Consider the following 55,649-nt stretch of genomic DNA (forward strand, 5'->3'; position numbering starts at 1 on the left):
ACGCGCTGGCGGCTGCGGTTTAGTCCCGCTGCGACGATCCTCTCACCGACGGCTACCGGCGGCTCGTCACCGGGACCCGGCCGGGTCCGCACCGCCCGGGACACCGCCCAGGAACGCGGCCGTGGCCGGGTCCGCGGGGAAGAACGACTCGATGGACAGCTCGGCGAGCGTGACGTCGAGTGGTGTGCCGAAGGTGGCCACCGTGCTGAGGAACGCGAGTTCACCGGTGGCGTGCCGGAGCCGCAGGGGCACCAGGATGTCACCCGGCGCGGGCACTTCGACCTCCGGCACCGGCTGCTCGCACGGGTAGCCACGGAGTTCGGCCAGCAGGTCGCCGAGCCACGGATCCGCGGTGGCGGCGACCTCCCGGCGCAGGCGCCCCAGCAGGTGTGCGCGCCACTCCCCCAGGTTGACGATCCGCGGCGCCATTCCCCGCGGATGCAGGGTCAGCCGCAGCACGTTCACCGGTGCGAGGGCGAGGTCCGCGTGGACGCCCTCGGTGAGCAGGCCCGCACCGGCGTTGGCCTCGACGAGGTTCCACCGCCGATCGACCACCACCGCCGGGTACGGATCGTGTCCGGCGAGCAGCCTGCGCACGGCGTGCATGGCCGGGGCGAAGTCCGGGGCGGTGAGGGACGTCTCGCCGTAGACCGGGGCGTATCCGGCGGCGAGCAGAAGCTGGTTGCGCTCCCGCAGTGGCACGTCGAGGTGCTCGCCGAGGCGCAGCACCATGTCCCGGCTGGGTGCGGACCGACCGGTTTCGACGAAACTCAGGTGCCGGGCGGAGATCTCGGCGGAGATGGACAGGTCGAGCTGGCTGATCCGGCGCCGGTCGCGCCATTCGCGCAGGAGCTCGCCCACGGGGCGGTGGGCGGCGGCTGCGGTGGTCACCCCGCAACGCTAGCGAGACACCGTCTGCCCGGCCATTACCCGCGGGGTAACGCAGTGCGTTCCCGCGTCCATCGCGAGGCGGTCCTGCGTCCCGTACACCACCGGCACGCAGGACCGCGGGCCGCGCTTCGACTCGGGGCACCGGCGCCGCTTCGGACGGCAGCGTCGGGACAGAGCGAGGAGAGGTAGCCGGTCAGCCGGTCCGGCGCGCGTTGCGCCGCTGGGTGAGTTCGTCCGAGTGCACGGGTTCCTCAATCTCGCCACCATCGGCCCGCTCGGCGGGGAACTCGTGAATCGTGCCGCTGATCTCCTGCATCGCGCCGCTGACGGCGATCCCGAACACGCCCTGCCCGCCCTGGAGCAGATCGACGATCTCCTCCGGGGAGGTGCACTCGTAGACCGTGGTCCCGTCGGAGAAGAGGGTGACCCTGGCGAGGTCGCGCACTCCGCGAACCCGCAGATGCTCGACGGCCACCCGGATGTTCTGCAGTGAGACCCCGGTGTCGAGCAGCCGCTTGACCACCTTCAGGACAAGGATGTCCTTGAACGAGTAGAGGCGCTGCGAACCGGAGCCGTGCGCGGTGCGGATGCTCGGCGCGATCAGCTTGGTACGGGCCCAGTAGTCGAGCTGCCGGTAGGTGATGCCCGCGATCTGGCATGCGGCCGGTCCCCGATAGCCCACGAGCTCATCGGGCAGACGGTCGTCAGGGAACAGCTCGCCCTGCTCGCCGCTGGCGACCTGGACCGGCTTCTCCTCGACCACGCATGCCTCCTCTCGCCCGGCACGACTGCCGGCGAACAAGACCGCGGCGGATGCCCCAGCTGAACGAATCACACCGCCGCAATTTACGTCTGTTGACGGTAAGCCTGCCGGACCGGCCGGTCAACGCGACTCGCGGCGGGCGGGTCGCGAGCTGTGGACAGTTTTCAGGTTTGACGGATTTTACTTGGCCATGTAATTATTTACTCATGCAGGTAAACGAGACATGGGGCGCCGAGATCGGTCACACCCCCACCGAGGCCACCCGCCGGGCCCAGATCGTCACGGCGGCCATCGAGGTCATCGACGAGCACGGCTACGCCAAGGCGTCGTTCGCCAGGATCGTGGAGCGGGCGGGGCTCAGCAGCACCCGGATGATCTCCTACCACTTCGCCAACCGGAACGACCTGATGTGGGCGACCGCGCTCACCGTCATGGAGAGCATGGACAGCTACCTCGGAGAGCGGCTGGACACCACCGGCGGCCGGGCCTCGATGCTCGGTGACTACATTCGGGCCGAGGTCGGCTTTCTCGGCGCACAGCCGAAACAGGTCCGCGCGCTCGTCGAGATCAGCGCACAGGCGCGGGAGCGACCCGACTCGCCGATCATCGAGGCGGTCTGGCGGGACCTGCGGACCGGCAGGCTGGAGCGGCAGCTCACCCAGGGGCAGCGCGAGGGTGCGTTCGGCGAGTTCGACATCAGGGTGATGGCCATGGCCATCCGCCAGTCGATCGACGGCGTGGCACTGCGACTGGCCGGGGAACCGGATCTGGACGTCGACGACTACGGCGCTCAGATCGCGGACCTGTTTCTCCGCGCTACCGCGGCCTGAGGCCCCGTACGGCTCAGGTGTCGGCGCCGCGGAAGTCCTCCGGGGAGACGGAGTCGAGGAACTCGCGGAACTTCTCGACTTCGTCCTCCTGCTCGTCCGGGATGATCAACCCGGCCTCCTCGAGCACGGAAGCCTCGGCGTGGATCGGCACGCCCACCCGCAGGGCCAGCGCGACGGAGTCGCTGGGCCGGGCGGAGACGCGCACGTCGCCGTCGAAGACGAGTTCGGCGAAGAAGGTGCCTTCGCGGAGATCAGTGATGACGACCTGCTCGAGTTCCCGGCCCAGCGAGCCGATGACCTCCTTGAGCAGGTCGTGGGTCAGCGGCCGGGCCGGACGGACGCCCTGCTGTTCCAGGGCGATGGCCGTCGCCTCGACGGAGCCGATCCAGATCGGGAGGTACCGCTCGCCTTCCGTCTCCCGCAGCAACAAGATCGGCTGGTTCGCGGGCAGCTCCACCCGCACGCCCACGACGCGCATCTCGCTCATCGGGCTTCGCCTCCCTCTCCTGCGCGCGGGCAGCGGCGCTGTCCCGGGGATCCCGCATCGACAGGGCCGACGCTACCCGCGTTCCAGACGCCGTGCTCGCCGTGCGAACTCGTCGTCGACCCACACTGTCGTGGGGCCACGGACAACCGTACGGCATCACGGTCACGGAGTGATCCCATACGAACTGCGCAACCTGACTGAGATTTACCCGAAACGTGGCGCATCGCCGTGGCCAGGACCGGGTCCACCGGACGGCCACCAGGACGTGTCCGGCGACCGGCGTGGTCACGGTGTTCGCGCCGAGGCAGCTCATGGCGAAGGCCTCGCGTCGCCGTGCCGGGAACCGCTCGGTCACGAATCCCACCGGCCGGGAATCAGCCGGGCATGCGCTAACCGCCCGTGACGCCCCGGATTCCTGCCTTGACGAGCAGCGTGTGCAAGGCGACGGACAGTGCCGCGAGTTCACGCACCATCTCGTCGGCGCGTTCCTTGGCGTCCTCGTCCCGGTGCCGGTACACCGGCGCGACGATCTGCTCGAGCAGGCCGACCTCTCGGTCCGCCGAGGCGCGGAAGGCCCGCAGGTGCCTCGGCTCGATGCCGAACGCGGTCATCGCCTTGACCGTCCGCGCGATGTGCACCGAGTCGGCGTCGTAGAAACCCGCCGCCCCCGGACGGATCAGGCCGTACTGCTCGAGCTCACCGAGCATCACGAGGTCCACGCCCGCGTCGGCGAGCAGTTCCTCCTGGGTGAGCCGGATGTCCCGTTCCGGCGCGAAGTCCGCGGGGGCCGGCATACCGCCGTGGTCCCCAGGAAACGCGGGCCCGGACAGGGAGACGAGCTTGCGCGGCAGGCGCGGGGCCGATGCCGCAGGTTCCACCCCGCGGTCGGCGGCGTCGAGCTGTTCCTTGATGACCTTCAGCGGAAGGTAGTGGTCGCGCTGTGCCGAGAGCACGAAGCGCAGGCGCTCCACGTCCGCCGGGGTGAACTGCCGGTAACCGGACGGCGTTCGGCTGGGCCGGACCAGGCCCTCCGACTCGAGGAACCTGATCTTCGAGATGGTGACATCGGGGAAGTCGCCGCGCAGTTGCGCGAGGACGGCCCCGATGCTCAACCCGTCACGTTGTGGCCGTCCGGCCGCCGTCACTGCGCCCCCTGGCCCCCGTGTCCCGGGCCGGTCAGGAAGACGAGTCGGAACTTGCCGATCTGGACCTCGTCGCCACCGGCGAGTACGGCCTGGTCGACCGGCTCACGGTTGACGTAGGTGCCGTTCAGGCTGCCGACGTCGATGACGACGAACTCGCCACCCTCACGGCGGAACTCGGCGTGCCGGCGGGAGACTGTCACGTCGTCGAGGAAGATGTCGCTGTCCGGGTGGCGGCCGGCGCTGGTGGTGTCGCGGTCGAGCAGGAAGCGGGAACCCGCGTTGGGGCCGCGCTTGACCACGAGCAGGGCCGAACCGGCCGGGAGCGCGTCCACGCCGGCCACGGGCGGCTCAGGGGCCTGCGGCTCCTGCTGTCCTTCGACCTCGGCCAGGAAGTCGGCCCGGAAAACGGAAGTCCGCTCCGGAGACCGCTCCGGGGGAACGCCGGGCCCGTCGTTCGTGCTCACCTGAGCTCTCCTTACGCGCTGATAGTGCATTACTCAACCATGTGGGCTCGAGTTCGTGGAGCTCGAGATCGTGCAGTTGCCAACGTACCGTGCCTGATCGGTCAGGGACGCCGGGGTTCCCCCAAGCGGCCGCCGCTACCGCCGGGTGAGCGGCGGTTCAGGCACCGATGACGCGCCGGTACCCCCGCGCGCCGAGCAGGTCGTCGACGCCGGTGCGGTAGCCGGGCGCGAGCTCGATCGGCCGGATCCCGGCGTGCGGATCGCCGCCGGTCACCTCGGGGCACCGGCGGCGGACGACGGGGATGCCCGGAGGGCGCTCACGCGGGGACGGCGTTGCGATGGCCGCCGGAGACGGCCCGCACTGTCTGCAGCACGTAGAGCATGCCGGACCACAGGTACAGCGCGCCGCCCCAGACCATGAAGGCGTAGGCGAACGGGCGGGCGGCCTGCGCGAACCCGGAGTCGCCCTGCATGAGCAGCAGTAGCGGGAAGGCGTACATGAGCAGGAACGTCGCGGCCTTGCCGATGTAGGCGACCTCGGGCGGGGCGAAACCGTTGCGGCGCAGGACGAGGATGCACACCGCGCAGACGATCTCGCGGCCGATCAGTACGGCCACCACCCACCACGGCACGATCTCGCGGACCAGGAACGCGAAGAGGGTGGCGATGATGTACAGCCGGTCGGCGGCCGGGTCGAGGAGCTGACCGAGCCTGCTCATCTGGTCCAGCCAGCGGGCCAGCTTGCCGTCGAGCCAGTCGGTGAACCCGCCGAACATGAGGATGGCGACCGCCCAGCCGTCCTCTTCGGGACCCAGCAGCAACCAGAGGAACACCGGCACGAGTGCCAGCCGAAGGATGGACAGCAGGTTGGGCACGGTCAGGGCCTGCCGTGCCAGCGACGGTTCCGCCCGTTCGGTGGCCTGCTCGGGCTGCTCGCTCACGTGCACACCGTAGCCGCCATCGGAGGGGCCGACACGGGGTGGTCGGCGCCGTTGCCCGGCGCCGCGGGCGGACCTGCCACGGCCGGTTGCCGTGCGGGCCGGGGCAAGCGCCGTACCCGCTCACCGGTCATTCGGCGCGGCGCAGGCTCCAGCCGCGACGCTGCAGGTCCGCCCGGGTCAGCGCGAGGGGGCGGCCACGCGCGTCGCGGCCCATCCAGCGCGGCCTGCCCGCGACGCCCTCCAGCACGTACGGGCGTCCCTGGCTCCATACGACGCTGCACGGGGTGGTCGGCGGGAGGGCCGGGGTGGACCCGGCTGCGGACGGGGCGGCGGTACCGGTGTCGGTCTGGGTGGTCATCACTCTCTGCCGTCTCGGGGATCGGGGGTGGGGTGGGCGGGGAACGCGGATGGTGATGCCGGGAGGCCCCGGCCACGGTGTTTCGGGGGTGACGTCGTGGCCGGGACTGCGCCTGCCGGGTTTCCTGCTCGGGGTTCGGTGTTCGGGGCTTCTCGTCGTGCGGTTGGAACGTTCGGCCGGTCGGGTCCGGCTCCGCCTCGGGGCGGCGGAGGAATCCGCGGCGGGGACCGCGCATCCACACCATGAACGTCGAACATCGGCGCCGAAGTGTTAACCCCTCACGGGAATTCCTTCGCCCGGCGGCGTGTCGGCGTCGCCGGGCGGCGTGTCGGCGTTACGCCGCACCGGTCACCCGGATACCACACGACGTCACGACGACGACCCGACCGTCCACAGTGGACTGAACGACCCGGCGGGCACGGGGACGGCGTCAATCCCACGACCGGAGCAATCGTTGCGGGACAATCGCGAACGCCACACCCATCCGGCGAAGGGAACAGCGTGTCCGAGACGGGACCCATCACCGGACGTACCGCGCTGCTGGTCTCCGCCTGCGCCGCCGGGCTGCTGCTGGCCGGATGCGCCGGGGAGCCCGCCGCCGCACCCGCCACTCCCCCGGCACCGGCCACGACCTCCGCGGCACCGGCCGGGGCGAGCTCGCCGGCCACGCTGCCACCCGTCCCGGGCGCGGCGGGCGACACGCCGGAACCCGGCCCGCCGCCCGCCGGTGAGCAGGCACCGCCACCGGCCGGAGACGGCCCCGCGCCCTCGGCGGACTGCGGCACGGTGACGGCGGCGAGCGGACTGACGTTGCAGGTGCTGGGCGGTGACACGGGCTCGGCACCGTGCGAGGAGGCGACCCGCGTGGTGCGGCAGTTCCACGAGCGCATCGCGGGCCGGCAGGCCGCGGGCTCGGACGAGCCGGCGACCGGCAGCGTGGAGGGCTGGGACTGCGTGTCCGGCCCGCCGTCCGCGCAGGGTGGCACCTCCTGCGGCAAGGGCACCCTGACCGTCCTCGCCGCGGTCGTCCCGGCCGAATGAAACGCGCGAGGCGGCCTGGTGCTCAGCCCTTGAGCCGCGGGAAGTCCTCCTCGCGGAACTCTCCCTCGGTGCGCTCGCCCTTCGCGTTCTCCCGTCCGCGCAGCTCCACCCGGCGGATCTTGCCGGAGATCGTCTTGGGCAGTTCGGCGAACTCGAGCCTGCGGACGCGCTTGTAGGCCGCCAGGTTCTCGCGGCAGAAGGTGAGGATGCTCAGTGCGGTGTCGGCGTCCGGCCGGTGACCGCTCGCCAGCACCACGTAGGCCTTCGGCACCGACAGCCGGATCGGATCCGGACCGGGCACCACCGCGGCCTCGGCGACGGCCTCGTGTTCGAGCAGCACGCTCTCCAGCTCGAACGGTGAGATCCGGTAGTCGGACGCCTTGAAGACGTCGTCGGTCCGGCCGACGTAGGTGATGTACCCGCGCTCGTCCACGGAACCGACGTCGCCGGTGTGGTAGTAGCCGCCCTCGAAGGCGGCGGCGGTGCGCTCCTCGTCGTCGGCGTAGTCGACCATCAGCCCGACCGGCCGGCGGGTCAGGTCCAGGCAGATCTCGCCCTCCTGCCCCGGCTCACCGGTGGCGGGATCGAGCAGCGCGACGGTGAAGCCCGGCAGCGCACGGCCCATCGATCCCGGGACGACGTCCTGCCCGGGCGTGTTGGCGATCTGCACGCTGGTCTCGGTCTGGCCGAAGCCGTCCCGGATGGTGACTCCCCAGGACTTGCGGACCTGCTCGATCACCTCGGGGTTCAACGGCTCCCCCGCCCCGACCACCTTCTGCGGCGGCGTGCGCAGAGCGCTCAGGTCGGCCTGGATGAGCATGCGCCACACCGTCGGCGGCGCACAGAAACTGGTCACCCCGCAACGGTCCATCTGACCCATCAGCGCGATCGGGTCGAATCGGCCGTAGTTGTACAGGAACACCGTCGCCTCGGCGTTCCACGGAGCGAACACGTTGCTCCAGGCGTGTTTCGCCCAGCCCGGCGACGAGATGTTCAGGTGCACGTCGCCCGGTTCGAGGCCAATCCAGTACATTGTGGACAGATGGCCGACGGGGTACGAGACCTGCGTGTGCCGGACGAGTTTCGGTTGCGCCGTCGTACCCGAGGTGAAGTACAGCAGCAACGGGTCGGTGGCCGCGCTCGGGCCATCCGCGGTGAACCCGGCCTCCGCCTGGTAGGAGTCGGAGTAGGAGAGCCAGCCGTCGACGGCCTCGCCGACCACGATCCTTGTGTAGTCACCCTCGACCTCGGCGAACTTCTCCGCGTCGGCCGAGCCGACCACCACGTGCGCGGCGGCACCGCGCTCGACACGGTCACGCAGATCGACGGGACCGAGCAGGGTGGACGCGGGGATGATCACAGCGCCGAGTTTGATCGCCGCCAGGATCGTCTCCCAGAGTTCACCCTGGTTGCCCAGCATCAGGATGAGCCGGTCGCCGCGGGTGACACCGTTGCGCCGCAGCCAGTTCGCCACCTGGTCCGACCGGCGCGACATCTCGGGGAACGTCCACCGGTTCTCGGTGCCGTCCTCCTCGACGATCCACAGCGCGTACCGCTCGGCGTTGGCCGGGTCGCGGGCGATCTCGTCGAACCAGTCGATGGCCCAGTTGAACTCCTCGAACCGCGGCCAGTCGAACTCGCGCACAGCGGTGTCATAGTCCATCCGGTGGGCCAGCAGATGGTCCCGCGCTTCCCGGAACCGCTGGTGCGCTCCTGCCGACGTCGCAGCGTCATTGCTCACGATGGCCTCCTCGTCCGCTCGCCTGCCGGTGTCCGGACCGGCCGCTCACTCGCCCTTGTACTCGGGTGCGCGCCGTTCCATGAATGCTTGTACCGCCTCGGCGAGGTCCTTGCTCGGCATGAACGCGGAGTTCCACGCCGCGACGTACCGCAGACCGGCCGCGACCTGCTGCTCGGTGTTGACCGACAGCACGTCCTTGACGCCGCGCACGACCAGCGGCGGATTGGCGGCGATCTCGGCCGCCATCTCGCGGGCGGCGGCCAGCACGGACTCCTGGTCGTCGTAGACGTGGTTGACCAGGCCGATCCGCTCGGCACGCGCGGCGTCGATGTCCTTGCCGGTCAGGGCGAGCTCGCGCAGGTTGCCCTCACCGATGATGCCGCCGAGGCGTTGCAGGCTGCCCAGGTCGGCGACGATGGCGACCTTGACCTCACGGACACTGAACTTGGCCTCGGCGCTGGCGAGCCGGATGTCCGCGGCACTGATCACGTCCACGCCGCCACCGATGCACCAGCCGGAGACCGCCGCGATGACGGGCGTGCGGATGGCGGCGATGGAGGACACCGCGTCCTGCAGCGACCGGATCTCGTCGAGGAAACCGGTACGTGGCGCGGCGAGCGACTCGCCATGCAGGAACTCCGCCCAGGTCGGCAGCATGGCCGGCAGGTCGAGGCCGTAGGAGAAGTGGGCACCGCTGCCGGTCACGATGATCGCGCGGACCGCGGGGTCGGCGTCCAGCGTGCGAAAAACCACCGGCAGCTCGCGCCAGAAGTCCGGCCCCATGGCGTTGCCCTTGCCCGGGCCGGTCAGCGTCACCTCGGCGACGTGGTCCGCACGGCGCACGGTGAGCGATTTCAGGTCCTGGAGGGCGTCGGCGCTGTCGGTCATGGCTGCCATCTTCACCCATGCCGTTGACCGCGTGCCAGTGCGTCCCCTCCGCACCGCGCTCACGCTGCGTGCGGTGACCGGCTCTCACCCGGTGGTGTACCGATGTCGGGGACGGATGGTTTGCTGGTACCCGACGATCAACGTCTCGCGGCAGGAAGGGCGGTGCGCATGGCCTCGGCGAACGCGACGGTCACGGAGGACAGGATCCCGGCCGGCCACGAGCGCGGGCGGCGCGGGCGTCCGCGCCCGATCGAACTCGCCGGATCGTTCGACTTCGGCGGGCACCGGCTCGCCTACACCGAGTTCGGCTCGGGCGACCGGGTCGTCGTCCTGACGCACGGGATCATGTTCACCCGGCGGATGCACGCGCCGCTGGCGCGCAAGCTGGCGGCGGACGGCTTCCGGGTAGTCACCCTGGACCTGCTGGGCCACGGTGAATCGGACCGTCCGGTGGAGTCCTGGCGGTACTCGATGCCCGCGTTCGCCGAGCAGACGCTGGCGCTGTTCGACCACCTCGGCATCGAGCGTGCGGTGCTGGGCGGCACCTCGCTGGGTGCCAACGTCGCGCTGGAGGTCTCGGTGACCGCGCCCGAGCGGCTGCACGGGATGGTCGTCGAGATGCCGGTGCTGGACAACGCTATCGTCGCCGGCCTGCTCATCTTCGCGCCGCTGCTGTTCGCGGCCCGCTTCCTGCCGGTGACCGTGCAGGGCGTCGCCGCCGCCGCGCACCTGGTGCCGCACGGCAACCAGTGGGTGGACGTCGTCACCGACACCCTGGACCAGCAGCCGGAACCGATGGCAGCGCTGCTGCACGGCGTGCTGTTCGGCCGGGTCGCGCCGCCCAAGTCCGTCCGCAAGCGAATCGACGTGCCAGCACTGGTCATCGGCCACCAGCGCGATCCGATCCACCCGTTCGGCGATGCCGACAGCCTGGCCGCCGACCTGCCCAGAGCCGAGTTCCTGCAGGCCCGCAGCCCGGTCGAACTGCGCTTCGATCCCGGCAGGCTCACCGAGGCGATCTGCGACTTCGCTCAGCGCTGCTACCCGCGCTGAGCCGCCTGCGCGAGTCCGGCCACCGGCCCGATGACGATGATGGCGGGCGGTCGTACCCCGGCGTCCCGGCAGTCGGTGGCGACCGACGCGAGGGTGGAGCGCAGTACGCGCTGCGAACGCATGGTGCCGTCCTGCACGACGGCGACCGGGGTGTCGGCGGGACGGCCACCGCCGCGTAGCGCCTCGGCGAAGCTGTCGATCCGGTCGACGCCCATCATCAGCACGAGGGTCCCGCGCATGCGCCCGAGCAGGTCCCAGTCAACCAGGGACTGCTCGTGGCCGGGCGGCAGGTGACCGGAGACCACCACGACCTCGTGCGCGACGCCCCGGTGGGTCACCGGCACATCGGCGAGCGCCGGCACCGCGAACGCGCTGGTGACACCCGGGACGACCGTCACCGGCACGCCGGCCTCCGCGCAGGCGAGCACCTCCTCGAAGCCACGGCCGAAGACGTACGGGTCACCGCCCTTGAGCCGCACCACGAACTTGCCCGCCCGTGCCCGGTCGATCAGCGTGGAGTTGATCACGTCCTGGGCCGCGGCCCGGCCGTACGGGATCTTCGCGGCGTCGACGATCTCGACCTGCGGAGCGAGCTCGTCGAGCAGTTCCCTCGGGCCGAGCCGGTCCGTCACCACCACATCGGCCCTCGCGAGCAGCCGCCTGCCGCGGACGGTGATCAGGTCGGGGTCGCCGGGGCCACCGCCGACCAGCGCGACCCCGCCGGATTCGGCCGCGAAGCGCGCCTGCTCGCCGGGATCGGCGAGGGCCCCGTCCCGGAGGGCGTCCAGCACGCCGTCCCGGACCGTCGCCGACCGGCGCGGTGTTCCACCGGAGAGGACACCGACGAGCAGGCCGTCGTGCGTGCCGGAAGCCGGGGTGACCGCGCTGCCGCGGGTACCGTCGTCGGCCCGGACGCAGAACACCCGGGACCGTTCCGCCTCGGCGCACACCGCTTCGTTGACCCCGGTGTCGTCCGTGCACGCCAGTGCGTACCAGGCGCCGGCCAGATCGCCGTCGGCATAGGAACGGCGGTGCCAGACGATCTCGCCCGCGTCGGCCATGCCCCCCACCGAGGGCGTCGACTCCGGCGACACGAGCTCGACCCTGGCGCCGGCGGCGACGAGCCTCGGCAGCCGCCGCTGGGCCACGGAGCCGCCACCGACCACGACGACCCGCCGTCCGGCGAGGTCGAGTCCGACAAGGTAGTGCTGCTCGTGCGACATGGCGTCCAGCATGCCGCCCCGGACGATCAGCCGCGCAGCAGGGCGAGCAGTTCGGCCTGCTCGAACATCGTCGCCGTGTCGATCGCCGAGGGCGTGCCCGCCGCGGGATCGGCGCCGCCCGCGAGCAGGACGGTGACGACCTCCCGCTCCGCCTTGAAGACGGCGCCCGCCAGCGGGCTCTGACCGCGGTCGTTGAGCCTGTTCACCTCGGCGCTCCGCTCCACCAGCGCACGGACGGCGGCCGGGTGCCCGTGGTAGGCGGCCAGCATGACCAGTGTGTCGCCGGAGTCGTTGGTCAGGTTCACCGGGATCCCGGCGTCGACGTAGGCCGCGAGGCTCTCGGCGTCTCCGGTGCGGGCGAAGCCGAACACCTTGGCCCACAAGGCGAGCAGCTCCGCGTCGGGCTCGGCAGCGGGGTCGCCGGGGTCGCCGGGATTGACGCTCATCCGGCGATCCTCGCACATCGTGTGGTGGTGGGCGGCGAACGACGCCCACCACCACCCGGTCAGTTGCGCACGCGTGCCGGGTACGGCAGCAGGGCCATCTCCCTGGCGTTCTTGATCGCCACGGACACCTGCTTCTGTTGCCGGGGAGTCAGTCCGGTGACCCGGCGGGCACGGATCTTTCCCCGGTCGGAGATGAACTTGCGCAACAGTTCGACGTCCTTCCAGTCCACTTCGGACACTCCGGCCGCCAGTAGCGGATTGCGCTTGCGCTTGAACGGCTTCGCGGCGGGCTTGGGCACGGCGCTCACCAGCTCGACTTGCTGACGCCGGGCAGCTCACCGCGGTGCGCCATCTCGCGCAACCGGACACGGGACAGGCCGAAGGCCCGATGATAGGCCCTCGGCCTGCCGTCCACGACGTCCCGGTTGCGGATCCGGGTGGGGCTGGCGTCCCTGGGCAGCTTCTGCAACGCGGACACGGCTGCCTGCTTCTGTTGCCAGGTCGAGCCGGACGCGGCGATGACGGCCTTGAGTTCCGCCCTGCGCTCCGCGTGCCGGGCGGCGATCACCTTCCGTTGCTCGTTCTTGGCGATCTTGGACTTCTTCGCCATCAGCGGTCCTCCTTGAAGTCGACATGCCTGCGCGCGATCGGGTCGAACTTGCGCAGCACCATGCGATCCGGGTCGTTGCGGCGGTTCTTGCGGGTGACGTAGGTGAACCCGGTGCCCGCCGTGGACCGCAGTTTGATGATCGGGCGAATCTCGTTGCGTGCCATCTAGAACTTCACTCCCCGGGCGCGCATCTCCCGCACCACCGCATCGATCCCGCGCTTGTCGATGGTCTTCATCCCGTTGACCGACACCCGCAGCCGGACGTGGCGGCCCTCGCCGGGAACCCAGTAGCGGCGGCGCTGCAGATTGGGTTCCCAGCGCCGGGACGTGCGCTGGTGCGAGTGCGAGACCTGTTTGCCGTACCCGGGTTTCTTCCCGGTCACCTGGCACACGGCGGACATCCGGCCTCCTTCTTCTCGTGGCACGACCCATCGTCGCGCTAGTTGATATTGATAGTCATTTTCATCTACGATAGCAACCTGCCCCTGAAGTCGAAGACCGGCACGAAAGCTGGAGAGCCACGTGACAGACACCCCGCGGGTGCCCCTCGTCCTCATCGCCGGACTGGCGACCGGACCCTGCGCGACGCTCGCCGACCGGCTGTGCGACGACGATCCCGGCACCGCCGTCGTCCACCACGAGCTGCGCGACATCGAGTCCGGCGTGGTCCGCAGACGGCTGCGCCTCGGCGGCCGCGATCAGCTCACCGTCCTCGAACTCGCGCACGGCTGCGTCTCCTGCACCCTCCGCGAAGATCTGCTGCCCCTGCTGCGAACCCTGGCCGGGATTCCCCGGGTGCGCCGCATCGTCGTCCATCTCGACGAGGCGATGGAACCGGAACCGGTGTGCTGGGCCGTGCGCAACGTGCTGGTCGGCGATCGCCCGGTCATCGAGGACGTCCGGATCGAGGGCGTGCTCGCCGTCCTCGACGCCGCGACCTGGCTGGACGACGTCACCGGCGACGAGGTGCTGGCCGAACGCGGCCTGCGGGCGAGCCCCGAGGACGAGCGGACCGTGGCGCAGGTGGCGCTCGCGCAGGCCGAGTTCGCCGACGTCCTCGTCCACTCCGGCAGTGCCCCCGACGCGTGGACGGCCGCACGGACCGCCGCCGTGCTGGACCGGACAGCGCCGAGTGCGCCGCGGCTGGATCTGGAAACACTGGACATCGGTGCCATCCGCGCGGCGATTCCAGCGGCCGCCCGCAGAGGTGAGGTCACCGACATGCACGGCCCGCTGCTGCGCGGCGAACCACCACTGCACGCCGACTGCGGCATCGCCGTACTGCTCTACACCGCCCGCAGGCCCTTCCATCCCGGCAGGCTGCACGAGGCCATCGACGTGCTGCTCGACGGCGTGATCCGCACCCGGGGCCGGGCCTGGGTGGCCAGCCAGCCGGACACGGCGTTCTGGATCGAGTCCGCGGGCGGTGGCCTCGGCATCGGTCACGCGGGGGCTTGGCTGGCCGCCGAGGACGGACCGGCCTGGGAGGACGTCTCCCCCGAGCGCAGCGCCCTCGCCGCCTTGCGCTGGGACCCCGAGTTCGGTGACCGCGCGCAGGAACTCGTCGTCGTCACCGGGCACGCCACCCCGGAGGAGGTGGGCTCGGCGCTGGACGCCGCTCTGCTGACCGACAACGAACTCGGTGGTGGTCCCACGGCCTGGCTCGCCTATCCCGACCCGTTCGGAGACTGGCACGAGGAACCCTGCGAGGACAACGACGTCCCGGCCGACCGGCACGACGCCCAGGTCGCCCCGGCTACGGAAGGACCCCACGGCGAATCCCGTGGCGGAGAAGGAAAGGAACAACAGTGAAACCAGGTATCCATCCCGACTACCACCCGGTGGTCTTCCAGGACTCGTCCAACGGGGACGCGTTCCTGACCCGGTCCACCATCACCTCGGAGCGGACCGTCCAATGGAGCGACGGCAACACGTATCCGCTCGTGATGGTGGACGTCAGCGCGTCCTCCCATCCATTCTGGACCGGCGCGAAGCGGGTCATGGACACGGCGGGACGGGTGGAGAAGTTCCACCGGCGCTACGGCAGGCGAGACGGCGGGGGGTCACGATAATGGCCGTACCGAAGCGAAAGCTGTCCCGCAGCAACACCCGCTCACGCCGTGCGCGGTGGAAGGCGGCCGTGCCGGACCTGGTGCCGGTGACCGTGGACGGCACCAGGCGTCTCGTGCCACGGCGGCTGGTCGCGTACTACCAGCGCTTCGGTCGCTGACATGGAACCCACCGCCGCGGGCGCCACCTTCAACGCCGCCGCACCTGAATTCGCCCGCTGGTACGCCCGGTTGTGGCGGCCACTCGGCGAACTCACCGTGGCGGTGTCACGGCCGCGCCCCGGCGAGCGGGTGTTCGACGCCTGCTGTGGTTCCGGCGCGTCCGCCGTGCCCGCCGCGCACGCGGTGGGCCCGTCCGGCGCGGTCGACGGCGTCGACATGGCGGGCGCCCTGCTTGATCAGGGGCGTGCCGTGGCCTCGGCAGAAGGGTTGGCGCAGCTCACGTTCACCGAGTCGGACGTGCTCACCTGGGAGTCGCCGCACAGTCCCTACGACCTGGTGCAATGCGCCTACGGTGTGTTCTTCCTGCCGGACCTGAACTCCGGCACGAAGACGCTGCTGAGCAGGCTACGGCCCGGCGGGCGGTTCGCCGTGACCGTCTGGGGCAACGAGGCGATGCGATCACTTCTGGCCGCCGGGATGCCCGCTATCGCGTCCGAACGGCCGGCGGCGCGCACCGCCATGAGCGGCAACGATCCGTCCGCGCCACTGCGTACCCCGGCGAAGCTCCGCGCCTGGCTCGAACAGCTCGGGCTGGAGCGGGTCTCCGTCACCGAAGTCGGCTTCCGGCAACCCCTGCATCCTGACGACGCCTGGGAGTTCCTGATCGGAGCGGCGCTGCGCGGCTACCTGGTCGGCCTCGACTCGGCGGCCGTCGAGCGGGTCAGAGAACGGTTCCTGGCGAACCTCGCCGAGCAGGGCACGGTCACGCTCGATGCCGACTCCCTGATCGGGCTCGGTCACCTCGGCACTACGCGACCGTCGCCCTGACGCGTTCGGGGCCTCGACGGGTTTGAGGCTCCGGCAGGTTCGGGGCTCCGGCAGGTTCGGGGCTCCGGCAGGTTCGGGGCTCCGGCAGGTTCGGGGCTCCGGCAGGTTCGGGATCCAGCGGGCTCGGCAGGACACGGGGTCGGCAGGGCCCGCCCCCGGGCTCCGGGCTCCGGGCTCCGGCGGGATCGGGACCGGCCGGGGCACACTGGGACGAGTCCGTGCGCGTCATGCGAGGTCGTTGGCGCGGGCAAGGTCTTCACGGCGGGCAGGTTCGTCGGCACGAGCAGGCTCTCCACAGCGGGCAGGTTCGTCGGGCATTCTGATTACCTGAGCCCTCTCACATTCCTGCCAGTGAGGTCGGGTTCGCCTGCCTGCTCATGGTTCCTCTGTGCGGGTGCGGGTTCTGACGGTGTTCGAGGACTTGGCGGGCCGCGCATTGTCGGGGTGTTCTCGGGTTTCGGGCACGCCTTCGGCGGGCCGTGTGAAACTGTCGCTCCTCGGGTCTTTCGCCGTCGCTGGTCACCAGCGACAGTTCCCCACGGGACGGGTTTCTCGGTTCCGTATTCTTCGGCGTCGGCTGAGTTGTTGCGCTCGCTTGGTATATCACCTTGGGGCTCAGCGAAAGCTCGTATTATCGGGGTGTTCTCTGGTTTCGGGCACGCCTTCGGCGGGCCGTGTGAAACTGTCGCTCCTCGGGGCGTTCGCCGTCGCTGGTCACCAGCGACAGTTCCCCACGGGACGGGTTTCTCGGTTCCGTATTCTTCGGTGCGGGTTGGTTGTCGCGTCCACTCGGCGTGGTCGCGCTCGGTGTCGTTCCCCTGTTGTGGCGTCGGGTCTCTTTCGGCAACTGGCTTGGCGGCAGGGCGGCTCCGGACGGGACTGCTGTCTGACTCCTGACCGGGCCGGGCCGGGGTTGGTGGTTGCTGGCTGCACGGGATGCGCATGGGGCGCAGGTGCGCTGCGGTGCATCACGCAGGGGGCGTCACGGTAGGTTTCTGGCGCGGTCACACCGCGCTGCACGCGGGCCCGTTATCGCCTCCCGGCAGGGGGCGTCACCGGCGACACTTCTTGACGTCTGCCGCGACTACTTTCGCGACCAATCACCGCTGACGGAATGATTCCCATAATATCCCGCATCGGCCCACTGTCGACATTTCGCACGAATGGCACATTCGCGTGTGCGGGGCACCTGATGGTGTGATTGGAATGGTGTCCGGGGTTCGCTAGAATGGGTTCATGATCAGCGGGGGATCTGTTGAAGTTTGGTTGGCTGCGATTCTTGATATGGATTCGCGGGAAACGGTGCGGGTCGATCACGGGGGTCTGGCCGGTGTTCGACTGTCTTCGTTGTCGGCGCGTGGGCTTCTTCGGGTGATGCGCGATGCCGAGGTCGCCCGATCGCGTGCCGAGGCTGTGCAGGTGCGGGCGGTGGCTCGGTTCGCGGCGTTGTCGGAGGAGTCGCGCGGGGTGGCGGCGGAGGTCGCGTTGACCCTGGCCACCACCGAGCACCGTGCACAGCGGATGGTGGCGCACGCCCAGGCGTTGACCACACGGCTGCCCGCGACATTGGCTGCTCTGGACACCGGCACCATCGATGCGTACAAGGCATCGAAGATCGTCGATGCCACCAACCCGCTATCGGACGAGCACGCCACTGCCGTGGACGCGGCGATGGTGGGTCGGCTCGACGGGCGGAATCCGTCCAGCATTCGCCGCGCCGCCGTGCGGCAAGTCGTGGCCGTCGATCCGGACGGGCATGCTGAGCGGGCGCGGAAACGGCGTCTGGAACGCAGCGTGCAGTTGGTGCACCAGGACGACGCCATGAGCACCCTGATCGCCGATCTGCCTGCCGAGACCGCCACGGCGATCTACGCACGCGTGGACCGGATCGCGAAAACCCTGCGCGGTGGGGGCGAAACCCGCACCCTGGAACAGCTACGTGCCGATGTGTTCGCCGAACTCTGCCTCGGCCACCGCACCGCCGAGACACGTACCGAAGTGTTCGTGCACGTCGCCGCGACCACCCTGGCCGGGGTCGACGACCATCCCGCCGAGCTGCCCGGTCACGGGCCGGTATCGGCCTGGCTGGCCCGCCACCTCGCGGCCCGCCCGGGTTCGGTGCTGCGCAAGGTCGTCACCGACCCGGTCACCGGGACGGTGCTCGACCTCGGACGTACCCGCTACCGGCCACCCGCGGCGTTGGCCGAGTGGGTGAAGGTACGCGACCGGGAATGCCGGATGCCGGGTTGCCACCGGCCGTCCCACGTATCCGACATCGACCACACAGACGACTGGGCACGAGGCGGCAAAACCAGCGCCGACAATCTGACCGGGCTGTGCCGACGACACCACCGCCTCAAAGACCTCCCCGGCTGGCGCTTCGCCACCGACAACACCGGAACCCTGCACATCACCACCCCCAACGGCCAGCACCACCACAGCCGACCCGAACCCCTCCACCCACCGGCGGACACACCTGCGCCCTTCTGACATGCGGTACCGCGCAGCCGTCGAACACAGACAGCATCGAACCCTCCGAACCAGAAACCGTGTACGTGAACCCCGACCCGGGAGGAAGCGAAGTCGCCGCAGCGCAACGGCCAGCGCACTGCCGGGACAGCACGGCGCCCGCCTTGCACGCCCACGCGATATGTCGACGAGTCGCGGCCCCGGGGCGACTATGACGCTGCCCCGCAGATCCTCCGGGTGGCCGTTCCGCTCGCGTGCCGGCGGACGGTCGCCATCCGGAGTGCCGGCATCGGTGCGAGACGGGCCCCCACGACCGGCCACCACAACCGATAGCCGACGCCGCAACGGGACGACCGCTCACCAGCGACACACGGCTCGACGCGCCACACATGTCAGCCAGGCGCGCCTTGCCATGCGGCCGAACAACACGGAACGCCGTCGAAGTCAGCTCCGCTCCGGCGGGTCCCCAGGGCCCCCGCCGCCGCTGCCGCCGCCGGAACCACCGCCGCCGGAACCGCTGCCCCCCGGCACGGCACCACCGCCGGAGACCCCTCCCGGATCGGCAGCCGGGAACGCCGCGCCCCGCGCGGACAGCCTGCCCTGCAACTGATCGAACGACACAGCAAGCAGAATCAGCACACCGATCGCGATCCGCAGGTAGAACGAGTTGACCCCGAGCAGGTTGCCACCGTTGTTCAACGTGGACGTGATCAGCGCACCGGTGGCGGCACCGAGTGCCGTGCCCTTCGCGCCGAACAAGCTCGCCCCGCCGATCACACAGGCGGCGATCGCGTCCAGCTCGTAGGTCTCACCCATCGTCGGAACACCGGCGTCGAGCCGCGAAGCCAGCAGCACACCCGCCAGCCCGGCCAGCAACCCGGACATCGCGTAGACCGTCACCAGCACCCTCGGCACCGGCACACCGGACAGCCGCGCCGACTCGGCGTTCGACCCCGCCGCGTAGACGTAACGCCCGAACACGGTGCGCCGCAACAGGAAACCGATCGCCAGAATGACGATCACGGTGATGATGAGCAGATTCGGGATACCGAAAACAGTGTCGTTCGCGATCGAGGAGAACCCCTCGGGCAACGGCTGGACAGTGTTGGCGTTGGTGACCACCAGCACCAGGCCTCTCGCCGCGCCCATCATCCCCAGCGTCACGATGAACGGTGGCAGTTTCGCGTACGCCACCAGCACACCGTTGATCATGCCGACCCCGGCGCCGACGGCCACCGCGCACAGGATCGCCAGCGGAATCGGCATCCCCATCACCAGAAGCTGCGCGGCGACCGCTCCGGTCAGGCCCACCACCGACCCCACCGAGAGGTCGATCCCCTTCGTCAGGATCACCAGCAGCTCACCGATGGCGATGATGCCGTACACAGCCCACTGCCTCGACAGGTTCGCCATGTTGCCGCCGGTCAGGAAACTCTCGCTGGCGAGCGCGAGCGCACCGAAGAGGATGACCAGCACGACCAGGCCACCGCCCTCGCGCCCGACGGCCTCGCTCCAGCCGATGATCCGCGAGGGCCGCCCACCGCCGTGGGACAGCTCGGACTCGCGGACGAACAACCTAGGCTGCGCCATTCTCGCCCTCCGGAACTCCCGTGCTCGCCAGCCGGAGCAAGCCTTCCTCGGTCGCCTCCGCCGCCGGGACCTCGCCGACCGCCGCCCCCGCACGCAGCACGAGGATCCGGTCGGCAAGGCCCAGCAACTCGGGCAGGTACGACGACACCACGACGATCGCGAACCCGCGCGCAGCGAGATCACCGATCAGCGTGTACAACTCGGCCTTCGCACCCACGTCGACGCCCTTGGTGGGCTCGTCGAACAACAGCACCCGGACATCGCTGACCAGCCAGCGGGCGATCAGCACCTTCTGCTGATTGCCACCGGACAATGTGGACACCGGAGCGTCGTAGGAACCGGCACGCAGCCGCATTCCGTCCAGCACCTCGTCCACGGCTCCCGACTCCCGCCGAGCCGACAGCAGGCCCCGCCTGCCGATACCACGCAGGCTGGCGACCGAGACGTTCTCCCGGATCGACAGCTCCGGCAGCAACCCCAGTTCCTTGCGGTCCTCCGACAACAGGCCGATACCGGCACGCACCGAGTCCGCCGGCCTGCCCGGCGGCACCCGTTTCCCGTCCACCTCGACAGTCCCCGACTCCGGCGGATCGGCACCGAAGATGCCGCGCAGCAGTTCACTCCGCCCCGCACCGAGCAGACCGGCCACGCCGAGCACCTCACCGGCACGGACGTCGAGATCGACGGCGTGCCCGCCGCCTCGTGGCCGCAGGCCACGCACCCGGAGCAGTGCCGCGCCCTCGTTGCCTGCCGAGGTCCCGCGCGGATACAGCTCCTCCACATCCCGGCCGACCATCGCCGCGATCAACGTGTCCTCGGTGAACTCGACCATCTCCGCGGAGCGGGTCACCGCACCGTCGCGCAACACCGTCACCCGGTCGCCGATCTCGAACATCTCCTCCAGCCGGTGACTGACATAGAGGACGGCCACGCCCGCGTCCCGCAGCGCGGAGATCCGCCGTAGCAGGGACTCCGCCTCGCTACCGGACAACGCGGTGGTCGGTTCGTCGAAGATGATCACCCTCGGCTCGTCGCCGAGTACCTTCGCGACCTCCACGAGCTGACGTGTCGCCGCGGGCAGCTCGGAGACCACAGTGGACGGATCGAGGCCACCGAGGCCGACCCGGTCCAGCCGGGCCCTGGCCTGTTCCCGCAACCGGCCCCGGTCCAGCACGCCACCACGGGACGGAAGCCTGCCCATCAACAGGTTCTCGGCCGCCGACAGATGCGGTAACAGGCTCAGTTCCTGATACACCGCACCGATTCCGGCGGCGCGGGTCGCGGCCGGCGTCAACGAGACCGGCAGCGGGCGACCGTCCACTACGTACTCGCCCGAGTCCCGCCGGATGGCACCGGTCAGGATGCGGATCACGGTGGACTTGCCCGCGCCGTTCTCCCCTGCCAGGCAGTGCACCTCACCCGCGCGCAACTCCATCGACACCTCGTCGAGGGCGACCTTCCCGGAGAACGCCTTGCACAGTCCCGAGACGGCGATCACCGGTTCCGCAGGCGTCATTCGCTCGCCTGGGCAGTCGGAGGGTTCAGCAGGTCGTTGACCTCCGGCGCGTTCATGTTCGCCTGGTCGGCGAGCACCGCACCCGGGTCGAGGCTGCGCGCCAGCTTCGCGCCGGTCAGCGCGGCCAGCGCCTCACTGACCCCTTGGTAGCCGAAGAAATACGGGTTCTGCACGACGAGCGCGTCGATCGAGCCGTCGGCGAGGGCGGCGTTCTCCTGCGGGTCCGAGTCGAAGGCGACCACCGGCAGATCCGCCGCCCGGCCGGTGTCCTTCACCGCCCTGGCGACGCCGTTGCCCGACTTGTTGTTCGCGGCGAAGATGCCGACCAGGTCGGGAACCGCGCCGATGGCGTCGTTCGCCTGGTTGGCCGCGGTGTTGATGTCGTTGTTGTTGAAACGTTCCTCCCACACCGTGATCTGCGGGCAGTCGGCGGCGAGCCCGTCCCGGAAACCCCGGGCCCGGTCGCCGAGCGCCTGTACGCCGGCGACCGCGTTCTCCAGCAACACCTGCCCGCTGGACTTGCCCTGGTCGGTGATCAGCTTGCACAGGCGCTGCCCTGCCTGTTCCCCGGCGCGCAGGTTGTTGGTGCCGATGAACGCCTCGGTCTCGGTGGTGACCGTGCCGTCGACGGTGATGACCTTGATGCCCTCCTCGCGGGCGCGGTCGATCGCCTCGTTGAGCGCGGTCTCGGAGTTGGCCGCGATGACGATGGCGTTCACCCCGCGCGAGATCGAGTTCTCCACGAGCTGCACCTGCTCGTTCACATCGGTCTCCGAGGTCGGCCCGAACCGGCCGACCTCCACCCCCAAGTCCTCCCCCGCCTTCTGCGCACCGGCGAACATGCTCTGCCAGAACGCGGAATCGGTCGCCTTCACGATCACGTCGACACGCTGGCCCCCGCCCTTGCCGGGGCCGGCGTCGGCACTGGGTCCCGTACTCGAGGTCGCCTTGCCGACCACCAGGCCGGCCACCAGCGCGAGTACCAGGCCGGCCACGAGCACCGGAGTCGAGAACAACAGCCGGTTTCGTGCCATGAGTGCGGGCCTCCCGGAAGCGTCGGCGGAGCGTTTCGGGAACGTAACACCACCGTCAGCCGAGATTCAAGCAAACGATTACCCGAATCCGGGACCGGCCATCCGCGACACCGTGGATCAACCGCCCGGCCGGTACAGGGCACCGAGGAACTCCAGCAGCAGCCGTTCGCGCAACGCGGCCGGGGCGACGGCGAGCAGCGCGTTGATCCCGGCCATCTCGGACGGCAGGGCCGCCGCGTCACCGAGCCCGGCACCGGCAAGCAGTCCGGAGAACTGTTCCGGTGTCAGGGTTTCCGGATCGAGAGCGGCGACGGCCCCGGCGAGTTCGGGGGCGACCTCCACCGGGCCGGCCGCTCGCGCCTCGGCCACCGAACCCGCGAGGTCCGCGAGGAAGGCGTCCTCGGACCCGTGATTGGCGGCGGTGATCGTCAGGTGCAGGTTCACCGGCGAGTGCTCGTGCGCGAACTGCGGTTGCACATACCAGCCGCGCACGGACATCCGGTCGGCGACGGTGAACAGGTCGAAGCCGGGGGCCTCGGCGGCCGCCACCGCGAGCAGTGTCGCGTCCGGATCGCCGAGCACACGCAGCCCGTCGATCCGTTCGATCCCGGCCCGGATGGCCGCGACCGCGGAACGGGTGCGCTCGGCCAGCCCCAAGTAGCCCTCGTCGCCGATGTGCCGGAGCACCGCCCAGGCAGCGGCGGGCGGGCCGCCGGACCGGGTGGACTGCATCGTCGTGTTGAGCATCGTGTAACCCGGCCAGCCCGCGGCGGCGAAGTACTGCGACCGGCGCAGTTCCGCGTTCGCGTGCAGCAGTACCGACACGCCTTTCGGGCAGTAGGCGTACTTGTGCAGGTCCACCGAGATGCTGGTGACGCCCTCGACGCCGAAACCGAAGTCCGGCACCGCCGCGCCAAGACGGCGCAGGTACGGCAGCACCCAGCCGCCGATGCAGGCGTCCACGTGCATCCGGGTGCCCGCGGTCACGGCCACCCGCGCGATCTCCGCGACCGGATCGACCACCCCGTGCGCGTACGAGGGCGCGCTCGCCACCACCAGCACGGTGCTGTGGTCGACCGCCGCGGCCATGTCCCCGGGGACGGCCCGGAACGTGCGCGGATCGACGGGCACGGTCACCACCCGCACGCCGAAGTAGTGACCCGCCTTGTGGAACGCGGCGTGGGCGGTGGAGGGCAGCACGATCGACGGATCGGTGATGTCCGGCCGGGACTCCCGGGCCGCGAGCACCGCGAGCAGGCAGGACTCGGTACCACCGGAGGTGACGGTGCCGACCGTGGCCGGAGTGCCCCCGAGCAGGTTCGCGGCGGCGCCGACGAGATCGTTCTCCATCCGCAGCAGGCCGGGGAACGCGGTCGGGTCGAGGGCGTTGGCGGAGGCGGCGAGCGCGTGCGCGGCGGCGGCGAGCGCGTCCACGCCGTCGAGCCCGCTGTCGTAGACGTAGGCGAGGGTGCGTCCGCCGTGTGTCGGCAGGTCCGCGGACCGCAGGCCGCGCAGTTCGGCGAGCACCTCGGTGACCGCCTGTCCCTCAGCCGGCAGCGCGGACATGGTCCCCCTCCAGGACACCGCGGCGCAGCAACGGCAGCGCCAGTACGACGAGGATCGCGGGCAGCAGGGAGAAACCGAGGACGATCGCGGTGACCGCGCTGTCCGGCTGCCCCGCCGAAGAGTCCACTGTGGACACGTAGCCGCCGATCGACAGGATCAGCCCGAACAGGCCGGGGCCGAGCGCGAGGCCGAGGGTCTCCCCCGCCGTCCACACGCCGGCGGCGACGCCGGCTCTGGTCGCCCCGGTGCGCTCCTCCTCGGCGGAGATCAGGTCCGGCAGGATCGCCAGCGGGAACACCTGGATCCCCGCGTAACCGACCCCGGCGAGCGCGACGAAGGAGAACACCACCGGCAACGGCAGCACATCCGCGCCGAGCAGGCCGAACAGCGCGACCGCGAAGGTCACCGTGAAGACCCGCAGGCAGGTCAGCTTGCCCCAGCGGTCGCCCAGCCGGACACACACCGGCATCACCAGCAGCGCCGGGCCGACGAAACCGGCGAACAGGAAGGTCTGCAACGCCGGGTCGTCGAGCACCCAACGGGCCACGTAGCTGACCCCCGCCAGCAGCGTCCCGATGCCGAGGGACTGCACGAAGTACACGCCGAGCAGCCAGCGGAACGGACGCCATGCTCGCATCGTGGCGACCAGCTCGCGCCAGCCGGGCGTCGGCTGCCGCGGTGCGGCGACCGGCGCGTTCCGGATACCCAGGTACACCCCGATCGTGCCGGCGATCATGATGACCGCGACGGCCACGCCCATCACCCGGTACCCGGTGACCCCGCCGATCGCCTCGGTGATGGCGGGCGCCCCGCCACCGGAGACGAGGATCGCCAGGGCCAGTACACCGATCCGCCAGCTCGTCAGCCTGGTGCGCTCGCCGTAGTCGGGGGTGAGCTCGGCCGGCAGGGCGTTGAACGGCACCTGGAAGAACGCGAACGCGGTGGCACACAGGAAGAACGCCAGCACCACGTAGGCGGAATCCAGCCACACCTCGTCGAACCCGGGATGGGCGAACAGCGCCGCGAACGTGATCGCCACACCGATCCCGCCGAACAGCAGGTACCGGCGGCGGCTGCCGCGGCGGGCAAGACTGGCGTCGGAGAATCGGCCGGCCACCGGATTGAACAGCACATCCCATGCCTTCGGGACGAGCACGATGGCACCCGCCACCGCGGCCGGGACGGCCATCGTGTCGGTCAGGTACGGCAGCAGGAGCAGACCGGGAACCGTGCCGAAGGCGCCGGTGACGAACGAGCCGAGCGAGTAGCCCAGGCGCGTGCGGGTGGTGAGCGCGGCCATGGTCCTCCTCGGGCGCCGGAGGAGACGCCCCCGGCTGCGGGTGCTCGGACGGAAACGCCTACCGCCGAGGCCCCATTAGTACTCGACTCACCCGGGCTGCGGGTGGCAACAGGCCGGAATCGTGTCATCCCCGGAATGCGGCGCGGTGCTCGGCCCGCCGGTGACTCGGTCCACTCAGGACACGACGAAGGTGCGTGTCGTACCGGAGAGGACGCTGATCGCCTGGTTCCAGCCGTTCTTCCAGTCACCGTGATGCACGACGCGGTACTTGCCGATCGGCGCGTCGGCGGGAACGTCCCACGTCACGGTCGCCTTCGAGGTGGCCGCGATCGTCCGTTGCCAGTGGTAGCGGGTAGCCCAGTCCCCGTCGTCCGCGTGCCGCACCCAGGTGCCGTCGACCAGCCGCTGGACCTCGAGGAAGGTGTCACCGGTGCGCAGGTTGTTCTTCGGGTGCCCGGTGACGAACTCCGCGACCACCCGGCCGCCGCGCCGGTAGGTGCTGTCCGGTTCGGTGAGCACGTCGCCGAAGTTCCGCCCGAGCGGGGCGTCGTCGAAGACCACTCCCGGCTGGAAGTTGAGCTGGTCGCCGGACAGATCGCGCGGGGCGGGGCCCTGGTCCGCCGGCGCGCCCGCGCGCAACTCGGCGGCGAGCCGGGTGAACTCCTGCTGGTAGGCGGGCAGCGTGTAGCGGCCGAAGAGGGTGGACGCGCCCTCGTACTGCTGCGAGTCGTACTCCTCGGGTGTGGTGACGTACTGGCTGTACGCGTTCGCGTAGCCCTGCAACAGCACGTTCTCCAGTGGCAGGCCCAGTTCCGCGGCGACGGCGCGGCGGATCCGCAGCCCCGCGACGATCGTGTACTCGGCGGGTCCGGCGACCAGGCAGAGCTGCCCGATCCGGACGATCTGCAGCGGCAGGACGTCCGGCGTCCACGGATAGGGCCGCAACGCCCCGGTCGGCAGCACCACCGGTTTCGGTGCCTGCTCGGCGGAGAGCCAGTCGGGGACCGGGACGGACCAGCCGCCGACCGCGTCGACGAACGGGTTCCGGATGCCCTCGTCGATGGGGATGCCGGGGCCGTCCTCGGTACTGCCCGCGAGCATCGACAGCCCGATGGCCGCCGCGGTCGTCCGGTGGGGCGCGCCGTCGGGGGTGTGGCGGCCGTCCACCTCGACCTTCGACATGTCGACGTAACGCAGTCGCGTCGCGATCGCGCCGGTGACGGTTTCGCCGGCGTCCTCGAAGGCGCGCCTGGCCGCGCGGAACTGCCGGTCACCGATCTGACGGGTGTTCTCGAACTCGTCGTCGGTGGGGCCGGAACCGGGTCGCAGGTTCAGGTTCGGCGACATGTCCCCCGCGTTGGTCTGCGGGAAGGCGGCGACGAAGCGTGGCCTGCCGTCCAGGTACCGCACACCCGCGTGGTCGTGTTCCCACTCGTAGGCGGCGTAGCCCTTGTTGTCCCCGGAGATCAGCGAGTTGGTGTTCGTCATCGACGTGTTGTGCGTGGCGAACCAGCTGATCGCTCCGACGTCCGTGTCCCCCTGCCTGAGCCGCAGCACCGTCATCGCCGGGTCCACCGCCAGCGGGAAGTGCGCGCGGTCCGCCTCGGGGTTGAGATCGAAGGCGGTGCGCGAGCGGTTCACACTGGCGTCGGTGAGCTCGGTGCGGCCGAGGGAGATGCCGCCGGGCCTGAGGTCGGCGTGTGCCTGGTCGATCGCGGCGACGATGCCGGAGACGACCGCGTCGTAGGTCTGCTTCTGGAAGCCGAGGATGGACAGGTTGTAGAGCGCGTAATGGGAGTCGCCGCCGCAGGCCGCATGCGAGTGCGTCGCGGTGAGCAGTACGTTCTGCGCCGTGTAGGTGTCTCCGTGGCGTTCGCGCAGCGCCGCGAGCACGCCCTGCTGCACGGACTGGAAGATCATGCCGAGATCGGCGACCACGTAGGCGAGACGGTCGCCCTCGCCGTCGGCCAACACGAAAGCGCGCGCCCGGGTGCGCAGGTGGATGCCCGCCGTCTGCTGGGTGGGCATGGAGTAGCCCATCATGCCGTTCTCCGCGGCGGGTCCGGTGACGTCGGCGATGCCGGTGCCGACCCGGAATCCGCCGGCTGGTTCCCGCGCCGACGCCGTGCCGGACGCCGGACCGATCGCGCCCGTGCTCATGGCTCCGGCGAGGGGCAGCCCGGCGGCACCGGCCAGCACTCGCCTGCGACTGAGCGGCATAGGGATCTCCTCGACGTCGAACAGGTCCGGAACAGGGCCCGGCGGGAACCCACAGCAGGAACATGACAGCCGATAACATGAACTGTGTTCATGTTATCGGGCAGGTCGAGGGTACGGGCCGGACCACGTACAGCCAAGCCCCCGAACGTCGTAGCCGGGCGGCGTCTCAGCCGAGGACGTCCGCCACCGAGCGCAGGGTGCCCGCGTCGCCGCGCAGCAGCAGGGTGGTCACCACCGTCTCCTTCCACGCGGCGAGCTCCTCGCGGATCTTCGCCGCGGGCCCGATCAACGCGGTGTCCTCCACCAGCCGGGTCGGAATCGCGGCGATCGCCTCGTCCTTGCGCCCGGCGAGATACAGCTCCTGCACCGTGTCCGTGACGGCCTCGTACCCCATGCGCGCGAACACGTCCCGGTGGAAGTTGGCACCTTTGGCGCCCATACCGCCGATGTAGAGGGCCAGCGTGGGCTTGATGAACCCGGCCGCCTCCTCGACGTCGTCGTGCACGATCACCGGCACCGAGGCGGCCACCTCGAAACCGTCCCGGTCCACCGGCTCGGCCCGCCGGCCGAAGCCCTCCTCCAGCGCGGCACGATAGAAACCGTCACTCTTCGGCCCGAAGAACAGCGGCAGCCAACCGTCACCGATCTCGGCCGCCAGCGCGACGTTCTTCGGTCCCTCGGCGGCCAGCAGGATCGGGATACGCGGCCGCAGCGGGTGGACCGTCGACTTCAGCGCCTTGCCCAGCCCGGTGCCGCCACGCAGCGGGAGCTGATGGAACCGCCCGTCGAGGCGCACCGGCTCCTGCCGGGCGACGACCTGCCGCACGATGTCCACGTACTCGCGCGTGCGCGCCAGCGGGCGCGGATACGGCCGGCCGTACCAGCCCTCCACGACCTGTGGACCCGAGACCCCGAGGCCCAGCACGAAGCGTCCGCCGGAGAGGTGATCCATGGTCATCGCGCTCATCGCGGTGGCGGTGGGCGTACGCGCCGACATCTGCACGATGTTGGTGCCCAGCGTGATCCGGGAGGTCGCCGCGCCCCACCAGGCGAGCGGGGTGAACGCGTCGGAACCGTAGGCCTCGGCGGTCCAGACCGAGTCAAAGCCCAGACGTTCGGCCTCCAGCACGGCGTCGAGGGCACCGGGCGGCGGACCGGACGACCAGTACCCGAGGTGATAGCCGAGCTTCACGCCGCCTCCCTCGTTCCGGTGTTCGGATTCTGTTCAGACCCTGGGCGAATAGTGCACCGGGCTGTCCCGCTCGTCCACCGGCGGCAGGTTCCGTCGAGGCGTCTCGACCACCGGTGTGTGCTCTCCCCGGACGCGGCGCCAGCCCGCGCGGGCCCGGGGGTGGTAGCGGCGGTCGTGCGGCACCAGCCGGAACGCGGCGTTCACCGTCCGGCCGAACAACCGGTGCAACCGCTCGTCCCGCGAGGTCCACCGGTAGCCCAGCCGTTCGCGGATCACCGGTTCGTACATGCCGACGGTGAGCCAGACGAAGCCGCGTGCAATGACCGCGCGCGCCACTCCCCACACCGGCATCGGCAGCCGTCCCAGCCCGGGCGGCCGGCCGATCCCGGTCAGGTCGAGCACGTCGCGGGTGGCCCTGTTGTCCTCGAGCACCTCGGTGCACATGCGGTCCCAGTAGTCCTGGAAGTCCGGCCAGGTCGCCGGAACGGGGCGCATGCTCATGTCGTACATCCGGTACCAGCGCACGTGCTCGTCGAACAGCGTGCGCCTTTCCGCCTCGGTCAGGCCGCCCATGAAGTGGTCCGCGATGTGGATCGTGCTCATGAAGAAGGTGGCGTGGGCCCAGTAGTAGGTGTCCGGGTTGAGCGCCGAGTACCGCCTGCCGCGGGAATCGACGCCCTTGATGGTCTTGTGGTAGCCCCGGACACGCAACGCGGTCTCGTGTGCGAGCGGGCCGTCGTAGACGACGCCGCCGATCGGGTACAGCGACCGGAACAGACGCTGCCAGCGTTCCCGGAAGAAGCCGGAGTGTTCTTCCACTCCAGCTCCGAGTTCCGGATGCATGTTCTGCATCGAGCCCGCCCACAACGCGATCAGCAGGCCGCGCCAGTCACCGAAGTACTTCCACGTCAACGAGTCCGGGCCCAGCGGCTCCGGCCCGGCGGTGCGCGCGTCCTCGGTCATCGTCGCTCCCTCGTGCCGGGCGGACCAAAGTGACTACGGTCGTTGTCAGACTAGGATCGGGAACCATCGGGGTCAACCACGAGGAGGCGGGAATGCCTGCCGAAGCCAGGACATGGGGCGGCACGACGCTCGCCGACCGCAGGTCCGCCCGCCGCCAGCGGCTGCTGGAGGCCGGCCTGGACCTGCTCGGTGGCGGCGAGGACGGACCGGTGAGCGTGCGGGCGGTGTGCCGCCGGACCGGCCTCACCGAACGGTATTTCTACGAGAGCTTCGCCGACCGCGACGAGCTCGTGCTGGCGGTCTACGAGCGGATCGGCGCGCTCGCACACCACGCGCTGGCCGAGGCGGTGGCAGAACCGGGCCCGCCCGGGGAACCCGGAGTGCGGGCACGGGCCGAGGCGGCGGTCCGCGCGTTCGTCGAGCTGATCGTCGACGATCCGCGGGCCGGCCGGGTACTGCTCCTCGCCCCGCTGACCGAGCCCGCACTGACCCGCCGGGGCGCCGAGCTCGCGCCCGCGTTCGCGACGCTCGTGCTGGCGCAGCTTCCCGACCGCCCCGGCGATCAGGACCGGGAGATGACGGCGATCGCGCTCGTCGGGGCGCTGACGAACCTGTTCGTCGCCTACCTCGACGGACGACTCGACGTCACCCGGGGACGCCTGGTCGCGCACTGCGTCCGGCTGGTCGTCGGCGCGAACTCCCTGCACACCTGACCAGGCGCGGCCGAGGGAGCCGCGGAACACGGGCCGCCGGTACGACCACCACTGCCGCACCGTCCGCACGGGCGGCGGGCGGACACCGGCCCCGGTACGTTCACGGGCACGCGCGACCCGAGAGGACCTCATGCCCGCCGAGCCGGCCAGCACGCGACCGCCCAGCTCCGAACTGCTCGCCTTCTGGCGGGAACGCCACCTGTGCACGCTGACCACCCTGCGGCCCTCGGGCACGCCCCACGTGGTCCCGGTCGGGGTGACCGTGTCCGACGATCTCGGCCAGGCGTGGGTGATCTGCCGGCGCGGCGGTGTCAAGGTGCGCAACATCCTCGCCGCCGACGGCGGGGCGAACGTCGCGGTGAGCCAGGTCGACGGCCGACGTTGGTCCACTGTGGAGGGACGAGCCGTGGTACTGACCGACGCGGACTCGGTGCGCGCGGCCGAGGACCGCTACGCCCGGCGGTACCACCGGCAGCCGGCCCCGAACCCGGAACGCGTCGTCATCCGGATCGACGTGACACGCAGACTGGGCCTGAGCTGATCCACCGGGGGCACGGCGCCTCCGATCGGCTCAGCCGAACATCGTCCGCCACTGCTCCAGCGAGGCCGGCCGGAACACGAAGTTCGTCCGCCGCACCTCCGACAGCGGTGCCGAGGGCTCGGGTGAGTACATGTGTCCCGGGTAGACCACCGGGTCGTCGGTGAGTCCGGCGAGCGCACGGAGGCTGCGGTACATCTCGTCGGGGTCGCCACCGGGGAAGTCGGTACGGCCGCAACCCTCCAGGAAGAGCGTGTCCCCCGCGACCAGCCTGCCGTCGACCAGGAAGCACTGGCTGCCCGGTGTGTGCCCCGGGGTGTGCAGCAGGCGCACCGGAATCCGGCCGACCTCCACCACCTCGTCGTGCTCGTGTGCCACCAGGTCGGCCGCCGAGACGCCGGTGGTCCGGCGCACCCATTCGGACTCGGCCCCGTTGACGTGCACCGGCACCTGCTCGCGCCCCAGCAATTCGGCGAGCCCGGGCAGCGGGTGCCCCATCAGATCGCCGCCGACGTGGTCCGGATGGTGGTGGGTGACCAGCACGCCGGCCGGCCGCATGTCGTCGGCGGCCAGCACGTCCAGCAGGTCGCCGACCGCGTAGGCAGGGTCGACGATCAGCGCCTCACCGGTCTCCTGATCGCCGATGAGGTAGGAGAAATTGCGCATCTGGGTCGCGACCGGATCGCCAACGGCGAAGTCGCGGCCCGCCAGTAACTGCCGGAAGTAGAGACGCGTCGACATGCACGTCACCCTACGGGTCCGCGGCCGCGCCCGGACGTGCCGACCGGCTCAGCCGGCACGTCCGGGTGCGCTCAGGTCCCGTGCACGATCACGCCGCGGATGTTCTTCCCGTCGCGCAGGTCCTGGTACCCCTCGTTGACCTCGTCGAGGGTGTACTTCTTCGTGACCAGCTCGTCCAGCTTGAGCTGTCCGGCGTCGTAGAGGCGCAGCAGCCGCACGATGTCGTACTGCGGATTGGCCGAGCCGAAGAGCGTGCCCTTGATGGTCTTCTCGAACAGGGTCATCACACCGCCGGACACGTGCACCGTCAGCTTCTCCGGGTTCGCCAGCCCGGTGATCACCACAGTGCCGCCCTTGCCGACGACGTCGAACGCGGACGAGACGACGTCCTCCTCGACCGTGCCGACGGTGATCAGCGCCTGGTCCGCACCCTGCCCCCAGGTCAGTTCGTGGACCTTCTCGGCTGCTTCGGCGGCCGTGGTGAACGCGTGGGTGGCGCCCATCTTCAACGCGCTGTCCAGCTTGAACCGGATCGGGTCCACCGCGACGACATGCTTGGCCCCCGCGTGCGCGGCACCCTGTACCGCATTGATCCCGATGCCACCGATTCCGTACACCACAACGGAATCGCCGGCCCGGACACCACCGGCGTAGTTCGCCGTCGCCCAGCCGGTCGGCACTCCGCAGCCGACGAGAACCGCGGTCTCCAACGGCAGCCAGTCGTCCACCTTGACCACGGAGTGCTGCGAGATCGTCGCGCGCTCGGCGAAGGTGCCGAGCATGCACATGGCGCCGTAGTCGGTGCCGCCGTCGTGGAAGCGGAAACTCCCGTCGGGCATGTGGCCCTCCAGGATCGTGGCTCCCAGATCGCACAGGTTCTGCCTGCCGGTCGAGCAGTAGCGGCAGGTGCCGCAACTCGGGATGAAGCTGCACACGACGTGGTCCCCTGGCTCGACCTTGGTGACACCGGGCCCGACGTCCTCGATGATCCCGGCGCCCTCGTGGCCACCGATGATCGGGAAGCGGGGCACCAGGTCGTTGTCGATCAGATGCAGATCGGAGTGGCACAGCCCGGCGGCGGTGTACTTGATCAGCACCTCGCCCTCGCAGGGCCCGTCGAGGTCCAGTTCCATCAGCTCGAACGCCGTGCCGGGGCCGTGCAGGACGGCTGCCTTCGTCTTCATCTGCTGACTCCTCCCGCCGGCGGCTGCGCTGCCGACCGGCGCTCGTGAACAGTGCGGAGTGAGACGTGCGCGAGGACCACACCGGCCCGTGTCGCCCGCGGTCCGCCGGAAGGAACCGGCACGACCATTGATGTGACCTACGTCGCATTCAACTATCGCTACATGATGACACGGGAAAGGCCGGTCGAACCCGGGCGTGATTTCACCGATCGAGAAGGTGCCGGACAGGTACCCGGTCCCGATCGGCGGGCGGGGTCAGCGGAAGGCGGCGATCCCGGTGACGGCCTGGCCGAGGGACAGGGCGTGCATCTCCTCGGTGCCCTCGTAGGTCAGCACGGTCTCCAGGTTCGCCATGTGCCGCATCACCGGATACTCCAGCGAGATCCCGTTGGCGCCCAGCATTCCGCGGGCCGTACGGGCGACCTCGATGGCGGAGCGGACGTTCGCCAGCTTGCCGAAACTGACCTGGGCGGGGCGCAGGGTGCCCGCGTCCTTCAGCCCGGCGATCCGGGCGGCGACCAGTCCGGCACGATTCACCTCGACCAGCAGGTCGGCGAGCTTGCGCTGGGTGAGCTGGAAACCGGCGAGCGGCCTGCCGAACTGCTCCCGCTCCAGGGTGTAGCGCAGGGCCGTCTCATAGCAGGTACGAGCGGCACCGACGACGCCGAACAGGATGCCGTACCGGGCCTCGTTGAGGCAGCTCAGCGGACCGCGCAGGCCGCGCACCTCGGGCAGCGCCGCGGATTCCGGCAGCCGCACGCCGTCGAGCACGAGTTCCGCGGTCAGCGAGGCGCGCAGGGAGAGCTTGTGCTCGACCTCGTTCGCGGTGAACCCCGGCGTACCGGTCGGGACGACGAACCCGCGCACACCCTCGTCGGTCTGCGCCCACACCACGGCCACATCGGCGACGGTGCCGTTGGTGATCCACATCTTGGTTCCGTCGAGTACCCAGTCCGCACCGTCGCGACGGGCACGGGTGCGCATGCCGCCCGGGTCGCTGCCCGCGTCCGGCTCGGTCAGGCCGAAGCAGCCGAGCGCCTCCCCCTTCGCCATCCGGGGCAGCCACTCCTCCTTCTGCTCTGCCGAACCCCAGCGGTGGATTCCGTACATGGCAAGGGACCCCTGCACGGAGACGAAGCTGCGCAGGCCCGAGTCGACGGCTTCCAGCTCACGGCAGGCGATGCCGTACGCCGTGCCCGTCGTACCCGCGCACCCGTAGCCGTCGAGGTGCATCCCGAGCAACCCCAGCTCGCCGAACTGCTTCGCCAGTTCCCGGGCGGGCAGGGTGCCCGTCTCGTACCAGCCGGCGACGTACGGCGTCAGGTGGTCGGCGGCGAAGGCACGCACGGTGTCCCGGATCGCGCGGTCCTCGTCGCCGAACTCGGCGTCGAGGTCGAGGAAGTCGAGCGGGTCGGGTCCGGTGCTCATGATCGCTCCCTGTCGCCGTGCGGGGTCCGCGACCAGTCGAACACACCGGCCACCGCCCCGCCGAGCCGGTCGCACCGGCAACCGGTCCACCCGCCACGGTGACCGTATGGCCCGGACGGCGCCGATTCCCGCTCACGGTATCCGGCCAGGGCCATGGCAGAGTGCGGCCGTGACCCCACGGCGCGACGCCCCGCACGGGAAGATGTAGCGATGCCCCGCGACCCGGCCGACGACGACACCGGCCCCATCCGCCGTGTGCCGCCCGCCCCGCCGGGGCGTCCGCAGCGCCCCCGCCCCCGCACGGGCGCCACTCCCCCGCCACCCGGCAGGCGGAGGGCCCAGCCCGGCGACACGGCCGGACGCCGCCTGCCCGCGCCCGGCGACGCCCAACGGCATCGGGTACCGCCAACCGGCGAACGCATCGAACCGGGCGAACGGCCGCGGCACCGTGGGGCCGAGCCGTCCAGGACGAGCCGGCCCGCGCAACGGCCGCCCGTCCGCGACCAGGACCCGGGTGACGAACCCCTGGCCGGCACCGAGACCGAGGTCGCGGACGAGCCGGCGCGGCCGTCCCGCAGGACCGGGGCGGAGGCCGTGCGCCCCGTCGGCCACGGACACGGCCACGGACCGGCCGCGCCGGCATCCCCGCAGGTCCGCAAGCTGCTGGCGATCCTGCTGGTTCCGTTCGCCCTGGCGGCGATCGTCGGCGTGGCCGTGCTGTACCCGTGGGGCCAGGACTCGCCGACCAGCGTGGTCGACAGCGGAACCCCCGTGGACGGCGACGTGACCGCGGCGGCCTCCGGACCGTGCCTGCCACCTGGCGAGGTCCGGGTAGGCGACCAGCAGCCCGTTCCGGGCGAGCCGGTGTGCCTGACGGTGACCATCCTGCTCAGCGACGGCCCGGCGGCGGGCTCGACGGTGACCAAGGACGTGCCCATCGAGCCGTCCACGCCGCGTTTCGCCGTGGGCGACGCCGTGGTGCTGGCCTACTCGGGCGCGGACGCCGCCTCGCCAGAGGCGTACCAGCTCGTGGACTTCCAGCGTGGCCTGCCACTGGCGGTGCTGGCGGGCCTGTTCGCGCTCGCGGTGATCGCACTCGGCCGAAAGCAGGGACTCGCCGCGCTGGGCGCGCTGGGCCTGAGCTTCGTGGTGCTGCTGGCGTTCGTGCTGCCCGCGATCCTGGCCGGGGAGAACCCGCTGCTGGTGGCGATCGCGGGGGCGGGACTGATCATGTTCCTCGCGCTCTACCTGACGCACGGGTTCTCCGCCCGTACCTCGGTGGCCGTGCTGGGCACCCTGATCAGCCTCACGCTGATCGGCATCCTGGCCACCGTCTTCGCCGCCGCGGCCTCGCTCACCGGCCTCGGTGAGGACACGTCCTCGCTCATCGCCGCCCTCGGCCGGGGCATCGACGCCCGGGGGCTGCTGCTGGCCGGAATCGTCATCGGTGCGCTCGGCGTACTCGACGACGTGACGGTCACCCAGACCAGTGCCGTGTGGGAACTGCGCAGGGCCAACGCCTCGCTCGGCTGGCGGGAGCTCTACGCGGCCGGCCTGCGGATCGGCCGCGACCACGTCGCCTCGGCGGTGAACACCCTGGTGATGGCGTACGCCGGTGCCGCGCTGCCGGTGCTGCTGTACTCCTCCATCTCCGGCGTCGGCCTGGGCTCCATCCTCGGCTCCCAGGACATCGCGCAGGAGATCGTGCGAACTCTCGCCGGCAGCATCGGGATCGTCGCGGCGGTACCGGTGACCACGGCGCTGGCGGCGATCATCGCGGTCCGTGAACCCGCGGAGCCCGCCGAGGTGTGAACGCCCGTGCCCCGGTCGCCGGTCAGTCCAGCGCCGCGACGAAACGGCTGACCGTCTCCATGGTGAACCGCTGGGCCAGTTTGCCGGAGGGGGCCACGGACGCGATCCGGTACAGCGGACGGTCCGCGGCGGCGTCCCCGCGCGCTTCGGACCGCAGTTGCGCCACCAGCAGTTCGCCGAACACGATGCCGTTCGCCTCGACGTTGTTCATCAGCGCGTTGGCCAGTTTCCGTAGTGCCACGATGCCGAGTTCCCTGCCGCCGGTGCCCGCGTAGACGGCGAGGTCCAGCTTGACCGAGCGGCCGCGCTGCCCGGCGTCCACCAGCAGCCCCACCGACCGCGTCCCTCGTACGTCGGTGAGCAGCAGGTCGATCCGCTTCGCCGCGACCAGGTCGACGCGGCGGGTGCGCCAGGTGCGCACCAGCACCTCGGTGCCCTGGAGCCACAGCCGCCTGCGGATGTTGAAGGCGACCACGTACAGCAGGGGAAGCCCGGTCACCGCGGCCGCGACCAGTCCGGCGACCTGGCCGCCGAGCAGCCCGGCGACACCGCCGAACGCGGCGGCGACCAGCAGCGCGCCGATGACACCGGAGACGCCGCGGCGTCTACGCAGCTCCGGGGTGTCACCGTGCAGCGGGATGGTCTCAGACTCGGACTCGGGTTCGGTCATGCACCACCGCCACCGTCGGAAACGGACAGAAAGGGATTGGCCGCACGTTCCCGCCCGATGGTGCCCGCCGGTCCGTGACCGGGCAGGATCACCGTCTCCTCGGGCAGGGCCGCGAGCGTGGCCAGCGATCGCTCCAGCAGCGCGGCGTCGCCGCCGGGCAGGTCGGTACGTCCCACGGCACCGGCGAACAGGGTGTCCCCGGTCAGCGCGAGCAGGCCGCCCTCCTCGGTGGCGAGCCGGAACACCACCGATCCCGGCGTGTGCCCTGGCGTGTGGACGACCTCGAACCGTAGTCCGGCCAGTTCCAGCGTCCCGCCGATGTGCGCGTCCAGCGGTTCGACGGTGGCGGGCAGCACGGGCTGCACCGGTCCGATCAACGCGGCCAGTTCGGGACCGAGCCCGGACAGCGGATCGGTCAGCAGCCCTCGGTCCGCGGAGTGGATCCACAACGGGGCGCCGTGCTCGTCGGCGAGGGCTGCCGCCGAGTGGACGTGGTCGAGGTGGCCGTGGGTGGCCAGCACGGCGACCGGGTCGAGGCCGTGCTCGCGCACCGCCCGCGCGACGCCCTCCCCGGCGTCCTGGCCGGGGTCGACGACGACGCACTCGGCTCCCTCGGCCGCCGCGAGCAGGTAGCAGTTGGCCTGGAAGGCGCCGGCCGCGAAGCCGATGACGAGCACGAGACCCCCTCCACGACCGGCCGGGACGACCGCCCGGAACGCTTTTCGGCCACCCTAGCGGCCCCTGTACGGGGTTCTCACAGGCTGTGCCCATAGACTGCCGCCACCCCAGCACCACATGAGTCGAGTGAATCGGGAGGGGCGGGTGGCGACCAACCAGCAACGCCGCGAGGCCGCGAAGCGCAAGCTCGACCGGCAGATCGCGCACCGGGCGGAACAGGCCAAGCGACGCAAGATCGTGGGCATCGGCGTCACCATCGGCGCCGTGATGATCATCGCGGGCCTGGTGGTCTTCGTGGCCACGCGCGAGCGCGCCGACGTCAACGCGGACGCCGGAGCACAGCCCGGCCAGGAGGAGCAGGCGCCGCCGCCGGTACAGATCCCGACCGAACGCGCGGCCATGCCGCAGCGGCCCCAGCCGCTCGCCGATCCGGTGAGCTGCCAGTACCCGGCCGGCGCCGAACCCGCGGCGAAGCCGGCCACTCCGCCCGCGGGTGAGGGGATCGCCTCGACGGGCACGGTCAGCGCCACCGTGAAGACCTCGGCGGGCGACATTCCGGTGACCCTGGACAAGGCGCTCGCGCCCTGCACGGTCAACAGCTTCGTCGGTCTCGCCCAGCAGGGTTACTACAACGACACCGAGTGCCATCGGCTCGGCACCGATGGCCTGCAGATGCTGCAGTGCGGTGATCCCACGGCCTCCGGCTCGGGCGGTCCGGGATACACGGTCCAGGACGAGAACTTCCCGGAACTGACGTACGGCCGGGGCGTGCTCGCCATGGCGAAGACCGCGCAGCCCAACTCCGGCGGCAGCCAGTTCTTCATGGTCTACGGCGACGCGCAGCTCCAGCCCGACTACACCGTTTTCGGCAGCATTTCCGACGAGGGCCTGAAGGTGCTCGACGAGGTCGCCAAGGCCGGTGTGGACCCGGCCGCGGCGGCCCAGAGCCAGGACGGCACCGGCAAGCCCAAGACTCCGGTGAAGTTCACCGAGGTCTCGGTCAACGCCTGAGGCCTGTCCCGCAGAGATCGCTTACGCGGACACGGCGACGCCGATCCCTGAACGGGGATCGGCGTCGCCGTGTCCGGGTGCGGAGCAGGTCCGGGCGCGGCCCCCTCGGATTCTAACGGTAGGTGAAAGCCGGGGCGCGGCGCTCCAGGAAGGCGGACACCCCCTCCGCGTAGTCCTCGCCGCGTAGCGCGTCGAGCCGGATACGGTCCACCTCCTCGTCGGACTCCCCTTGACCGGCAAGGATTTTCCCGATGATCCGATTCATCCCCCTGATCGAGGCCTGCGAACGTCCGCACAGCGTGCCCACGAAATCCATTGTGGACTCTTCGAGTCCGGCATCCGGCACCGTGTCGTTGACCAGCCCGATCTCCCTGGCACGACCGGAGTCGATCAGCCTGCCGGAGAGCAGGAAGTACCGCGCCTGCGCGGGACCGATCAGCGAGACGAGCTGGCGGGTGGACTCGAAGTCGTAGACGATCCCGAGCTTGGCGGGCGTGATCCCGAACCGGGCGCCGTCGGCGGCGAAGCGGAAGTCGCAGGCCACCGCGACCTGACAGCCGCCGCCGATGCAGTTGCCGCGGATCATCGCCACGCTCGGCTTGCGCATACCGGTCAGCGCGCGGACGGCCGCGTCGATCGCCCGGTCGTACACGGCCGCGCCCTCCGCCGAGGACCGCAACTCGCCGAACTCGCTGATGTCCGCGCCCGCCGAGAAGTCCTCCCCCGCGCCGGTGAGCACGAGCACCTTGATCGCCGGGTCGTCCTCGACCCTGGCCACCACCTCGGACAGGGCCGACCACATGCCGTAGGAGATGGCGTTCTTCTTGGCGGGCCGGGACAAGGTCAGCCGCGCAACGTCGCCCTCATAGGCGACAGCGAGTCCGTCGATCATGGGACACGACCGTACAGGGCTGCGCGCGGGCCGCCCTGGCTTCAGGACGCGGACGTGACGCGATAGACGTCGTAGACGCCTTCCACACCCCGCACCACGCCGAGCACGTGGCCGAGATGCTTGGGGTCGCCCATCTCGAAGGAGAAACGGCTCACCGCCACCCGGTCGCGTGAGGTGGTGACCGAGGCGGAGAGGATGTTCACCTTCTCGTCGGCGAGAACCTTGGTGACGTCGGAGAGCAACCGGTGCCGGTCCAGCGCCTCCACCTGGATCGCCACCAGGAAGACCGAGGACTCCGAGGGGGCCCACTCGACCTCGACCAGGCGTTCGGGCTGGGCGCGCAGATCGTCGGCGTTGGTGCAGTCGGTGCGGTGCACGCTGACACCGCCGCCGCGGGTGACGAAGCCGAGGATCTCGTCGCCGGGGACCGGGGTGCAGCAGCGGGCCAGCTTCGCCCAGACGTCGCTCGCCCCCTTCACGACCACCCCGACGTCGTTGGAACCGCGCCTGCGCGTCACGGTGGACGGGGTGGAGCGCTCGGCCAGCTCCTCCTCCGCCTCCTCGACGCCGCCGATCAGCGCGACCAGGCGCTGCACCACGTGCTTCGCGCTGGTGTTGCCCTCGCCGACCGCGGCGTAGAGGGAGGTGATGTCGCCGTACCGCAGCTCCGCGGCCAGTGCGCTCATCGAATCCGCGGACACCAGGCGCTGCAGGGGAAGCCCGACCTTGCGCAGCTCCTTGGTGATCGCCTCCTTGCCGCCCTCGATCGCCTCGTCCCGGCGTTCCTTGGCGAACCACTGGCGGATCTTCGCCCGCGCCTTCGGCGATTCGGCGAACTGCAGCCAGTCGCGGGTGGGCCCGGCTCCCTCGGCCTTGGAGGTGAAGATCTCCACGACCTCGCCGTTCTCCAGCTGCCGCTCGAGCGCGACCAGCCTGCCGTTGACCCGCGCGCCGATACAGCGGTGGCCGACCTCGGTGTGCACGGTGTAGGCGAAGTCCACCGGGGTCGAGCCGGCGGGCAGCGTGATCACGTCGCCCTTGGGCGTGAAGACGAAGATCTCCTTCGTCTGCAGGTCGTAGCGCAGCGACTCGAGGAACTCGCCCGGATCGGCGGCCTCCCGCTGCCAGTCGAGAAGCTGCCGCATCCAGGCCATCTCGTCGACGTCGACGGCGTTGCCGCGGTGCGTGCCCTTGGTCTCCTTGTACCGCCAGTGCGCGGCGATGCCGTACTCGGCGGTGCGGTGCATCTCGTAGGTGCGGATCTGCACCTCGAGCGGTTTGCCGTCCGGCCCGATCACCGTGGTGTGCAGCGACTGGTAGACGCTGAAGCGCGGCTGCGCGATGTAGTCCTTGAAGCGCCCCGGCATCGGCTGCCACAGCGCGTGCACGACGCCCATCGCCGCATAGCAGTCACGTACGTCCTCGACCAGGATGCGGACACCCACCAGGTCGTGGATGTCGTCCAGATCGCGGCCACGCACGATCATCTTCTGGTGGATCGAGTAGTAGTGCTTCGGCCTGCCCTCGACCTTCGCGGTGATCCTGGAGCCGACCAGGTTGTTCGACAGCTCGCCGACGACCTGACGCAGGTAGATGTCGCGGGAGGGGGCCCGGTCGGCGACCAGCCGCACGATCTCGTCGTACTTCTTCGGCTGCAGGATGGCGAACGCGAGGTCCTCCAGTTCCCATTTCACGGTCGCCATGCCGAGGCGGTGTGCCAGTGGGGCGAGGACCTCGAGGGTCTCCTTCGCCTTGCGCGCCTGCTTCTCCGGCGGGAGGAACCGCATGGTGCGCATGTTGTGCAGCCGGTCTGCCAGCTTGATCACCAGCACGCGGGGGTCGCGGGCCATCGCGATCACCATCTTGCGGATGGTCTCCGCCTCCGCCGCCGAGCCCAGCTTGACCTTGTCCAGTTTCGTCACGCCGTCTACCAGTTCGGCGACCTCGTCACCGAAGTCGGCGGCGAGGCTGCCGACCGGGTATCCGGTGTCCTCGACGGTGTCGTGCAGCAGCGCGGCGACCAGTGTGGTGGTGTCCATGCCGAGTTCGGCGAGGATGGTGGCGACCGCCAGCGGGTGCGTGATGTACGGGTCGCCGGACTTGCGCCGCTGGTCCCGGTGCAGTTCCTCGGCGACGTCGTAGGCGCGCTGCAGCAGCGTCAGATCCGCGTTCGGGTGCAGCTCGCGGTGCACGGCGGCGAGCGGTTCGAGAACCTGCTTGACGGTCGCCGCCCGCTGCGCGGTGATCCGCCGGGCGAGCCGTGCACGCACCCTGCGGGTTGCCGAAGGGGCTCGGGTGCCGTTGGCCTGGCCGTTGCGCGCCGGGTCGGCGGCGGGCTTGGCCACGGTGCTCGCGCCGGACGAGGCTGCCTTCGTGGTTCCGCTCCCGGTGCCCCCCGCGTTCGCGCCGGGTTCTGGTTCGGCGGGCACCACGGACTCGAGCTCCTGGCTCACCCGCACCTCCCGCGTTCGCGGCGTCGTCGAACCCACAGGGTAGACGTCCGGGCCCGTACTCGCGTCTCCGCCCCGCGTCTGCCGGACCGTGTCAGAGCACCCGAAGCGCGCGCACCGGCCGGCTACCGAGGAGCGCACGCCCGCCGAGGGCCGCGAGCTCCAGCACCACGGTCACCCCGTCCACCCGCGCGCCCGCGCGTTCGAGCAAACCCACGGCCGCGGCGGCGGTGCCACCGGTGGCCAGCACGTCGTCGACCACGGTCACGCGATCACCGGCGGCGACCAGCCCGGCCGGGAGTTCCAGAACGGCCGAACCGTACTCCAGCTCGTACTCGATCCGGTCCGCCACGGCGGGCAGTTTGCCCGGCTTGCGTACCGGGACGACGCCGATGCCCCGGCTGTAGCCGATCGCGGCGGCGAGCAGGAAGCCGCGCGCCTCGACGGCCGCCAGCAGGCCGGTGTCCTCCGGGAGACCGGCCGCCAGCGCGTCCACCGTGGCGGCGAAGGCGGCGGGATCGGCGAGCAGCGGCGTGAGATCGCGGAACAGCACGCCGGGTTCCGGGAAGTCCGGAACCTCGGCGATGCGGTCCAGCGCCTCGTCGAGCAGCACCGGGGTCAGCGCTTGCGCTTGCCCGAGGGCTTGCCGCTCGGCTTCGGCCGGTTTCCACGGGACGGCGTCGCCCGCTGGTTGCGGGCGGGCACGCTGGCCGCGGCCGCGTAGGCCTTCTCCTTGCGCAGTTCGGCGTCGAGCTGCGCGTCGTCGGCCGGGTCGAAGTCGCCCGATTCGGCGTTCTCCCGGTCTGCGGCCTTGCGGGCGACGTTCTCCCGGCGGGCCTTGACCCGCTGCGCCTGCTGCTTGTACTTCGGTTCCCGCATCTTGAAGTCGACCAGCAACGGGGTGGCCAGGAAGACGGAGGACAGCACGCCGACGAGCGTTCCGGTGAGCTGGACCAGCGCCAGGTCCTGCAGCGTGCCGGAGCCCAGCAGGATGGATCCGATGACCAGCAGGCCGATGATCGGCAGCAGCGCGATGAACGCGGTGTTGAACGAGCGCATCAGCGTCTGGTTCAGCGCGAGGTTCGCGGCCTCGCCGTAGGTGCGGCGGGTCAGCCCGAGCAGGCCGCGGGTGTTCTCCTTGACCTTGTCGAACACCACCACCGTGTCGTACAGCGAGAAACCCAGGATCGTCAGCAGACCGATCACGGTGGCCGGGCTGACCTCGAAGCCGACCAGGGAGTACACGCCCGCGGTCACCACGAGGTCGTGGACCAGCGAGAGCATCGCCGCCAGCGCCATCCACTTCTCGAAGTACAGCACCAGGAAGATGGTCACCAGCACCATGAACACGGCGAGCGCGATCAGTGCCTTCTGGGAGATCTCACCGCCCCAGGACGCGCTGACCGCGCTGTCGCTGATGGCGCCGATGCCGGGCTGGCCGTTCGAGCCGATCGGCTGCAACTCGTCGAACAGCGCCTGCTTGACCTTCGCCACCTGCGCGGCGTCCAGCGTGTCCGAGCGGACCTGCACGGTGGCGGCGTCGCCGGTGCCGACGACCTGCGTCTCGGCGGCCTCCAGCCCGAGGGACTGGTTGAAGACCTCCTTGGCCCGGTCGTCGGTGATCTCACCGTTCGCGCCGTTGGCAGGCATCTGGAGCTGGGTTCCGCCCTCGAAGTCGATACCGAGGTTGAATCCCTTGAGCCCCATCGACAGGCCGCACACCACCACGAGGGCGGCGAAGAACAGGTACCAGTTCTTGCGCTTGCCGACGACGTCGAACGCGCCGTTGCCGACGTAGAGCCGGTTGAAGATGCTCTCCCGCTTGGTGATGGTGCCCGCGGGGGTGGTCACGGCTTCCGCCCCGGTCCCGCTGTCCTCGACCGACACGTCACGCCTCCTTCACGGCCGCGCGGCCGGTCTTGCGGCCCACCGCCTTACGTTGCGAACCCGCCCGCTGCGCCGAGCCGAGACCGGTCAGCTTGGGGTTGGACAGCGTCTTGGACTTCGACACCATCGACACCAGCGGATGCGTCACCAGGATGACCACGATCAGGTCCAGCACGGTCGACATGCCGAGGGTGAACGCGAAGCCCTGCACCTCGCCCACGGCGAGGGTGTAGAGCACGGCGGCCGCGAGGAAGCTGATCGCGTCGGATGCCAGGATCGTCCGCCGGGCCCGGATCCAGCCCCGTGGTACGGCGGAGCGGAAACTTCGGCCCTCGCGTATCTCGTCCTTCAATCTCTCGAAGAAGATGACGAACGAGTCCGCGGTGATACCGATGGCGATGATGAAGCCGGCGACGCCCGCGAGGTCGAGGGTGAAGCCGATCCACCGGCCGAGCAGTACCAGTACCGCGTAGACGATCGCACCGGACAGCGCCAGCGAGAGAATCGTCAGCACGCCCAGCAGGCGGTAGTAGAACAGGCAGTAGACGAACACGACGAGCAGGCCGATACCGCCGGCGATCAGGCCCGCCTCCAGCGAGGCGAGTCCGAGCGTAGCGGAGACGGTGGTGGCGTCGGACGAGGTGAACGACAGCGGCAGCGAGCCGTACTTCAGAATGTCGGCGAGGCTCTGCGACTCCGTCTGACCGAAGTTTCCGGTGATCTGCGTGCGGCCGTCGAGAATCGCGGTGTTGATCGTGGGCGCGGAGACGACCTCGCTGTCGAGCACGAACGCGGCGCGTTCCTGCACGTTCTGCGAGGTGAACTCGCCCCAGAGCCGGGTTCCCTCGGACTTGAACTCGAGGTTGACCGACCAGCCCGCACCCTGCTGAGGCGGACTGGCCGAGGCGGTCGCGATCTCCTCGCCTGGCAGGAACATCGGCTCCAGGACGAACTTCTCCGTGCCGTCCTCGGAACAGGTGGCCAGCGGCAGCTTCGGGTCGTCGTTGCCGCGCAGCGGGTCCTCGCCGCCGCAAGTGAGCTGGGCGAGCGCGAGCTGCTGCGCCTGCTGGGCGGCGGCCATCTGCGCCGGGTCCTGCGGGTTGGCCGCGACAATGGCGGGATTCTGCCGCTGCTCTTTGGCCGCCTGGATCTGCTGGGCGGTCTGCTCGTCGACCGAGCCGTCCTGTTCGGGGGCGGGCGGCTGCTCCTGCTGGGGCAGCCCACCCGGCGCACCGCCACCGCCCTGCGCGGGCGGCTGCTCCGCGGGTGGCTGTTCCGCGGGCGCACCGCCCGGGTCGGCGCCGGGCTGCTGACCGGGAACCTGACCCGGAATCTGGCCGGGTACCTGGCCAGGGACCTGTCCGGGTACTTGGCCCGGGGCGCCGCCTGCCGGACCGGCCGGCTGCGCGATGGCGACCTTGCGGAACGCGAGCTTGGCCGTCCGGCCGAGGTTCTTCGCCTGATCACCCTCCTCACCCGGGACGGTGATGACGATGTTGTTGCCGTCGAGCACGGTCTCGGTACCGGCGACGCCGATGCCGTTGACGCGGGTCTCGATGATCTGGCGAGCCTGGTTCAGGGACTCTCGCGAGGGCTCCGCACCGTCCGCGGTACGCGCGGTGAGCGTGACCCTCGTACCGCCCTGAAGGTCGATGCCCAGCTTGGGAGTCGGCTTGCCGCCGCCGGTGAAGAACACCAGGGCGTAGAGCACGACCACGATGAGGACGAAGAAGGCGAGATAGCGTCCCGGGCGGATGTGCCCGGCCGGTGGTGCCACGGTCGGTCGTTCTCCTCGTACTGGGCTGCTGGGACGTCGCTGCGCATGCCCTTACAGGCAGTACGAGCCCGCAGCGGGATGCCGGGTCGCACGCAGCACCGAGACACTACTCGGTGCTACGTGAGCCCTGCGTTACACCCACTGCTAAGCACCACACCGACGGGTGAGCCGGCGTGATGAGCAGGAACTACTTCTTGCCGTGCTCCAACGGGGGCGCGACGGAGGCGCCCGTCGAGGTCGAGGCCTCGGCGCGCTCGCGGTCGTCCTCGTCCACCGTGGTGGGCGTGACAGCGGCGTCGTCGGCGACGATCTCGTTGTCGTTGTCGAGAACATCGACATCGTCCGCGTCGTCCGCGGTGATCTCGATCTTCTCGCGCACGGCCTGACGCAGCCAGGTCGTCGTGACACCATCGGCGATCTCGAGGTCGATGGTGGTCTCGTCCGAGGCGTCGGCGACGGTGGCGTAGAGACCGGAGGTGGTCATCACGCGGTCGCCTGCCGACAGGCTGCTCTGCAGCTCCTGCTGCTGCGCCACAGCCTTCTTCTGCTTGCGCGTTCCCATGATCAGCGGCACAGCGACGACAAGCATGAGGAGCAACGGCAGGAATAACTGTTCCATGATTCTCCATTCGGCGGACGGCCAGGCGGGGAACGCCCGGCGAAACGTCCGATTGGCCTGGATGTGCGTGTTCGAGTGTGCCAGGTACCGGCGAGAAAGCCAGCACCGGTGCCGAGCTCGGTACCGCGACGACGTTCCCGTGATCTCGCCGCGGTGCCCGTTCCGGCACGGCCGCCTAGTCGAACAGACTGGGCGAGTCCTCGGCGAACCGGCCCCCTTGCAAGGGCAGGCCCGGGGGTGGCTCGACGCCCAGGTGCGCCCAGGCCGCGGCCGTCGCGACCCGGCCGCGCGGCGTCCGCGCGAGCATCCCGGCCCGCACCAGGTACGGCTCGCAGACCTCCTCGACCGTCGTCGACTCCTCCCCCACGGCCACCGCCAGGGTGGAGACCCCGACCGGGCCGCCACCGAAGGAACGGACCAGCGCCGAGAGCACGGCGCGGTCCAGCCGGTCCAGGCCGAGTTCGTCGACGTCGTAGACCTCCAGCGCCGCCCGGGCGATCTCCTGGTTCACCAGGCCGTCGGCGCGCACCTCGGCGTAGTCGCGGACGCGGCGCAGCAGCCGGTTGGCGATCCGGGGGGTGCCGCGGGAGCGGTCCGCGATCTCGGCGGCTCCGCTGTCGTCGAACCGGATGTCCAGGATGGTGGCCGCCCGGCGGACGACGAGTTCGAGTTCCTGGGCCGAGTAGAACTCCATGTGGCCGGTGAAACCGAACCGGTCGCGCAGCGGACCGGTCAGCGAACCGGAGCGGGTGGTGGCGCCGACCAGCGTGAACGGGGCGATCTCCAGCGGAATGCTGGTGGCGCCCGGCCCCTTGCCGACGACGACGTCGACGCGGAAGTCCTCCATCGCCAGGTACAGCATCTCCTCGGCGGGACGGGCGATCCGGTGGATCTCGTCGATGAAGAGCACATCGCCCTCGACCAGGTTGGACAGCATCGCCGCCAGATCACCCGCCCGTTCCAGCGCGGGCCCGGAGGTGATCCGGATGGCGGCGTCGAGTTCGGCGGCGATGATCATCGCGAGGCTCGTCTTGCCGAGGCCGGGAGGGCCGGACAGCAGCACGTGATCCGGCGGGACGCCTCGCCTGCGGGCACTCTCCAGCACCAGTTCGAGCTGCTCGCGCACCCGCGGCTGGCCCACGAACTCGGTCAGCCTGCGCGGCCGCAGGGTGGTCTCGACCTCGCGCTCACCGGTCTGCGGCAGCGCGGACAGCGCCTCGTCGTCCGGCTCGAATTCGGTCACGTCCTCATCGTGCACGGGCCGGCCCTAGCGCTTGCGGCCGAGGGTGGTCAGCGCGGTACGCAACACGGCCGAGGTGTCGGAGGCGGCGGGATCCAGTTCGGCCAGTGCCTTCTCCACGGCCTGTTCGGCCTGCTTGGCGGGGAAGCCGAGTCCGAGCAGCGCCTCGGCCACCTCGGCCCGCACCGCCCCCGCGGCCGTGCTCGCGCCCGCGGCGGCGTCCGGGTCGGCCCCGCGTCCGGCGACCTTGTCGCGCAGTTCGAGCGACAGCCGCTCGGCACCCTTGCGGCCGATGCCGGGCACCTGCGTGAGCGCGGTGATGTTGCCCTCGGAGAGTGCGCTGGTGAGCGCGTCGGGATCGAGCACGGCGAGTGCGGCGAGGGCGAGCCGCGGCCCGATGCCGGAGACGGTCTGCAGCAGTCCGAACAGTTCCCTGGCCTGCGCGTCGGCGAAACCGAACAGGGTCAGCGAGTCCTCGCGCACGATCAGCGCGGTGTGCAGCCGGACCTGTTCGCCCCTGCGGAGCGTGGCCAGTGTCGATGGCGTTGCCTGGACGGCGAGACCGACCCCGCCGACCTCGACCACCGCGTGGTCGAGCGCGACGGCGAGCACCTCGCCCCGTACCGAAGAGATCACCGTCCCGCTCCCGTCGACTGGTTCCTGCCGTTGGTGTGGTTCCTGCGCGCCGCCGCGAGCCTGGCCCGGTGCGTCCTGGCGAGTTCCGCGGCCCTCGCCTCCGCCTCGGCGAGCCTGCCCCGCATCGGTTCCTGCCAGAGGTGGCAGATGGCGAGCGCGAGCGCGTCGGCCGCGTCGGCGGGACGGGGCGCGACGTCCATCTTCAGCAGCCTGGTCACCATGAGCGTGACCTGCGCCTTGTCCGCTCGGCCGGAACCGGTGACGGCCGCCTTGACCTCGCTGGGGGTGTGGAAGACGACCGGCAGGCCACGGCGCGCGGCACCGAGCGCCACCACACCGCCCGCCTGCGCGGTACCCATGGCGGTGCGGACGTTGTGCTGGCTGAACACCCGCTCCACGGCGACCGCGTCGGGCCGATACCGGTCCAGCCAGCCCTCCACGGCATCGGCGATGCCCATCAGCCGCACGGACAGCTCGGCCTCCGGGGGCGTACGCACCACGTCCACCGCGACGCAGGCGACCGAGCGCCCGGTGCCGCCGTCGACCACGCCCAGCCCGCACCGGGTCAGCCCGGGGTCAACACCGAGCACGCGCACCTTCGCCACCTCTCCGCCGAACACCAGTTCGAGGAGGAACACTACCGGCGGGCACCCTGGTAGGCGGTCACCGACTCGCCGGGCGCCGCGACCGGCTCAGTCCACTGTGGACGGGCAGCGCCGCGTCACGGACCGTCGACGCCGGGGGTCCAGCTCTCCGGATCGCCGGATCCGGTGAGGATCGGCTGCCACTCGGCGAAGCCCTCGGGCGCGTCCGCCTGCCATGGCCAGTGGCCGTCCGGGGTGGCCACGATGATCTGCAGCGCGGGGAAGTCGCCCTCCGGGTAGACCAGGAAGGCGCTGCCGAGGAACTCCGGGTAGTGGCCGGGATGCACCTGCTCGAACGTGACGGGCACGCCCTCGAAGAAGTCGGTGTACACCGAGCCCGGCTCGAAGACCTCTCCCGCGGCGGCGCGGTCGACGTAGGCGTCGAGCAGCACGGGGCCCACGTCCGGCGGCAGACCCACGACGACGGCCTCGGGCACCTCGTGCATCGCCCACGCCGACGCGGTGAAGCAGTAGCCGGAGCCCGTCTCGTCCGCGGGAACGGCGATGACCGCGTTGCCCCGCTCCCCGGCCTGGGCGACGATCCACTCGCGGAGTTCATGATCTTCGTCGAGCTCGGATTCCGTCGTCGTCACGGCGATCATTGTGCCGCACCGGCGGCGCGATTCCCATAGCCGTGCCGTCGTGTCGGCCGGAAACCCTCTGACAGCAAGGAAAACCGGCCCAAAAGACCCGGACGGCCGCACCGGTTTCCCGGTGCGGCCGTCGGTTCGTCCGGATTCGGGTGTCAGCCGACCTCGGCCAGAACCTCGTCCGACACGTCGAAGTTGGCGTAGACGGCCTGCACGTCGTCGCAGTCCTCGAGGGCGTCGATCAGGTTGAAGACCTTCTTCGCACCGTCGGCCTCCAGCGGCACGCTCACCGAGGGCAGGAAGCTCATCTCGGCGGACTCGTAGTCGTAGCCCGCCTCCTGCAGGGCGGTCCGCACGGCGAGCAGGTCGGTGGCTTCGGAGACGATCTCGAAGCTCTCGCCAAGGTCGTTCACGTCCTCGGCGCCCGCGTCGAGCACGGCCATCAGCACGTCGTCCTCGGACAGCTCGTTCTTCGGCATGAGCACGACGCCCTTGCGGTTGAACAGGTAGGCGACCGAACCCGGGTCGGCCAGCGAGCCGTTGTTGCGGGTCAGCGCGGTGCGGACCTCCATCGCGGCACGGTTCTTGTTGTCGGTGAGGCACTCGATCAGCACCGCCACACCGTTCGGGCCGTAGCCCTCGTAGGTGATGTTCTGCCAGTCGGCGCCGCCCGCCTCCTCGCCGCCGCCGCGCTTGCGTGCGCGCTCGATGTTGTCGGCCGGTACCGAGTTGCGCTTCGCCTTCTGGATGGCGTCGTACAGGGTCGGGTTGCCGTCCGGGTCGCTGCCACCGGTGCGGGCCGCCACCTCGATGTTCTTGATCAGCCGCGCGAAGAGCTTGCCCCGCTTGGCATCGAGGTTCGCCTTCTTGTGCTTCGTGGTGGCCCATTTGGAGTGGCCGCTCATCTACTCCTCCATCTGCTTCGCGTCCCGCTTGCCTATGCCGCCTCGCGGACGACGCGCGCGAACAACCGGTGCACGCGCTCATCCCCCGTCAGCTCCGGGTGGAAGGCGGTGGCGAGCACCGTCCCCTGCCTGACCGCGACGATCCTAGCGGCCGCCCCGCCGGCCTCCGGGGTGTCCGGCACCTGGGCGAGCACCTGGACGTCCTCGCCTGCCTTCTCCACCCACGGCGCGCGGATGAAGACGGCGTGCATCGGCCCGCCCTCGGCCCCGGCGAAATCCAGGTCGGCCTCGAAGGAGTCGACCTGCCTGCCGAAGGCGTTGCGCCGCACGAGCACGTCCAGGCCGCCGAGCTGCTCCTGGTCCGGCCTGCCGTCGAGCACCTGCCTGGCGAGCAGGATCATGCCGGCACAGGAACCGTAGGCCGGCATGCCCGCGGCGAGCCGTTCGCGCAGCGGCTGGAGCAGGTCGAAGGTCACCAGCAGCCGGGACATCGTGGTGGACTCGCCACCGGGCAGCACCAGTCCGTCCACTTCGGACAGTTCGCTGGGCCTGCGCACCGGGATCACCCGGGTTCCCGCGCGTTCCATCGCCGCCGCGTGCTCGCGGACATCTCCCTGCAGCGCGAGTACACCCACCACGGGTCGCGATGCTGTCACGCCGCCTGCCTCCCATACCGAAGATTTCGCAGGTCAAGCGTAGTCCGTCGGCTGAGCGAGGGCATGTCCGGGCCGACGGTCAGCCGTCCACCCGCTCACCCGCGGCCACGCGCAACGCCTGGTCGAGGTCGTCCCAGAGATCCTCGACGTCCTCGACGCCGACCGAGAGCCGCAGCAGGTTCACCGGAACACCACTGGCGGCCAGCGTCTCCTCGCCCACCAGGCGGTGGGTGAGCGCGGCGGGGTGTTCGATCAGCGTGTCCACCGATCCCAGGCTCACCGCCGGGGTGATCAAGCCGAGTTTGCCGACCACCGTGTTCGGGTCACCCGTGGCCTCGAACGCCAGCATCGCGCCGGTACCGCGAAGCTGGCCGCCGAGCACCGGGTGCGCCCCGTGCAGTCCGGGGTAACGGACGTTGCTGACGCCGGAGTGCTCGGCGAGCCTGCGGGCGAGCTCCGCGGCGGAGCACTGGGAGGCCTCCATCCGCAGTGGCAGGGTCGCCAGGCCGCGGTGCAGCAGGTAGCCGCCGAGCGGGTGCAGCACGGCGCCGGTGAGGATGCGCAACTGCCGCAGCGGGCCCGCCCGCTCCCCCGCGCAGGCCACGACCCCGCCGAGCACGTCGCCGTGACCACCGAGGTACTTGGTGCCCGAGTGCAGGACGTAGGTGGCGCCGTGTGCCGCGGGGTTCTGCAGCATCGGAGTGGCGAAGGTGTTGTCGACCAGCACCGGGACCGCCCCGGCCTGGCGGACAACGTCGGCGATGTCGATCAGGTCCAGGTTCGGGTTGGCCGGGGTCTCCAGCACCACCAGCCCGGTGTCCGGCCGGATCGCGGCGGCGACCTCGTCCGGCCGGACGTAGGTCGTCTCGGTGCCCAGCAGTCCGGTGGCGAGCAGGTGGTCGGTGCCGCCGTAGAGCGGCCGGACGGCCACCACGTGCTTGGCGCCGGTCATCAGGCAGGCGGCCTGCAGCACGGCGGTCACCGCCGCCATCCCACTGGCGAAGGCCACGCCTTCGTCGGTGCCCTCCAGTTCGGCGAGGGCCCGCTCGAAGCGGGCGACGGTCGGGTTGTGCAGCCGGGCGTAAACCGGGGAGGACGCGTCCGCGGCACCGTCCGCCCAGGCCCCGAGGGCGGCGCCGCCCTCGGCCTGGTCGGGCACCGGGTAGGTGGTCGACAGGTCGATCGGCGGCGCGTGCACCCCGAGTCGCCCCAGATCCTCACGTCCACCGTGTACCGCGCGGGTCCGCACACCGTTCACCGTTCTGCCTCCAGAATTGTCGACGTATCAGTGGAATGCTGCATGCTGTGCACGTCGCTGGCGGTTTTCCGGCAGTTTCTTCGACGAGAGGGGACGAAGTCCGTGCTCGATGCGATCGATGTGGCGATCCTCGCCGAGTTGCAGAAGGACGCTCGGCTGCCGAACAAGGACCTCGCCGCGCGGGTGAACATCGCGCCGTCCACCTGCCTGGTGCGGCATCGGGCACTGCGCGAGCGCGGGGTGCTGAAGGGCTACCGCGCGGAGGTGGACCTGGGTGCGCTCGGCCGTCCGTTGCAGGCGGTGATCGCGGTCCGGGTGCGACCGCACACCAGGGCTGTGGTCCGCCCGTTCCTGGACTACGTGATGGAACTGCCGGAGACGATCTCGGTGTCCCATGTCGCGGGCCCGGACGACTTCCTGGTGCACGTCGCCGTGGCCGACGCCGTCCACCTGCAGCAGCTCGTGCTGGACTCGTTCACCAGCCGCCGCGAGGTCGCCCAGTTGCACACCAACCTGCTGTTCGAGCATCGGGTCAAGGCGCGGATACCGCCGACCGCGCAGGCCCGCTCCGACTGAGCGGACCGGACGCGGTCACGGGACGCCGAGCAGCCGCAGCCCGGCGGCGGTGACCGCGGCGGCGAGAACCACCAGTACGAACGGCGCTTTCCGCCAGGCCAGCAACCCGCCGACGGCCACGCCTGCCGGGCGCGCGTAACCGGCGAATCCCTGGTCCTCGACGAGCGCGGCCGTGGCGACCACGGCGGCCAGCAGCACGACGGCCGAGACGGTCATCAGCCGCTCCAGCCTCGGCGAGATCTCCACCCGCGCCCGCAGCGCGGGCCCGGCGAACCGGAAGGCGAAGGTCCCGGCCGCCAGCACCACGGTGGCGACCAGCAGCGTCATCGTTCCGGCGATCATCGCGGGTCCCCTTCCGTGTGGCGGCCGGATACCGCGGGGTCCCCGGCCGTCTCACCGGTCCCCGGCGCCGTACTGCCGAGGCTGACCAGGACGCCGGCGAGGGCCAGCAGCACCGGGAGCCCGGCCGGCAGGAACGGCGTGGTCGCCAGCGCGACCGCAACCCCCGCCACGGCCGCGCGCCGTGCCCCGGCGTCCCGCAACGAGGGCAGCAACAGCGCCAGCAGGACCGCGGGGAACGCGGCGTCGAGGCCGAGGAGGTCGGTGTCGCTGATCGCGGATCCGGCCAGGCCGCCGGCCAGCACGCCCGCGTTCCAGCAGACGAACAGGCCGATGCCGGTCGCCCAGTAGGCCGCGCGCCGACGCGGGAAGTCCTTCTGCGCCAAGGCGAACGCGACCGCCTCGTCGATCATCAGGTGGGTGCCGACCAGTCGCCGCAGGCCGGAGCCGAGCAGTTCGGCCACGGCGAAACCGAAGGGCAGGTGCCGGGCGTTGACCAGCAGCCCGGCCACCACGCCCGCGATCGGGTTGCCGCCGGAGCCGACGATGCCGATGAAGATGAACTGCGAGGCTCCGCCGAAGACGAGCACGGACATGAGCATCGGCAGCCAGAGGTCGAAGCCCTCGCCGACGGCGATCGCGCCGTAGGACAGGCCGACGATGGCGTCGGCGAGGCAGACCAGCGCGATGTCGCGGAGCAGACCGCGATCGAGTGTTCGGAATAGTGAACGCATCGCGTTCTATACTGAACACGGCGACCCTGTTCGTCAAGGCGAACGGTTCGTAGCGTAAAACGAACACGGGAGGATCATGAGCAACGGCACCGGGGCTCCGCTGGACGTCATCGCCGCATCGCTGCGCCGGGAACGGGACCGCGCCGGACTGTCACTGACCGAACTGGCCAAGCGAGCGGGGGTCGCCAAGTCCACGCTCTCCCAGCTCGAATCCGGCACCGGCAACCCGAGCGTGGAGACCTTGTGGGCATTGGGAACCGCGCTCGGCGTGACGTTCTCCCGGCTGGTCGACCCACCGCGCCCCCAGGTCCAGGTGATTCGGGCGGGCGAGGGTCCGGCGGTGTTCTCCGAGCGCGCCGACTACGCCGCCACGCTGCTGGCCTCGTGCCCGCCGCACGCCCGCCGCGACCTCTACCTGATCACCGCCGAGCCGGGTAATCCCCGCGAGTCGAAGCCGCACATGCCGGGCACGGTCGAGCACGTCGTGCTCAGCGCGGGGCGCGCCAGCGTCGGCCCGGCCGAGGAGCCCGTGGAACTCGTCCCCGGTGACTACATCGGCTACCCCGGCGATGTCGCGCACGTGTTCGCCGCGCTCGAGCCGCACACCTCCGCGGTGATGATCTCCGAGCACGTCTGAGGAGCGACGGCCCGATGTCCACTGTGGACACCGGGCCGTCGCGTGCAGCGAGTGCCGGTCGCTACCAGCCTCGCTCGGCGAGCCGGTGCGGCTCGGGCAGCTCGTCGACGTTGATGCCGACCATCGCCTCGCCGAGACCGCGGGAGACCTTGGCGATGACGTCCGGGTCGTCGTGGAAGGTGGTCGCCTTGACGATGGCCTCGGCGCGCTGCGCGGGGTTGCCGGACTTGAAGATCCCGGAGCCGACGAACACGCCCTCGGCGCCGAGCTGCATCATCATCGCCGCGTCGGCCGGGGTCGCGATGCCGCCGGCGGTGAACAGCACGACCGGCAGCTTGCCCTTCGCGGCGACCTCCTGGACCAGCGGGTACGGCGCCTGCAGTTCCTTGGCGGCGACGTACAGCTCGTCCTCCGGCAGCGAGGCGAGCCTGCGCAGCTCGCGGCGAATCTGGCGCATGTGGGTGGTCGCGTTGGAGACGTCGCCGGTACCCGCCTCGCCCTTGGAGCGGATCATGGCGGCGCCCTCGTTGATCCGGCGCAGCGCCTCACCCAGGTTGGTGGCACCGCAGACGAACGGCACGGTGAAGTCGAACTTGTCGATGTGGTTGGCGTAGTCGGCCGGGGTGAGCACCTCGGACTCGTCGATGTAGTCGACCCCGAGCGACTGGAGCACCCGCGCCTCGACGAAGTGGCCGATGCGCGCCTTGGCCATCACCGGGATGGACACGGCGGAGACGATGCTGTCGATCATGTCCGGGTCGCTCATCCGGGAGACACCGCCCTGGGCGCGGATGTCGGCGGGCACCCGCTCCAGGGCCATCACGGCGACGGCACCCGCGTCCTCGGCGATCTTCGCCTGCTCGGCGGTGACCACGTCCATGATCACGCCGCCCTTGAGCATCTCGGCCATGCCGCGCTTGACCCGGGCGGTACCGGTTTCGGCGGAGCGCGTTGCGGCGGGGCTACCCGTCCCGGCGGACTGAGCGTCAGACACTGCGAGGCCTTTCTGGCAGGGGAAACCGGCCGGATCGACTGCCGGACGGTCGCGGAGACACCGCTTCGGTGACCTCCCCAGCCTAGGACCGGCGTGGACCGGCATCACAGGCCAGTGAGCGGCGATCTCGGCAGTCCACTTCGCGCCCGACCTCCGGTATGGCCCTACCCAGGCACGCCGGGAAGGTGATCGCGCCGGGCGGAGAACCGGCGCTGAACTGCGATATCACGGACGACGGCCGCCACGCGAC

At 70.6% G+C, this 55,649-nt stretch carries 58 protein-coding genes; 14 read left to right on the forward strand and 44 right to left on the reverse strand.

Going from position 1 to position 55,649, the window contains the following annotated elements:
• Positions 1–66: 66 nt before the first annotated feature.
• A complete protein-coding gene (locus tag CFN78_RS15600) occupies positions 67–891 on the reverse strand; it encodes a helix-turn-helix domain-containing protein (RefSeq protein WP_094863504.1) in 825 nt (274 codons plus the stop codon).
• Between the two features lie 193 nt (positions 892–1,084).
• Entirely contained in the window at positions 1,085–1,654 is a 570-nt protein-coding gene (locus tag CFN78_RS15605) for a MerR family transcriptional regulator (RefSeq protein WP_094863505.1), read from the reverse strand.
• 206 nt (positions 1,655–1,860) lie between these two features.
• Here CFN78_RS15605 and CFN78_RS15610 point away from each other — a divergent pair, with 206 nt between their 5' ends.
• Positions 1,861–2,484: a TetR/AcrR family transcriptional regulator gene (locus tag CFN78_RS15610; RefSeq protein WP_094863506.1), complete on the forward strand. Its 624-nt coding sequence runs from the start codon at positions 1,861–1,863 to the stop codon at positions 2,482–2,484.
• A 13-nt stretch (positions 2,485–2,497) separates the two neighbouring features.
• On the opposite strand, the gene CFN78_RS15615 is transcribed toward CFN78_RS15610, so the two are convergent.
• The 5 genes from CFN78_RS15615 to CFN78_RS15635 form a co-directional block, all read right to left on the reverse strand.
• Positions 2,498–2,971: a bifunctional nuclease family protein gene (locus CFN78_RS15615; RefSeq protein ID WP_094863507.1), complete on the reverse strand. Its 474-nt coding sequence runs from the start codon at positions 2,969–2,971 to the stop codon at positions 2,498–2,500.
• 389 nt (positions 2,972–3,360) lie between these two features.
• Positions 3,361–4,116 (reverse strand): transcriptional regulator FtsR, encoded by a 756-nt coding sequence (gene ftsR, locus CFN78_RS15620; protein ID WP_165777567.1) that lies wholly within the window; start codon positions 4,114–4,116, stop codon positions 3,361–3,363.
• Positions 4,113–4,580 (reverse strand): glycogen accumulation regulator GarA, encoded by a 468-nt coding sequence (garA, locus tag CFN78_RS15625; protein WP_094863509.1) that lies wholly within the window; start codon positions 4,578–4,580, stop codon positions 4,113–4,115. Before garA ends, ftsR begins: the two co-directional genes overlap by 4 nt.
• Positions 4,581–4,897: 317 nt before the next feature.
• A complete protein-coding gene (gene clsA / locus CFN78_RS15630) occupies positions 4,898–5,521 on the reverse strand; it encodes a cardiolipin synthase ClsA (RefSeq protein ID WP_094863617.1) in 624 nt (207 codons plus the stop codon).
• Between the two features lie 127 nt (positions 5,522–5,648).
• Complete coding sequence (locus CFN78_RS15635; protein ID WP_094863510.1) at positions 5,649–5,879, reverse strand: hypothetical protein; 231 nt, start codon at positions 5,877–5,879, stop codon at positions 5,649–5,651.
• Positions 5,880–6,380: 501 nt separating this feature from the next.
• Here CFN78_RS15635 and CFN78_RS29785 point away from each other — a divergent pair.
• Entirely contained in the window at positions 6,381–6,920 is a 540-nt protein-coding gene (locus CFN78_RS29785) for a hypothetical protein (protein ID WP_240519478.1), read from the forward strand.
• A gap of 22 nt (positions 6,921–6,942) precedes the next feature.
• Here CFN78_RS29785 and CFN78_RS15645 read toward each other — a convergent pair whose 3' ends face one another.
• Both CFN78_RS15645 and CFN78_RS15650 read right to left on the reverse strand, forming a co-directional pair.
• A complete protein-coding gene (locus CFN78_RS15645; protein WP_094863619.1) occupies positions 6,943–8,583 on the reverse strand; it encodes an AMP-binding protein in 1,641 nt (546 codons plus the stop codon).
• A gap of 123 nt (positions 8,584–8,706) precedes the next feature.
• The gene (locus CFN78_RS15650; protein WP_094863620.1) at positions 8,707–9,549 is read right to left on the reverse strand and encodes a crotonase/enoyl-CoA hydratase family protein; all 843 of its coding nucleotides are present in this window, start codon (positions 9,547–9,549) and stop codon (positions 8,707–8,709) included.
• 168 nt (positions 9,550–9,717) lie between these two features.
• Between CFN78_RS15650 and CFN78_RS15655 the strand changes: the two genes are divergently transcribed.
• Positions 9,718–10,602: an alpha/beta fold hydrolase gene (locus CFN78_RS15655; RefSeq protein ID WP_094863511.1), complete on the forward strand. Its 885-nt coding sequence runs from the start codon at positions 9,718–9,720 to the stop codon at positions 10,600–10,602.
• Here the strand turns inward: CFN78_RS15655 and cobA are convergent.
• The 6 genes from cobA to rpmB are packed head-to-tail and all read right to left on the reverse strand — an operon-like array spanning position 10,590 to position 13,282.
• Entirely contained in the window at positions 10,590–11,825 is a 1,236-nt protein-coding gene (gene cobA, locus CFN78_RS15660; protein ID WP_094863621.1) for a uroporphyrinogen-III C-methyltransferase, read from the reverse strand. The genes CFN78_RS15655 and cobA overlap by 13 nt on opposite strands.
• A gap of 26 nt (positions 11,826–11,851) precedes the next feature.
• Complete coding sequence (locus CFN78_RS15665) at positions 11,852–12,271, reverse strand: ankyrin repeat domain-containing protein (RefSeq protein ID WP_094863512.1); 420 nt, start codon at positions 12,269–12,271, stop codon at positions 11,852–11,854.
• Positions 12,272–12,330: 59 nt separating this feature from the next.
• The gene (gene rpsR / locus CFN78_RS15670) at positions 12,331–12,579 is read right to left on the reverse strand and encodes a 30S ribosomal protein S18 (RefSeq protein WP_094863513.1); all 249 of its coding nucleotides are present in this window, start codon (positions 12,577–12,579) and stop codon (positions 12,331–12,333) included.
• Complete coding sequence (gene rpsN / locus CFN78_RS15675) at positions 12,576–12,881, reverse strand: 30S ribosomal protein S14 (protein WP_094863514.1); 306 nt, start codon at positions 12,879–12,881, stop codon at positions 12,576–12,578. The genes rpsR and rpsN overlap by 4 nt, the downstream gene beginning before the upstream one ends.
• On the reverse strand, positions 12,881–13,045 hold the full coding sequence (gene rpmG / locus CFN78_RS29510) for a 50S ribosomal protein L33 (protein ID WP_110495002.1): 165 nt from the start codon (positions 13,043–13,045) through the stop codon (positions 12,881–12,883). Before rpmG ends, rpsN begins: the two co-directional genes overlap by 1 nt.
• On the reverse strand, positions 13,046–13,282 hold the full coding sequence (gene rpmB / locus CFN78_RS29515) for a 50S ribosomal protein L28 (protein WP_110495003.1): 237 nt from the start codon (positions 13,280–13,282) through the stop codon (positions 13,046–13,048).
• A 121-nt stretch (positions 13,283–13,403) separates the two neighbouring features.
• Here rpmB and mrf point away from each other — a divergent pair, with 121 nt between their 5' ends.
• From mrf to CFN78_RS15705, 5 genes are all read left to right on the forward strand, one after another.
• The gene (mrf, locus tag CFN78_RS15685; RefSeq protein WP_094863515.1) at positions 13,404–14,693 is read left to right on the forward strand and encodes a ribosome hibernation factor-recruiting GTPase MRF; all 1,290 of its coding nucleotides are present in this window, start codon (positions 13,404–13,406) and stop codon (positions 14,691–14,693) included.
• On the forward strand, positions 14,690–14,953 hold the full coding sequence (locus CFN78_RS15690) for a type B 50S ribosomal protein L31 (RefSeq protein ID WP_094863516.1): 264 nt from the start codon (positions 14,690–14,692) through the stop codon (positions 14,951–14,953). The genes mrf and CFN78_RS15690 overlap by 4 nt, the downstream gene beginning before the upstream one ends.
• On the forward strand, positions 14,953–15,111 hold the full coding sequence (rpmF, locus tag CFN78_RS15695) for a 50S ribosomal protein L32 (protein ID WP_094863517.1): 159 nt from the start codon (positions 14,953–14,955) through the stop codon (positions 15,109–15,111). Before CFN78_RS15690 ends, rpmF begins: the two co-directional genes overlap by 1 nt.
• A gap of 1 nt (position 15,112) precedes the next feature.
• Positions 15,113–15,940 (forward strand): class I SAM-dependent methyltransferase, encoded by an 828-nt coding sequence (locus CFN78_RS15700; RefSeq protein ID WP_094863518.1) that lies wholly within the window; start codon positions 15,113–15,115, stop codon positions 15,938–15,940.
• Between the two features lie 1,374 nt (positions 15,941–17,314).
• On the forward strand, positions 17,315–18,430 hold the full coding sequence (locus CFN78_RS15705; RefSeq protein WP_094863519.1) for an HNH endonuclease signature motif containing protein: 1,116 nt from the start codon (positions 17,315–17,317) through the stop codon (positions 18,428–18,430).
• Between the two features lie 423 nt (positions 18,431–18,853).
• Here CFN78_RS15705 and CFN78_RS15710 read toward each other — a convergent pair whose 3' ends face one another.
• The 8 genes from CFN78_RS15710 to CFN78_RS15745 form a co-directional block, all read right to left on the reverse strand.
• Positions 18,854–19,999, reverse strand: coding sequence for an ABC transporter permease (locus CFN78_RS15710; RefSeq protein ID WP_094863520.1), 1,146 nt, complete (start codon positions 19,997–19,999; stop codon positions 18,854–18,856).
• Positions 19,986–21,515: a sugar ABC transporter ATP-binding protein gene (locus tag CFN78_RS15715; RefSeq protein ID WP_094863521.1), complete on the reverse strand. Its 1,530-nt coding sequence runs from the start codon at positions 21,513–21,515 to the stop codon at positions 19,986–19,988. Before CFN78_RS15715 ends, CFN78_RS15710 begins: the two co-directional genes overlap by 14 nt.
• Complete coding sequence (locus CFN78_RS15720) at positions 21,512–22,549, reverse strand: ABC transporter substrate-binding protein (protein WP_094863522.1); 1,038 nt, start codon at positions 22,547–22,549, stop codon at positions 21,512–21,514. The genes CFN78_RS15715 and CFN78_RS15720 overlap by 4 nt, the downstream gene beginning before the upstream one ends.
• Positions 22,550–22,666: 117 nt before the next feature.
• The gene (locus tag CFN78_RS15725) at positions 22,667–24,115 is read right to left on the reverse strand and encodes a pyridoxal phosphate-dependent decarboxylase family protein (RefSeq protein ID WP_094863523.1); all 1,449 of its coding nucleotides are present in this window, start codon (positions 24,113–24,115) and stop codon (positions 22,667–22,669) included.
• Positions 24,096–25,415 (reverse strand): MFS transporter, encoded by a 1,320-nt coding sequence (locus CFN78_RS15730; protein ID WP_094863524.1) that lies wholly within the window; start codon positions 25,413–25,415, stop codon positions 24,096–24,098. Before CFN78_RS15730 ends, CFN78_RS15725 begins: the two co-directional genes overlap by 20 nt.
• Before the next feature lie 174 nt (positions 25,416–25,589).
• On the reverse strand, positions 25,590–27,635 hold the full coding sequence (locus tag CFN78_RS15735; protein ID WP_094863525.1) for a neutral/alkaline ceramidase: 2,046 nt from the start codon (positions 27,633–27,635) through the stop codon (positions 25,590–25,592).
• 166 nt (positions 27,636–27,801) lie between these two features.
• The gene (locus CFN78_RS15740) at positions 27,802–28,827 is read right to left on the reverse strand and encodes an LLM class F420-dependent oxidoreductase (protein ID WP_094863526.1); all 1,026 of its coding nucleotides are present in this window, start codon (positions 28,825–28,827) and stop codon (positions 27,802–27,804) included.
• Positions 28,828–28,860: 33 nt separating this feature from the next.
• The gene (locus CFN78_RS15745; protein WP_094863527.1) at positions 28,861–29,790 is read right to left on the reverse strand and encodes an oxygenase MpaB family protein; all 930 of its coding nucleotides are present in this window, start codon (positions 29,788–29,790) and stop codon (positions 28,861–28,863) included.
• 92 nt (positions 29,791–29,882) lie between these two features.
• Between CFN78_RS15745 and CFN78_RS15750 the strand changes: the two genes are divergently transcribed.
• Both CFN78_RS15750 and CFN78_RS15755 read left to right on the forward strand, forming a co-directional pair.
• Complete coding sequence (locus CFN78_RS15750; RefSeq protein ID WP_094863528.1) at positions 29,883–30,503, forward strand: TetR/AcrR family transcriptional regulator; 621 nt, start codon at positions 29,883–29,885, stop codon at positions 30,501–30,503.
• Between the two features lie 130 nt (positions 30,504–30,633).
• A complete protein-coding gene (locus tag CFN78_RS15755) occupies positions 30,634–31,044 on the forward strand; it encodes a pyridoxamine 5'-phosphate oxidase family protein (RefSeq protein WP_094863529.1) in 411 nt (136 codons plus the stop codon).
• Between the two features lie 30 nt (positions 31,045–31,074).
• Here the strand turns inward: CFN78_RS15755 and CFN78_RS15760 are convergent, their stop codons facing one another.
• The 3 genes from CFN78_RS15760 to CFN78_RS15770 form a co-directional block, all read right to left on the reverse strand.
• Positions 31,075–31,782 (reverse strand): MBL fold metallo-hydrolase, encoded by a 708-nt coding sequence (locus CFN78_RS15760; protein ID WP_094863530.1) that lies wholly within the window; start codon positions 31,780–31,782, stop codon positions 31,075–31,077.
• Between the two features lie 71 nt (positions 31,783–31,853).
• The gene (locus CFN78_RS15765; protein WP_094863531.1) at positions 31,854–32,966 is read right to left on the reverse strand and encodes an NDMA-dependent alcohol dehydrogenase; all 1,113 of its coding nucleotides are present in this window, start codon (positions 32,964–32,966) and stop codon (positions 31,854–31,856) included.
• A 255-nt stretch (positions 32,967–33,221) separates the two neighbouring features.
• Positions 33,222–34,394: an acyl-CoA dehydrogenase family protein gene (locus CFN78_RS15770; RefSeq protein WP_094863532.1), complete on the reverse strand. Its 1,173-nt coding sequence runs from the start codon at positions 34,392–34,394 to the stop codon at positions 33,222–33,224.
• A gap of 210 nt (positions 34,395–34,604) precedes the next feature.
• Here CFN78_RS15770 and CFN78_RS15775 point away from each other — a divergent pair, with 210 nt between their 5' ends.
• Positions 34,605–36,206 (forward strand): YibE/F family protein, encoded by a 1,602-nt coding sequence (locus CFN78_RS15775; RefSeq protein ID WP_094863533.1) that lies wholly within the window; start codon positions 34,605–34,607, stop codon positions 36,204–36,206.
• Between the two features lie 22 nt (positions 36,207–36,228).
• Here the strand turns inward: CFN78_RS15775 and CFN78_RS15780 are convergent, their stop codons facing one another.
• Complete coding sequence (locus tag CFN78_RS15780; protein WP_094863534.1) at positions 36,229–36,876, reverse strand: hypothetical protein; 648 nt, start codon at positions 36,874–36,876, stop codon at positions 36,229–36,231.
• Complete coding sequence (locus CFN78_RS15785) at positions 36,873–37,553, reverse strand: MBL fold metallo-hydrolase (protein ID WP_094863535.1); 681 nt, start codon at positions 37,551–37,553, stop codon at positions 36,873–36,875. The genes CFN78_RS15780 and CFN78_RS15785 overlap by 4 nt, the downstream gene beginning before the upstream one ends.
• A gap of 145 nt (positions 37,554–37,698) precedes the next feature.
• On the opposite strand from CFN78_RS15785, the gene CFN78_RS15790 reads away from it, so the two are divergent.
• Positions 37,699–38,565 carry a peptidylprolyl isomerase gene (locus CFN78_RS15790; protein ID WP_094863536.1) on the forward strand — a complete coding sequence of 289 codons (867 nt, stop codon included), beginning with the start codon at positions 37,699–37,701 and terminating at the stop codon, positions 38,563–38,565.
• Positions 38,566–38,677: 112 nt separating this feature from the next.
• Here CFN78_RS15790 and CFN78_RS15795 read toward each other — a convergent pair whose 3' ends face one another.
• The 13 genes from CFN78_RS15795 to CFN78_RS15855 form a co-directional block, all read right to left on the reverse strand.
• Complete coding sequence (locus tag CFN78_RS15795; protein WP_094863537.1) at positions 38,678–39,457, reverse strand: enoyl-CoA hydratase-related protein; 780 nt, start codon at positions 39,455–39,457, stop codon at positions 38,678–38,680.
• Positions 39,458–39,498: 41 nt separating this feature from the next.
• Positions 39,499–41,802 carry a RelA/SpoT family protein gene (locus CFN78_RS15800; protein ID WP_240519488.1) on the reverse strand — a complete coding sequence of 768 codons (2,304 nt, stop codon included), beginning with the start codon at positions 41,800–41,802 and terminating at the stop codon, positions 39,499–39,501.
• 199 nt (positions 41,803–42,001) lie between these two features.
• Positions 42,002–42,520: an adenine phosphoribosyltransferase gene (locus CFN78_RS15805; RefSeq protein ID WP_094863538.1), complete on the reverse strand. Its 519-nt coding sequence runs from the start codon at positions 42,518–42,520 to the stop codon at positions 42,002–42,004.
• 5 nt (positions 42,521–42,525) lie between these two features.
• The gene (gene secF, locus CFN78_RS15810) at positions 42,526–43,794 is read right to left on the reverse strand and encodes a protein translocase subunit SecF (RefSeq protein ID WP_094863539.1); all 1,269 of its coding nucleotides are present in this window, start codon (positions 43,792–43,794) and stop codon (positions 42,526–42,528) included.
• A 1-nt stretch (position 43,795) separates the two neighbouring features.
• The gene (gene secD / locus CFN78_RS15815) at positions 43,796–45,571 is read right to left on the reverse strand and encodes a protein translocase subunit SecD (RefSeq protein ID WP_094863540.1); all 1,776 of its coding nucleotides are present in this window, start codon (positions 45,569–45,571) and stop codon (positions 43,796–43,798) included.
• A 187-nt stretch (positions 45,572–45,758) separates the two neighbouring features.
• Positions 45,759–46,190, reverse strand: a complete 432-nt coding sequence (gene yajC, locus CFN78_RS15820; RefSeq protein ID WP_094863541.1) for a preprotein translocase subunit YajC — start codon at positions 46,188–46,190, stop codon at positions 45,759–45,761.
• A gap of 175 nt (positions 46,191–46,365) precedes the next feature.
• A complete protein-coding gene (gene ruvB / locus CFN78_RS15825) occupies positions 46,366–47,433 on the reverse strand; it encodes a Holliday junction branch migration DNA helicase RuvB (RefSeq protein WP_094863542.1) in 1,068 nt (355 codons plus the stop codon).
• Positions 47,434–47,457: 24 nt separating this feature from the next.
• Entirely contained in the window at positions 47,458–48,066 is a 609-nt protein-coding gene (ruvA, locus tag CFN78_RS15830; protein ID WP_094863543.1) for a Holliday junction branch migration protein RuvA, read from the reverse strand.
• Positions 48,063–48,662: a crossover junction endodeoxyribonuclease RuvC gene (gene ruvC / locus CFN78_RS15835; protein WP_094863623.1), complete on the reverse strand. Its 600-nt coding sequence runs from the start codon at positions 48,660–48,662 to the stop codon at positions 48,063–48,065. Before ruvC ends, ruvA begins: the two co-directional genes overlap by 4 nt.
• A 125-nt stretch (positions 48,663–48,787) precedes the next feature.
• Positions 48,788–49,312: a DUF4262 domain-containing protein gene (locus CFN78_RS15840; RefSeq protein ID WP_094863544.1), complete on the reverse strand. Its 525-nt coding sequence runs from the start codon at positions 49,310–49,312 to the stop codon at positions 48,788–48,790.
• A gap of 143 nt (positions 49,313–49,455) precedes the next feature.
• Positions 49,456–50,205: a YebC/PmpR family DNA-binding transcriptional regulator gene (locus tag CFN78_RS15845; RefSeq protein ID WP_094863545.1), complete on the reverse strand. Its 750-nt coding sequence runs from the start codon at positions 50,203–50,205 to the stop codon at positions 49,456–49,458.
• A gap of 32 nt (positions 50,206–50,237) precedes the next feature.
• A complete protein-coding gene (pdxT, locus tag CFN78_RS15850; RefSeq protein WP_094863546.1) occupies positions 50,238–50,861 on the reverse strand; it encodes a pyridoxal 5'-phosphate synthase glutaminase subunit PdxT in 624 nt (207 codons plus the stop codon).
• A gap of 79 nt (positions 50,862–50,940) precedes the next feature.
• Entirely contained in the window at positions 50,941–52,119 is a 1,179-nt protein-coding gene (locus CFN78_RS15855) for a trans-sulfuration enzyme family protein (RefSeq protein ID WP_094863547.1), read from the reverse strand.
• Between the two features lie 102 nt (positions 52,120–52,221).
• On the opposite strand from CFN78_RS15855, the gene CFN78_RS15860 reads away from it, so the two are divergent.
• Entirely contained in the window at positions 52,222–52,695 is a 474-nt protein-coding gene (locus CFN78_RS15860) for an Lrp/AsnC family transcriptional regulator (RefSeq protein WP_420807888.1), read from the forward strand.
• A 15-nt stretch (positions 52,696–52,710) separates the two neighbouring features.
• Here the strand turns inward: CFN78_RS15860 and CFN78_RS15865 are convergent, their stop codons facing one another.
• Together CFN78_RS15865 and CFN78_RS15870 are read right to left on the reverse strand one after the other, a co-directional pair.
• Complete coding sequence (locus CFN78_RS15865) at positions 52,711–53,037, reverse strand: AzlD domain-containing protein (RefSeq protein WP_094863549.1); 327 nt, start codon at positions 53,035–53,037, stop codon at positions 52,711–52,713.
• A complete protein-coding gene (locus CFN78_RS15870) occupies positions 53,034–53,768 on the reverse strand; it encodes an AzlC family ABC transporter permease (protein WP_094863550.1) in 735 nt (244 codons plus the stop codon). Before CFN78_RS15870 ends, CFN78_RS15865 begins: the two co-directional genes overlap by 4 nt.
• A gap of 76 nt (positions 53,769–53,844) precedes the next feature.
• Here CFN78_RS15870 and CFN78_RS15875 point away from each other — a divergent pair, with 76 nt between their 5' ends.
• Complete coding sequence (locus CFN78_RS15875) at positions 53,845–54,405, forward strand: helix-turn-helix domain-containing protein (protein ID WP_094863551.1); 561 nt, start codon at positions 53,845–53,847, stop codon at positions 54,403–54,405.
• Between the two features lie 61 nt (positions 54,406–54,466).
• Here the strand turns inward: CFN78_RS15875 and pdxS are convergent, their stop codons facing one another.
• Complete coding sequence (pdxS, locus tag CFN78_RS15880; protein WP_094863552.1) at positions 54,467–55,399, reverse strand: pyridoxal 5'-phosphate synthase lyase subunit PdxS; 933 nt, start codon at positions 55,397–55,399, stop codon at positions 54,467–54,469.
• Between the last annotated feature and the right edge of the window lie 250 nt (positions 55,400–55,649).

Source organism: Amycolatopsis antarctica (assembly GCF_002262875.1).
Lineage (GTDB): Bacteria > Actinomycetota > Actinomycetes > Mycobacteriales > Pseudonocardiaceae > Amycolatopsis > Amycolatopsis antarctica.

Coding starts and splice junctions, on each gene's coding strand:
- CFN78_RS15610 (WP_094863506.1), top strand. CDS start 1,861: ATGCAGGTAAACGAGACATGGGGCGCCGAGATCGGTCACACCCCCACC.
- CFN78_RS15615 (WP_094863507.1), bottom strand. CDS start 2,971: ATGAGCGAGATGCGCGTCGTGGGCGTGCGGGTGGAGCTGCCCGCGAAC.
- CFN78_RS15635 (WP_094863510.1), bottom strand. CDS start 5,879: ATGACCACCCAGACCGACACCGGTACCGCCGCCCCGTCCGCAGCCGGG.
- CFN78_RS15645 (WP_094863619.1), bottom strand. CDS start 8,583: ATGGACTATGACACCGCTGTGCGCGAGTTCGACTGGCCGCGGTTCGAG.
- CFN78_RS15650 (WP_094863620.1), bottom strand. CDS start 9,549: ATGACCGACAGCGCCGACGCCCTCCAGGACCTGAAATCGCTCACCGTG.
- CFN78_RS15655 (WP_094863511.1), top strand. CDS start 9,718: ATGGCCTCGGCGAACGCGACGGTCACGGAGGACAGGATCCCGGCCGGC.
- cobA (WP_094863621.1), bottom strand. CDS start 11,825: ATGTCGCACGAGCAGCACTACCTTGTCGGACTCGACCTCGCCGGACGG.
- CFN78_RS15665 (WP_094863512.1), bottom strand. CDS start 12,271: ATGAGCGTCAATCCCGGCGACCCCGGCGACCCCGCTGCCGAGCCCGAC.
- rpsN (WP_094863514.1), bottom strand. CDS start 12,881: ATGGCGAAGAAGTCCAAGATCGCCAAGAACGAGCAACGGAAGGTGATC.
- rpmG (WP_110495002.1), bottom strand. CDS start 13,045: ATGGCACGCAACGAGATTCGCCCGATCATCAAACTGCGGTCCACGGCG.
- rpmB (WP_110495003.1), bottom strand. CDS start 13,282: ATGTCCGCCGTGTGCCAGGTGACCGGGAAGAAACCCGGGTACGGCAAA.
- rpmF (WP_094863517.1), top strand. CDS start 14,953: ATGGCCGTACCGAAGCGAAAGCTGTCCCGCAGCAACACCCGCTCACGC.
- CFN78_RS15700 (WP_094863518.1), top strand. CDS start 15,113: ATGGAACCCACCGCCGCGGGCGCCACCTTCAACGCCGCCGCACCTGAA.
- CFN78_RS15705 (WP_094863519.1), top strand. CDS start 17,315: ATGCGCGATGCCGAGGTCGCCCGATCGCGTGCCGAGGCTGTGCAGGTG.
- CFN78_RS15710 (WP_094863520.1), bottom strand. CDS start 19,999: ATGGCGCAGCCTAGGTTGTTCGTCCGCGAGTCCGAGCTGTCCCACGGC.
- CFN78_RS15715 (WP_094863521.1), bottom strand. CDS start 21,515: ATGACGCCTGCGGAACCGGTGATCGCCGTCTCGGGACTGTGCAAGGCG.
- CFN78_RS15720 (WP_094863522.1), bottom strand. CDS start 22,549: ATGGCACGAAACCGGCTGTTGTTCTCGACTCCGGTGCTCGTGGCCGGC.
- CFN78_RS15725 (WP_094863523.1), bottom strand. CDS start 24,115: ATGTCCGCGCTGCCGGCTGAGGGACAGGCGGTCACCGAGGTGCTCGCC.
- CFN78_RS15730 (WP_094863524.1), bottom strand. CDS start 25,415: ATGGCCGCGCTCACCACCCGCACGCGCCTGGGCTACTCGCTCGGCTCG.
- CFN78_RS15735 (WP_094863525.1), bottom strand. CDS start 27,635: ATGCCGCTCAGTCGCAGGCGAGTGCTGGCCGGTGCCGCCGGGCTGCCC.
- CFN78_RS15745 (WP_094863527.1), bottom strand. CDS start 29,790: ATGACCGAGGACGCGCGCACCGCCGGGCCGGAGCCGCTGGGCCCGGAC.
- CFN78_RS15750 (WP_094863528.1), top strand. CDS start 29,883: ATGCCTGCCGAAGCCAGGACATGGGGCGGCACGACGCTCGCCGACCGC.
- CFN78_RS15755 (WP_094863529.1), top strand. CDS start 30,634: ATGCCCGCCGAGCCGGCCAGCACGCGACCGCCCAGCTCCGAACTGCTC.
- CFN78_RS15760 (WP_094863530.1), bottom strand. CDS start 31,782: ATGTCGACGCGTCTCTACTTCCGGCAGTTACTGGCGGGCCGCGACTTC.
- CFN78_RS15765 (WP_094863531.1), bottom strand. CDS start 32,966: ATGAAGACGAAGGCAGCCGTCCTGCACGGCCCCGGCACGGCGTTCGAG.
- CFN78_RS15770 (WP_094863532.1), bottom strand. CDS start 34,394: ATGAGCACCGGACCCGACCCGCTCGACTTCCTCGACCTCGACGCCGAG.
- CFN78_RS15775 (WP_094863533.1), top strand. CDS start 34,605: ATGCCCCGCGACCCGGCCGACGACGACACCGGCCCCATCCGCCGTGTG.
- CFN78_RS15780 (WP_094863534.1), bottom strand. CDS start 36,876: ATGACCGAACCCGAGTCCGAGTCTGAGACCATCCCGCTGCACGGTGAC.
- CFN78_RS15795 (WP_094863537.1), bottom strand. CDS start 39,457: ATGATCGACGGACTCGCTGTCGCCTATGAGGGCGACGTTGCGCGGCTG.
- yajC (WP_094863541.1), bottom strand. CDS start 46,190: ATGGAACAGTTATTCCTGCCGTTGCTCCTCATGCTTGTCGTCGCTGTG.
- CFN78_RS15840 (WP_094863544.1), bottom strand. CDS start 49,312: ATGATCGCCGTGACGACGACGGAATCCGAGCTCGACGAAGATCATGAA.
- CFN78_RS15845 (WP_094863545.1), bottom strand. CDS start 50,205: ATGAGCGGCCACTCCAAATGGGCCACCACGAAGCACAAGAAGGCGAAC.
- CFN78_RS15865 (WP_094863549.1), bottom strand. CDS start 53,037: ATGATCGCCGGAACGATGACGCTGCTGGTCGCCACCGTGGTGCTGGCG.
- CFN78_RS15870 (WP_094863550.1), bottom strand. CDS start 53,768: ATGCGTTCACTATTCCGAACACTCGATCGCGGTCTGCTCCGCGACATC.
- CFN78_RS15875 (WP_094863551.1), top strand. CDS start 53,845: ATGAGCAACGGCACCGGGGCTCCGCTGGACGTCATCGCCGCATCGCTG.